Raw genomic sequence first — 56,950 nt, forward strand, 5'->3', positions numbered from 1 at the left:
CCGACGCGGATTGATCGGCCCCGAATTGATCGACCTCGAACAGAAACAGGCGGAGCCGGGGGAGGCTCCGCCTGTCGTCGACTCCGGCGCGGGGAGGGGGCCGCGCGCCGGGAGGGGGGATCAGGGCAGATCCGTCACGCGGATCAGCATGGTCTCGCCGGAGCTGTCGTCCACGCCGTCGTTGTCGGTGACGATCCAGGCGGTTCCCTCGGCGTCGAAGGTCAGGCCCTCGACCTTGTCCAGCACATAGCCGCCGTTCGAGAGCAGATCCGGGAGCAGATCGCGGACCACCTCGCGGGAGACCACCGGAAGCTCGCCGCCCAGAGGCGCCGGGTTCAGCTCGGAGACCGGAACGCGGGTGACGACCTTGGTCGCGGCCTTGTCGCCGATGAGGTTGTCGCGCTCCAGCAGATAAACGTAGTCGCCGCGGGTCGCGATCTCGGAGAGCCCCACCCAGCCGGAGGTCGGCGCCGCCAGAGGATAGCGCACCGCGCCCCATTCCTTCGTCGCCGGGTCATAGGAGACGAGCTTCACGAAGCCCTTGGGATCATCGCCCCATTCGCGCTGGATGGCGATCCAGAGCCGGTCGCCGACCCACGCGATTCCCTCGGCGCCGAAACGCTTGGCGTGATTGGTGAGTTCGGTCGGGAAGGCGACCTCCTCGACGATCTCGCCGGAGGCGTCCACGCGATAGAGCGCATGCGGGACGTTCTTGTCGAGATCGCCTTCGTTGGCGATCCAGAAGCCGCCTTCGCGGGCGAGGGTCACGCCTTCCATGTCGAGGCCGAGCGCCGGAGCGCCGCCGCGAGTCACGCGCAACGCCGAGGTGATGCGGGCCGGGGTCTGGGTCGCGTCGATGGTGTAGATGGTCGGCTGAGCCTTGAAGAAGCTGTCGTTGACCGCGTAGAGGCGGCCCGGAGCCTCGGGGTCGGCGGCGAGGCCGGACAGAGCCGCCCAGCCGATGCGCTCATCCGCGCCTTCGGAGGTGAGGTAGGGATAGCGCGCCGGGCCTTCCGCACGCTGGAAGATCATGACATGGGCGCGGGCGGCGCCGTCCTCGCCGAGGTCGGTCTCGTTGGCCGAAACCAGCAGATTGCGCGCCGGGATGGTCGCGTAGCCTTCCGGCCCGACGCCCGAGGGCAGGACCTGCAGCAGGACCGGATTCTTCAGGTCGGTCACGTCGTAGACGCCGACCGCCGAACCGCGCTCGGAGCCGATGAAGAGCAGCGGCTGATCGCCGTAACGGGCGAAGGCCACGGATTCCGGCTCCACGCCCTTGGCGTCGGAGCGCTTGTCCGGGTAATGGCCGAGGGCGATCAGGGCGTGCTCGAAGCTCGCGCCGGATTCAAAGACCACTTCGCCGCTCTTGTTGAAGATGGTCCAGCCGCGCGAGCCGCCGTCCATGTCGCCTTCATTGGCGGTGGCGAAATGGTTCTCGTCGATCCACTTGACCGAATCCGGCTCGCGCTTGCGGCCCGGCTGGCTCTCGGTGAAGATCAGCGCGCCTTCGTCGGTGGCGTCGATCTCTGTCAGGTCCACGGCGCCCGCGGAGAAATGGCTCAGGATCGCGCCGCCGCGACCCACGACCGCGATATGGTTGTTCTCCTGGAGTGTGACCACCGTCTCGCCCAGGGCGTTGATGTCCACGAATTCCGGCTCGGGATCTTCCGGCGAGATCTCGGCGAGGCCGGTCATGTCGACATGGCGGCCCGAGGCGCAATCGACCACGCCGTCCTTGATCTCGGCGAGGTAGAGATATCCGGCGGGCTGCTGGCCCACGCGGCCGTCGCCGAGATCCTCGTCGCGCTCGTTCTCGATGGCGACCGCGAGGAAGCTTCCGTCCGGCGCGATGGCGACGCTGTCGGGCTGGCCGCCGAGGTCGCAGCGCGCGACCTCCTTGCGGCTGGCGAGGTCGATGGCGACCAGATGGCCCGAGGTCTCGATGAAATTCTTCGAGGTGTTGGCCGCCACGAAGGCGATCTGGCCCAGCACGCCGACCGAGGTCGGATCGCCGCCCACGTCCACATTGCCGAGCGCCTTGGGCGCGGCGGGATCCGTGATGTCCACGAGTCCGGCGACGCCCAGCGGGCCGTCGGTGTAGACCAGCGTGTTGCCGTCGCCCGAGACGGCGATGATCTCCGCCGAGGTCTCGCGGGCGCGGTCTTCGCCTTCGGCCATGTTGAGGCTCGTGGCGAAGCTGGCGACGCGGTTGAAATTCTGTTCGGCCTGAGCCGCTCCGGCGCAGAGCGCCAGCACAGAGGTCAGACAAAGCGTGTGAAGGCGCATCCAGCTTCCCCGTAAAGTGAGATTCCGTGCGAGCCTTGTGGCGGAGAGCGGCGACGAAGGAACGAAGCTTTCATGACGTTTCCATGACGTCAGACGTCGAATTGCTCCGGCCAGTCGCGAAAGAGCGCCACCTGTCCCTCGCGGCGCAGACGCCGCACCTGCGCGAGGTCGATCTCGCCCTGAAGCCAGAGGCTCCGCGCCGTGAAGATCTCCGGGCTCTGGGCGTGGACGCCGTCCGGAGACATGCCGTGATCCGCCGGGACGTAAAGCGCGGCGCGGCCGAAGTTCTCGTCCACCGAGGGCGACCAGGGCGCCACACCCGCCGTGGAGGAGACCAGGACCGCCGTCTGATTCTCCAGCGCCCGCGCCTGAGCCCCGATCCGCACCCGATGGGCTCCGGCTTCGGCGTCGGTGCAGCTGGGCGCGAGGATCAGATCCGCGCCCATCTCCGCCAGACGCCGCGCCAGCATGGGGAATTCGTTGTCGTAACAGATGAGGATCCCCAGGATTCCGAGCGGCGTCTCGAAGACGCGCAGGCCCTCCCCGCCCGCCGCGACGCTCCATCGCTCCCGCTCGAAGCGGGTCATGATCAGCTTGTCCTGCCAGCCGAGAAGCCCCTCCGGCCCGAAGAGGAAGGCCCGGTTGCGATAAAGCCCGTCCGGATCCCGCACCGGCGCCGAGCCGGGACAGAACCAGACGCCATGGCGCCGCGCGATCTCCTCGCAAAGCGCCAGCCAACGCGGAATCAGCGGCTGCATCCCGGCCATGGAGCCGTGAAGGTCGCCGCGCTGCGGTTCGGGCAGAAGCCCCGTCAGGGTCATGGCGGCGTATTCGGGCAGCAACAGCAGTTCCGACCCCGCTTCGGCGGCCGCGCGCGCGAGGCCCTCCAGATGGGCGGCGTAGGACGCCCAGTCCTCGAAGAGCTCTATGGCGTATTGGCAGGCGGCGAATTTGACCATCAGCGGATGTCCTTCAGCCAGCAGGACATCGGCTTGAGGCTCTCCGCCGCCTCGCCGAGGTCGCGCCATGAGAATTCCGTGCGCAACTCCGGGTGATGGACATAGCCGCGCTTGCGCCAGAAGGCGTCCAGAGGCTGATAATCTGCGGGGCGCAGGGGATGGTCCTGCGGGCGCTCGACGGCGCTGAAGCTGCAGAAGTCATGAACCCCGGAGCTTCGGGCGAAGCCTTCGCGCTCCTCGAAGAAGCGCACGCCGATTCCGCGTCCGCGATATTCCGGCAGCAGCACGGATTCCCCGTAATGGAGGATGCGTCCGACGTTCCAGCCCGCCGCGCGGAAGGGGCGCTGAAACTCCTCGGTCTCCTCGCGCAGGGGCATGGCCGTCGAGGCGCCGACCACCTTTTCGCCGTCGAGGGCCAGCACGAAGAGGCTCTGCGGCGAACGGGCGTAGATCGAGAGATATTTGCGTTCGTAGGCGGGATCGCCTTCATAGAGATAGGGAAAGGCCCGGAAGACCTCGATGCGCAGCCGCGCCAGATCCTCGAACCAGGGTTCGGCCGCCTGTCCCTGAAAGGTCTCGATCCTCACGCCGTCATCCGTTTCGCCAGGTTCCATCCTGCGCCAGACCCTAGCAAAGAGCCTCTTCAACCCGCAAACCGGAAAGCGATCCCCATGAGCGCCGAAGCAGTCATCCAATCTTACTACGACGCCTTCAATCGCGGAGACGTCGAGGGCTTCCTCGATCTCCTGACCGAAGACGTGATCCATGACGTGAACCAGGGCGGCCGCGAGATCGGCAAGGCGGCTTTCCGCGCCTTCGTCGCGAAGATGAGCCGCTCCTACAGGGAGACCCTCACGGAGATGGTGGTTTTCGGCAGCGCCGACGGAACCCGCGGCGCCGCGGAGTTCATCGTCAACGGCGCATACATCGCCACCGACGAGGGTCTGCCGGAGGCGAAAGGTCAGAAATACGTGCTGCCCGCCGGAGCCTTCTTCGAGATCCGGGACGGCAAGGTGGCGCGCATCACCAATTACTACAACCTCGAAGACTGGATCGACATGGTTTCGGCGGGCTGAACCCCCGAGGCCCTGCGCTCCGAGGCGGTCTGCTCAGGGCGCGGGGTCGCGCCCGATCTCGGCGAGATAGAGCCGCACCGCCTCCTGGACATGGCGGAAACGGTCTCCGCCGAGATGCTTGCCGCCGAACCACCGCGTGACGATCACGAGATGTCCGCGCAATCCGGCGCGCTCCAGCATGCGCAGGATGACCATGCCCGCTCCGGCTTCTCCGTCGTCGTTCTTTATCTGTTCACGGTCGAGCAGGAGCGCCCATGAATTATGCGTGGCCCTGGCGAATTTCTTCTCGCGCTTCAGCTCCTTGAGGAGGGCCCTGGCCTCCGCGTCGGAGGCGCAGGGCGCGCCCGAAACCGCGTATTTCGAGCCGCGGTCGCTGATGACGTTCTCCAGGATCAGCATGGGGTCCTTTCCGCTGGCCGAGGGGGGGCGGGCGCGATCATGACGCCTCGCGCGGAGGAAGGCGACCCCCTCGCGTATGAGCTGGCCCGCATCCGGGGGAAGCGCTGCGCTGATTCGTTCCGGCGCCGGAGGGGTTGTCTCGACGCTGTAAGGAAATTCTCCTTTCCGGAGATCATGGAGATTTCACCTTTTCCGGATGGTGATCCTGTCACATGATTCAACTTTTGCATGTTATAATGCGGTATTCTCCTTCAGGGGATCGGAGAGCGGGATTCCCTTCAGGGATCCGCCTCCCTCCGGAGCCTCGGGAGCCTTCTGCGACATTCTGACAGGCCCCCCGACCGCAGATCGCAGGCGGCGAGGGCCCGGCGCGGCGCGGACCGTCAGAAAAACTTCATGTTTCATCGCTTTAGGAGGAGAGGTCCGGAATCGCGGGCTCTCCTGCGCCTTTCTCCCGGCTGCAGGCCGCGCGATCACGCTTGCTTGAGCCCCCGCCGCCGCCGCCTTGCAAGATGAAAAAACGGTCATTAAGCAGCCCTTGCAGAGATCAGACGCAGCTCGCCGCCACGCATGACCTGAGAATCCATCCTTTTCATGCGAGGCCCATCATGCGCCGTCAGATTGCGTCGCTCCGTTCCGCCACGGCGGTCGGGGCGCTTCTCGCTTGCGCCGTTTCGACGGCTTCCGCGCAGAGCGTCGTCCCGCCGACCTACGTCGAGAGCGCCGAGGCGGTCGAGGCCGTCGGGGTCTTCCAGACGCCCTCCGACGTGATCGTCCTGGACGAGATCGTCATCCTCTCGGCCGCCGAGCAGCTGCGTCAGGCGCCGGGCGTCTCGGTCATCACCGAGGAGGACATCGAGCATGCGCCGCCCGCCCGCGACCTCGCCGAACTGATCCGCCAGATGCCCGGCGTGGCCCTGACCGGAAACTCCTCTTCGGGCCAGCGCGGCAACCAGCGTCAGATCGACCTGCGCGGCATGGGCCCCGAGAACACCATGATCCTCATCGACGGCAAGCCGGTGATGTCGCGCAACGCGGTGCGTCCGGGGCGTTCGGGCGAGCGCGACACCCGCGGCGACTCCAACTGGGTCCCCGCCGAGCTGATCGAGCGCATCGAGGTGCTGCGCGGTCCGGCGGCGGCCCGTTACGGCTCGGGCGCGGCGGGCGGCGTGGTGAACATCATCACCAAACGCCCCGTCGAGACCACGGCCTCCCTCTCGACCTATCTTCAGGTTCCGCAGCATCGCGAGGAAGGCGGCTCGCGGCGCGTGAACGCCATGGTCGGCGGGCCGATCACCGACCGGCTCTCCTATCGCCTGACGGCCGGCGGCTCCTGGACGGATCCGGACGACGCCGACATCAACGAGGAGGCCCTCGCAGAAGAGACCGGGGCTCCGGTGACCAACGCTCCCGCCGGACGCGAAGGCGTCGTCTCCTACGAGGTGGGCGGCCTGCTCTCCTACGACGTGAACGACAATCACCGCCTCGACCTCGGGCTGGACTACAGCCGCCAGGGCAACCGCTACGCCGGAGACACGCTGCTCAGCAACACCAGCGATCTGGTGGACGCCCTCGCCAACCAGGGCGCCGAGACCAACGTCATGGAGCGCACGACCCTCTCTCTGCGCCATCAGGGCTTCTACGACTTCGGCTCCTCCGACAGCTACGTGCAGTGGGAGCACACCGAAAACGAGCGTCTGGGCGAGGGTCAGGCCGGATCGGGCGAGGGCATGATCAACACGGACACCGGCTTCACCACCATCAAGCTGGACAACGTGGCGGCCAAATCCGAATTCGACGTCCCGCTGGAGATCCTCCGCCCCCAGACCCTCACCCTGGGCGCCGAATATCGCGGCGAGTTCATGACCGACGACCGCGGCAATCCCAACGAGGACCTCACCGCCGACGCGCATCTCTTCGCGGTTTACGTCGAGGACAACATCCACGTCGCCGACGACCTGATCCTGACGCCCGGCCTGCGCCTCGACCATCACGACAGCTTCGGCTTCAACCTCAGCCCGAGCCTGAACGCCGCCTATCAGATCACCGACGAGATCACCCTCAAGGGCGGCGTGGCCCGCGCCTTCAAGGCGCCGACGCTCTATCAGCTCAATCCGCATTACCGCTACAACTCGCGCGGCAACGGCTGCCCTCCGGGGCTCGGCCAGTGCGAGGTGCTCGGCAATCCGGATCTCGACGCCGAGACCTCGATCAACAAGGAGATCGGGATCGGCTACGTCGGCGAAAGCGGCGTGCAGGCCAGCCTGACCTATTACCACAATGATTATAAAAACCGCATCCAGGCGGGCATAGATCCCGTGGATCCCAGCCTCAACAGCGGCCTCGGCTCCCTGAACACCTTCCAGTGGGAGAACAGCGGCCCGGCGGTGATCTCGGGGATCGAGGGCAGCCTGACCCTGCCTCTGCCCTTCGTGGACGGGCTGGTCTGGTCGACCAACTTCACCAAGCCCATCAAGCGCGAGAACAAGGAGACCGGTCAGCCCATCTCGCTGATCCCGGACTACACCATCAACAGCGCCCTGCGCTGGCAGGCGACCGAGGATCTCGGCCTGACCTTCTCGGCCACCCTCTACGGCGACATCGAGGCGCGCACCATCGACGTGCGCGGCGAGCCCATCGCGAATCCGGCGCCTCCGCGCGACGCCTATGCGCTCTTCGGCGTCTCGGCGGACTACAAGGTCAACGAGAACGCCAGCGTGGTGGCGGGCGTGAGCAACCTCTTCGACGAGCGCCTCTTCCGCACCGAGGGCAACAACGGCGCGAGCACCTACAACGAGCCGGGCCGGGCTTTCTACATCGCCCTGCGCGCCGGTTTCTGATATTTCGCAAGCCGCTGAAGCCAGTCTTCCCAGCCACAGCGCCCCATCCGCGACATCATGAGGAGGCTTTCCATGGCTTTCGTTCCTTCCCGTCTGCGGCGCGCTCTGGGCGCGTCGAGCCTCGCGCTTCTGGTCTTCTCCGCTCCGGCGGGCGCGGAGTCGATCTTCACCGCTCCTTCCGACGGCTTCGTGGGTTCGGTGCGCGGAGGCTCCAGCGCGCAGGGCCAGCCCCTCTACAAGGGCGGCAAGGCGACCATCTCCGGCTCGCGCCTGACGCCCGGCCAGCAGATCACGCTGATGCGCGGCGTGACCATCCTGAATCCGGAGGCGCCGCTCGTCGTGGACGCCGAGGGGAATTTCTCCCACGAGATCCAGATCGACGACGAGGCCGCCACCGGCCTGCAGCCGATCCTGGTGATCGGCGAGAACCCCGCCGCAGCCGAGGTGATCGAATTGAAGATCTCGCCCGAGGTGCCGCTTTCCGGCGTCGAGAAATTCGACATCGCCAGCGCTCCCGCGACGCGCGGCCTCTATCAGGTGGCCTTCAGCCCGAAGAGCGGCGCGGTCTATGTGGCCGCCGCGGTGGGGCGTCCGCCGGTGCGGCAGTCGGCGCTGCTGAAGGTCGACGCGGAGACCCTGGAGACCCTCGCCACCGCGACGCCGCCCGTGGCGCCGGCTCCTCCGCCGCGTCCCGGCGCGGGCGGCCCCGGCGGGGCGGGTCCGGGCGCGGGCGGTCCGGGCGGCCCCGGCGGCGCGCCTCAGGACGACCGTCCGCCGCTCTTCGCGGTCTACGGCGTGGGCGTGGACGACGCGAACGGCCGCGTCTGGGTGACCAACACCCGTCAGAACACTCTGGCGGTCTATGATCAGGCCGACCTCTCGCTGGTCAAGCAGTTCGACCCCGGCCTCGCGACCCATTCCCGCGACGTGGTGGTGGACGAAGCCAACGGCCGCGCCTACGTCAGCACCAGCTTCGAGAACCACATCGTCGTGATCGACACGGCCACGCTGGAGATCCTGGAGCCTGTCGTCATCCAGTCCGGCAAGCGCGGCGAGACCTTCGGCACCATGAGCCTCGACCTCGATCCGGTGGGCGGCAAGCTGGTGACGGTCAGCATGGGCACCAACGAGGCGGCCGTCGTGGACGTCAGGACCGGCGAAGCGAAGGTGATCCCTCTGCCGGGGGCGCGCGGCGCTTCGGGCGCGGCCTATGATCCGCAGGAAGGGCTGATCTTCGTGGCCTCGCAGCAGAGCGACAACCTGCTGATCGTCAAGGCGGAGACCGGCGAGGTCCTGCATGACGTGAAGGTCGGCGCCCAGCCGCTGAACGTGGCCTTCGAGCCGGTGGAGCGTCTGGCCTATGTGGCCAACCGCGGCGCCGGGACGATCACGGTGGTGAACACGTCGGGCGAGATCGTCGCCAATCTCGACGCGGGCAATCTGCCGAACCAGCTCCGCGCCGACGGCAAGGGGAACGTCTGGGCCGTGAACAAGGCGCGCGGCGAAGACGACCCCACGGGAGATCGCGTCTGGAGGATCCGTCCGAAGGCCCAGTAAGCCTTCGCGGTGGTCTGCGGAGGGGGAATGGTCCCCCCCCTCCGCAAGACGCGCTCTCGCGCAGGCCAGATCCGCGCGATCCGGGGCCGCAGCGCCTTTCGATCCCGACGGGATCACTTGACCCGCCGCCCTCTTTCCCTGCACATGAGCTCCTTTGCACGCGGACCGCCGCAAGGCGGAGGAGGCGCCGGATGAACCTCCGGGCGTCCAGAGCGTCGGGGGATCTTGAGTGACGCAGCTGCAGGACGCCGCCGCCGAGATGAAGGGGCCGCTTGTCGGCGTGGGTCTGTTCAGCGCGGCGATCAATCTGCTGATGCTGACCGGTCCTGTCTTCATGCTCCAGATCTACGACCGGGTGTTGTCCAGCCGCTCCACGGCGACTCTGGCGACTCTCTTCGGCGTGGTGATCTTCCTGTACGGGCTGATGGGTCTTCTCGATCATTGCCGCGGTCGGGTTCTGGCGCGTCTGGGCGCGCGGTTCCAGATCCGGATGGATCCTGCGGCCTTCGCGGCGGTGCTGCATCAGGCGGATCATCCGGGGTTGCGCGAGCGCCCTGCGGGAGCCCTGCGCGACGTGGGCGCCATCCAGACCCTGATGGGGTCTCCGGCGATGGGCGCGCTCTTCGATCTGCCCTGGACGCCGCTTTTCGTGCTGGCGCTTTTCCTCTTCCATACATGGCTCGGCCTTTTCGCGCTCGCGGGGATCGCGGTGGCGCTGGGTCTGGCGCTGCTGAACCAGAGGCTGAGCCGCGCCCCGCAGAACGAAGCCGCCCGCCTGCTGGCCGAGGCCGAGGCCCGCACCGAAATGACCCGCAAATCCATCGAGACCGTCCGGGGGCTCGGCATGGTGGGGACCCTGACGGGGCTGTGGCGGCGGGCGCGGGAAGGCGCTCTGGCGGCGCAGATGGAGGCCTCCGACGTGGGCGGCGCCTCCGCCGTGGCCACGCGGACCTTCCGGATCTTCCTGCAATCGGCGATTCTGGCGCTCGGGGCCTGGCTGGTGCTGCGCTCGGAGCTGGAGCCGGGCGAGATGATCGCCAGCTCCATCGTGCTCGGACGCGCCCTCGCGCCGGTGGAGCAGATCGTGGGGCAATGGCCCCAGATCCAGAGGGCGGCGGCGGGATGGCGTTCGCTCAAGGCCCTCTTCGAGAGCGGAGCCCGTCCCCGGATTCCCATGCCTCTCCCGCGTCCGGAGCCGCGTCTGACGGTCGAGAATCTGGCGGTCGTTCCCCTGGGTTCTCTGGCGCCGGTCCTTCAGGGCGTCGGCCTGAGGGCGGGTCCGGGGGATTGCGTGGCGGTGATCGGGCCTTCGGCTTCGGGGAAATCCGCCTTCGCCCGGGCTCTGACGGGCCTCTGGCCGGCGGCGCGCGGCGAGATCCGGCTCGCGGGGGCGGATCTGCCGCAATACGACCGCGACCGTCTGGGGCGTCTGATCGGCTATCTGCCCCAGCAGGTCGAGCTTTTCCCCGGAACCATCGCCGCGAACATCGCGCGCTTCGACCCCGATCCCGATCCTGAAGCGGTGGTGGCGGCGGCTCGGGCGGCTTCGGCCCACGAGCTGATTCTCGGCCTGCCCGAGGGCTACGACACGGTCGTGACCGAAGGCGGGGGGCGGCTCTCCGGCGGACAGCGCCAGAGGATCGGTCTGGCGCGGGCCTTCTACGGCGATCCGGTCATGCTGGTGCTGGACGAGCCCAACGCCAGCCTCGACGATCCCGGCGTGCAGGCTCTGAACCGCGCCGTCGGAGCCGCCCGCGCCGCCGGAAAGCTGATCTTCTTCATGACGCATCGGCGCTCGGCTCTGGAGCACTGCAATCTGGTCCTCGTGCTCGAAGGCGGCGGCATGCGCGCCTTCGGCCCCAGGGACGAGGTGCTGAGGCGCGTTCTTTCGCCTCAGCCGCCGCCGGGCGGCGGGCCTCCGGCTCCGCGCGGGGGGGCCTGATGGAGGAGGACAAGGCGTGGTCCGTGCGTCCCTCCCTGCTCAGGGGCGTGGCGCTGCTGGTCTTCGGACTGGGAGGATTCTCCGCCTGGGCCTTCACGGCGGAGATCGAGGGCGCGATCCCGGCGAGCGGCCATGTCGAGGTCGAGGCGCGGCGGCAGATCGTCCAGCATCCGGACGGGGGGCTCGTGGCCTCTATCTCGGTGCGGGAGGGCGAGAAGGTCGCGGCCGGACAGGAGATCCTGCGCCTGGACGGAACCGAACTCGAAGCGCGCCGGGCGGAGCTCGAAAGGGGCCTGCGCGAGGCCTGGGCCCGTCTCGACCGCCTGTGGGCGGAGCTGCACGGCGAAAGCGGGGTGGCCTATCGGGCGGAGCTGCGGGCCTCGGCGGGGGCGGATCCGGAGATCGCCGCCGTGCTCCGCGAGGAGACGCGCTTCTTCGAGCTGCGGCGCGCCTCTCTGGAGCGCATGTCCAGATTGCTCGACGAGCGGCGCAGGCGCAGCGAGGAGGCGATCCGCGCGCATTTCGTCCAGCTGGAGGCCGGAGAGATGCGCCTCCGGCTGGCTCAGGAGCTGCTCGCGGCTCAGGAGACTCTGCTCCAGAGCGGCGCGAGCGCGCGCTCGACCGTGCTGAACCTGCGGATCGAACTGGAGCGTCTGCGCAGCGAGCGGGGGGCTCAGGAGGCGCAGATCGCCGAGGCCCGGGGCGACATCGCCGGATATGAAGGCGAGATCCTCCGCCTCCAGGACGCCTGGCGCGAGGAGGCCCAGAGCATGATGCGCCAGATCCAGCCCGAGGAGGCCCGGATGCGCGAGCAGCTGCGGGTCGTCGAGACGCGGCTCGGACGGCTGGCCCTGCGCGCGCCCATGGCGGGCGCGGTGCTGGATCTGCGGGTTCATACGGTCAACGGCGTGATCGCTCCGGGGGCGGAGGCGGCGTCCATCGTGCCCGCCGACGCGCCTCTGGTGCTGGTGGTGCGGCTGGCGCCGACGGACATCGACCGGGTGCGGCCGGGGCAGCCGGCCACGCTGCGTTTCCCGAACTTCGACAGCCGCGTGACGCCGGAGATTCCGGGCCTGGTGCGGATCGTCTCCGCCGACGCCATCGTCGATCCCGCCACGGGAATCCGCCATTTCACGGCCGAACTGGAGCCCGCTCCGGAAGGGCGGGCCGCCATGGAGAAGCTGGCGCTGCGGCCCGGCATGCCGGTCGAGGCCTTCATCCTCACGGGGGCCCGGACTCCCGCTTCCTTCCTGCTCAAGCCCGTCGCCGACTACCTCGCCCACGCGCTGCGCGAGGAGTGAGGGCCCGCCTTCAGGCCGCCTCGAAGCGGCGGAGCCTCAGGGCGTTGACCAACACGAAGACGCTGGAGAGCGCCATGGCGCCCGCCGCGAAGATCGGCGAGAGCAGGATCCCGAAGGCCGGATAGAGCGCCCCCGCCGCCACCGGAATCAGGGCCGCGTTATAGGCGAAGGCCCAGAAGAGATTCTGCCGGATGTTGCGGATCGTCGCCCTGGAGAGCCCGACGGCCCGCGCCGCGCCGCCCAGGTCTCCGGAGATCAGCACCACGTCGGCGGCCTCGATGGCGATGTCCGTCCCCGCCCCGACGGCCAGCCCGACGTCGGCCTCGGCCAGAGCGGGAGCGTCGTTCACGCCGTCGCCGACGAAGGCCACGGCGCCATGTTCGCGCCGCAGACGCCGCACCGCCTCCACCTTGCCCTCGGGGAGAACCTCCGCCACCACCTCGTCGATCCCAAGCCGGGCGGCCACGGCCCGGGCGGTGCGGGCGTCGTCTCCGGTGATCATGGCGGTCTTGAGCCCCAGCTCATGGAGCCTCCGGACGGCCTGGGGCGTGGTCGCCTTGATCGGGTCCGCGACGGCGAGGATCGCCGCCAGCCGCCCGTCGAGCGCGGCGTAAAGGGGCGTCTTTCCTTCGTCGCCGAGGCGCGCGGCGACTTCGGCGAAGGGCGCGACGTCGAGGCCCAGGGCCTGCATGAAGCGCGCCGCGCCCACCTCGACGCGCCGTCCTCCGGCCAGAGCCTTCACGCCGAACCCCGTGACCGACTCGAAGGCCGAGACGGCGGGCGGCGTCAGTCCTTCCTCCCGAGCGGCCGCGACGAGGGCCTGAGCGATGGGATGCTCGGATTTCGCCTCGACCGCTGCGACGGCCTCCAGAACCTCGGCGCGCGAGAAGCCCGGCGTCAGCTCCAGATCGGTGAGGCCGGGCCGCCCTTCGGTGAGGGTGCCGGTCTTGTCGAAGGCCACGACCCTGGCGTCCTTGAGCGCCTGCAGCGCCTCGCCCTTGCGGAAGAGGATCCCCATCTCGGCGCCGCGCCCCGCGCCGACCATGATCGAGGTGGGCGTGGCCAGGCCCATGGCGCAGGGACAGGCGATGATCAGCACCGCCACCGCGTTGACCAGCGCGAAGCTTGGGGCCGGCGAGGGCCCGAAGATCAGCCAGAGCGCGAAGGTCAGGGCCGCGATCCCCATCACCGCCGGGACGAACCGGAGCGTGACCTTGTCGACCAGGGCCTGGATCGGCGGCCTGGAGCCCTGGGCCTCCTCGACCATGCGGATGATCTGCGCCAGCAGCGTGTCTCCGCCGACCGCCGTGGCGGCGAAGGTCAGGGCGCCCTTCTGGTTCACCGTCCCGCCGACCAGCTCGGCGCCGGGAGACTTCAGAACCGGAACCGGCTCTCCGGTGATCATGGATTCGTCGACGTAGCTTTCGCCTTCGATCACGCGGCCATCCACCGGAATGCGCTCGCCGGGGCGGACCTCCAGCAGATCGCCCGCCCCGACGGCGGCGATCGGCGTCTCCACGACCTCGCCGCCGCGCCGGACGCGCGCCGTCCTGGCCTGGAGTCCGACGAGCCTCTGGATCGCCTCGGAGGCGCGGCCTCTGGCGCGGGCCTCCAGCAGACGCCCGAGCAGGATCAGCGTCACGATGACCGCCGCGGCCTCGTAATAGACGTTGACCGTCCCGGCGGGCAGCAGGCCGGGCGCGAAGGTCGCGACGAGGGAGGAGCCGTAGGCCGCCAGAGACCCCATCGCAACCAGGGAGTTCATGTCGGGCGCGCCGCGCAGCAGCGCCGGAATCCCCGCCCGGAAGAAGCGCAGTCCGGGACCGAAGAGCACCAGAGTCGTCAGCAGGAACTGAAGGATCCAGCTCGTCCGCATCCCGATGGTCGAGGCGATCAGATGATGCGCGCCAGGAATCAGATGCGAGCCCATCTCCAGAATGAAGACGGGCGCCGTCAGGAGCGCCGCCAGCCGGAAGTCGCGCGCCAGCTCTTGGCGCTCCTGCTCCTTGCGGGCGGCCTTCGCTTCGGCCTCCTCCCGGGCGGCGTCGGGGGCGGCGAGGGGGCGGGCCTGATAGCCGATCCTCCCGACGGCCTCGACCAGAGCCGCCGCCCCGGCCGAGCCCCGGATCGTGGCGCGTTCGGTCGCGAGGTTGACGCTGGCCGCCTCCACGCCGGGCACGGCCGTCAGCGCCTTCTCGACGCGCCCCACGCAGGAGGCGCAGGTCATGCCTTCCACCTCCAGCTCGATCTTGCCCGGCGAGGCGACGGGAGCCGGAACGGCGTAGCCGATCCTGCCGAGGGCCTCGACCAGAGCGGCCCGGTCCACGGAGGGCTCCGCCCGGACGCTGGCCCGCTCCGTGGCGAGGTTGACGCTCGCCTCCCTCACGCCGGGGACGGCCCGCAGCGCCTTCTCGACGCGCCCCACGCAGGAGGCGCAGGTCATGCCCTCGACGGGCAGCGAGAAGCTCGTGGGTTCTCCGCTCCGGAGAGGGGCGTGGTTCGGGGCGTTCATGGCCGCCTCCTTCTTCATGCGTCCGATGTGCTCCGGGGGGATGTGGGGCTTCCCATCGTGGGAAGGTCAAGCCCCCGGATTCCCGTTTTCAGCTCTTGACCTTCCTGCGGTGGGAAGCCCTAGATCATCAGGACCGTGATTTGAAGCAAGGAGGTTCTCATGCGGCTTCATGTCGAAGACATGGCTTGCGGCGGCTGCGCGCGCTCGGTGAAGGCGGCGATTCTCGGCCTCGACGCGCAGGCCAGGGTCGAGGCCGATCCCGCGACGCGGATTCTGGAGGTCGAGACCTCCGCGCCGCTCGCCGATCTGCGGAAGGTCCTCGCCGAGGCGGGATTCCCGGCGACCGCCGTCTGAAGAGGCGCCGACGCGGCGCCCTTCGTCCTCCTCACGACCCGATCCTTCATCCTCGCGAGGAGAGACGATGCGTCTTCCCGGCTTCCTCACGGCTCTGCGCGGCCCGGCCGTTCCCCGGACGGTCTGGATGCTGGGCTTCGTCAGCCTGCTCATGGACGTTTCCTCGGAGATGGTCCAGACGCTGCTTCCGCTCTATCTGGTGAGCGGGCTGGGCGCTTCGGCTCTGACGGTCGGCTTCGTCGAGGGGATTTCGGCGGCCGTCGCGACGGCCACGAAATTCCTGTCCGGCGCGCTCGCCGACCGGATGGGCCGCAACAAGCCGCTGGCGGTTCTGGGCTATGGCCTGGGGGCGGTCTCGCGGCTGATCCTGCCTCTGGCCGCGTCGGTGGATCTGGTCCTGGCCTCAAAGGCCATCGACCGGGTGGGCAAGGGCCTGCGCGGGGCGCCTCGCGACGCCCTGATCGCCAGCGTCTCGCCGCCCGAGATCCGGGGCGCGAGCTTCGGCCTGCGCAAGTCCCTCGACACGGTGGGCGGATTCCTCGGGCCGCTGATCGCGGTGGCGGCGATGCTGCTTCTGGGCGGGCATATCCTGTCGGTCTTCTGGCTGGCGGCGATTCCGGCCTTTCTGGCCGTGGCCCTGCTGATCTTCGGCGTGCAGGAGCCCAAGGGCGCGACGCCCGCCCTCGGCTCCGCCTTCAGCTTCCGGGATTCGCTCCGGCTGAACCGCGCGGTCTGGACGGTGGTGGGCTTCGGCTGCCTGCTGACTCTGGCGCGTTTCAGCGAGGCCTTCCTTCTGCTCAAGGCCCTTGAGTCCGGATTCTCGCCCGTCTGGGCGCCTCTGGCGATGGTGCTGCTGCATGCGGCCTACGGGCTGACGGCCTATCCGGTGGGGCGGCTCTCGGACCGGATCGGCCGCGAGGGCCTGCTGATCTGGAGTCTGCCTTTCCTCATCGGCGCGCATCTGGCTCTGGCTTGGGCCGAGGGGCTCGGGCTCTATCTTCTGGGCGTCGCGCTCTGGGGGCTGCACATGGGGTTCTCGCAAGGTCTGCTCGGGGCCATGATCGCCGGGGCCGCGCCGGAGAAGCTCAAGGGGACGGCCTTCGGCGCCTTCAACCTCGTCACGAGTCTGGCGCTTCTGGGCGGTTCGGTGGCGGCGGGCTGGCTCTGGGAGAGCCGGGGCTCTGCGGCGCCTTTCCAGGTCGGGGCCTGTCTGGCCTCGGGAGCGCTCCTTTTCGCCGTCGCCAGACGGCGCTTTCCGGGCTAGAGGAGGGGGCGGCGAATCTCCGCCGGCGCCTCGATCCGTCCGCCGGAGAGGCGCGCCCCTTCCGGAGCTGGTGACGAAATGGATGGAACCGCCCTTTCCGGGGAGGGCGCAGGCGCCTCCTCATGGCCGGATCATGTGAAGGCCACGATCCTGCTCGGCCTGCCGCTGATCGGGGCGCAGCTGGCTCAGCTGGCGCTGAACGTGGTCAACACCGTGGTTCTGGGGCGTCTCGGGCCCGACGAACTGGCCGCCGCCGTGCTCGGATGGCAGGTCTTCTTCGTGATCTGGATGTTCGGCTCGGGGTTCGGCTTCGCGATCATGCCTCTGGCGGCCAACGCCATCGGCGCGCGCGATCCCCGGGGCCTGCGGCGCTTCGTGCGGATGGGGCTGTGGATCGGCTTCGCCTATGCGCTGCTGATGACGCCGCTGCTCTGGCGCGCGGAGGCGATCTTTCTGGCGCTCGGTCAGGATCCCCGGATTTCGGCTCTGGCGGCCGAATATGTGCGGGCGCTGCAATGGTCGCTGTTTCCGCAGCTGGCGATCATCGCCCTGCGCTCCTTCCTGGGGGCGCTGGAGCGGCCCGGAATCGTGCTTCTGGCGCTGACTCTGGGCGGCGGGTTGAATCTCTTGCTGAATCTGCTGCTGGTCTTCGGAGGCTTCGGGATTCCGGCCATGGGCATGGCGGGCGCGGGGCTTTCGACCTTCCTCGCGACCTCCTGCGTGGCGCTGTTTCTGGCGGCCTACGGGGCCTGGACGCCCTCCTTGCGGGTGCATGCGGTCTTCGGGCGCTTCCTGAAGCCCGACGCCGCCGCCCTGAAGGACGTCTTCCGGCTGGGCTGGCCCATTGGAATCACCGTGGTGGCGGAGGTGGCCCTCTTCAGCGCCACGGCCGTCATGATGGGCTGGGTGGGGCCGCGCGAGCTGGCGGCTCATGGGGTGGCGCTGCAATACAGCGGCCTCGCCTTCATGATTCCTCTGGGGCTCTCCGCCGCCGCGACGATCCGGGTGGGGCGCGCCCATGGGCGGGGAGATCCCGAAGGAGTCGCGCGGGCGGCTTCGGCGGCCATGGCGATCGGGTTGGCCTTCGCCTGCCTCTCGGCGCTGACCTTCCTGACGATTCCCGGGGTTCTGGCGGGGCTCTACCTGGATCTGGATTCTGCCGAGGGCGCCGCCGTCGCGCCTTTCGTGGCGGGCTTTCTGGCGGTGGCGGCCGTCTTCCAGATCGTGGACAGCGCGCAGGGGCTCTCCAGCGGGGCGCTGCGCGGGCTGAAGGACGCCCGCACGCCGATGCTCATCGCTCTGGCGAGCTACTGGGGCCTGGGCGCTCCCGCCGCCTATCTTCTGGCCTTTCCGCTCGGCTGGGGCGGCATCGGCATCTGGTGGGGTCTGGCGATGGGGCTGACCGCCGCCGCCCTGCTCATGACGCTGCGGCTGGTTCTCCAGATCCGGCGGCTTCCGGCGCGCCGGGGGCTGTAAGGAACAGGCGGTTATCGCATCGGGCGATAATCATGGACGGTTTAAATATTGGACGCTCATGGCCGCCTGGGCCATGCAGGAGAGGAGGGGTTCCGGACCCTGACGCCGCCCCAGGGCGCGTCGAGGACGAAACCCGCCCCCTTCAGATTCGAGAAGGAAAGCCTCTCCGAATTTCTTCCCCGCCTTCGCCCTGAGGCCCTGAACGGGACGCGCCCTGCGTTCTCCGGCCGAGGCCTCGCGCCTGTTCGCCTTTTTCTGAAACCCGCCGCCGGGGCCTTCCCGGCGGGGCGGCCGGATTCATCCGCAATTCACCTGAGGACCTCCGCACATGGCCAGAATCCACGCCAGCATCGTCGATCTGATCGGCGGCACGCCCCTGCTGGAGCTGCAGAACTATCGGCGCAAGCGCGGCCTCGGCGCGCGCATCCTCGTCAAGGTCGAGTATCTGAACCCGGCGGGCAGCGTGAAGGACCGCATCGCCTGGGCGCTCGTCCGCGACGCCGAAGAGCGCGGGTTGCTCAAGCCGGGTGGCAGGATCGTCGACGTGACCAGCGGCAACACCGGCATCGGACTTGCGGCGGTGGCGGCGGCGCGAGGCTATGGCGCGAAGTTCTACGCCAGCGACAACATCAGCCCCGACAAGATCCGCCTGCTGGAGCATTTCGGCGCCGAGATCGTCAAGGTCGAGAACAGCTTCTTCCTCGATCCCAACGCCCTGGAGAAGATCACGGAGCGCATCCGCGCCGAGAATCCCGAGGCCCATTTCACCGATCAGCTCGCCAATCCGGCCAATCCGAAGATCCATTACGAGACCACCGGCCCCGAGATCTGGCGAGACGCGGATGGCCAGGTGGACGCCTTCGTGGCGGGCGTGGGCACGGGCGGCACGATCTCGGGAGCGGGGCGCTATCTGCGCGAGCGCAATCCCTCGATCCGGCTCGTGGTCTCGGAGCCGGGGCCTGGCTCTCTGCCCACCGAGGAGGATCCCTATCCCGCCGAAATCGACGGCGTGCACAAGGTCACCGAGGTCGAGGCCTTCCAGCTTCCCGGCAATTACGACGGCTCGCTCGTGGATGAGGTGATCGCCCTGGAGACCGCCGAAGCCGCCGAAGCCGCGCGGGCTCTGGCGCGCGAGGAGGGGATCCTCGCGGGAACCTCGGCGGGGGCGACGCTCCACGCCGCGACCCTGCTGGCCCGGCGCCCCGAGTTCGAAGGCAAGACCATCGTGGCCCTGCTGCCCGACAGCGGCGAACGCTACCTCAACGCCCGCGCCTTCCGGCTCGCCGAGCCGCAGGCCGCCCTTCAGGCGGCGGAGTGAGCCCATGAGCGACCTTCAGGACTATCTCGTCCAGAAACGCGAGGCCCTCCTCGAGCGCCGCGCCGCCGTGGCGGCGGGCGGGCTCGGCGTCACGCCCTTCACGGCGCAGGCCCGGGCGGAGGGGCGCAGCGGCGTCCGGCGGATCCGCATCCGCGATCATCAGATCGTCTCGGACAGCCCGCCCTCCTTCGCGGGCTACGACCTCGGGCCGGGCTCTCCGGAGATCCTGCTCGGCTCTCTGGCGAGCTGCCTGACCCATACCTGGCTCATCCATGCGGCGGATCAGCGGCTGCCTCTCGAGTCCGTCGAGGCGGAGGCGCGCGGCCGGCTCGACGCCCGCGCCGGAACGCCCGGATTCGAGGATGTCCCCGTCCATCCGCACGAGATCTCCTTCACGGTGCGGGTCCTCTCCTCCGCAAGCCCCGAGGCGGTGGCCGCCGTCGAGGCGGCGGTGCGCAAGTTCTGTCCGATCCTGAATCTGCTCGGCCGCGCCGTCGAGATCCGCGGCGAGCTGATCCATGAAACTCCCGATTCCGTCCGGTCCGACGTGGCCTGACCCTGTTCTTCTTCAAGGAATTCCGACATGTCCGAATCTTCCCCTTCCTCGCGGACTTCGCGTCGCGGCCTGCTGAAGCTGGCGGGCGGCGCGGCGGGCCTCGGCCTGCTCGGCGCGACGGGCGCGCGCTTCGCTCCGGCCTTCGCCGAAGAGGTCAAGCCCCTCGCGACCCGCACGCCGATCAAGATCGCCTGGAGCCAGACCGCCGTCTGTCATTCGCCGATCTCGGTGGCTCTGGAGCGCGGCTTCTTCGATCAATACAACCTCGACGTGGAGCCGGTCAGCTTCACCGGCTCGACCGATCAGTTCCTTCAGGCCATCGCCACCGGCCACGCCGACGGCGGAATCGGCATGGCCCTGCGCTGGCTCAAGCCGCTGGAGCAGGGCTTCGACGTGGGCCTGGCCGTCGGCACCCATGGCGGCTGCATGCGGCTGCTGACCACGAAGGGCGGCGGAATCACGGATCTCGCCGATCTGAAGGGCAAGAAGGTCGCGGTTTCGGATCAGGCCAGCCCGATCCGCAATTTCTTCGCCATCCGCCTCGCCGAGATCGGAGTCGATCCGGACAAGGACGTCGAATGGCTGCAATATCCCGCCGATCTCTTCGCGGAGGCCCTCAAGAAGGGCGAAGTCCACGCCGTGGCGGGCGACGACCCCCACGCCTGGCTTCAGCGCGAGAAGGACGACCTGCTGGAGATCGGGACCAATCTCGACGACGAATATCTGAACTCCACCTGCTGCGTGCTCGGCCTGCGCGGGAGCCTGATCCGCGAACAGCCCGACGTGGCCGCCGCCCTCACCCGCGCCGTGGTCGAGGCTCAGGCCTGGACGGCCGCCAATCCCGACGAATCCGCGCGGATCTTCGCGCCGCATATTCCCTCGGGGATTCCGGCGGAGACGGTTTCGGCCATCCTGCGCGAGCACACCCACGGCCATCACTCCACCGGCGAGGCCCTGCGCCGCGACGTCGAACTCTTCGTGCGCAAGCTGCAGGCGATCAACGTCATCCGGCCCTCGACCAATGTGGAGGCCTTCGCCGCGAAGGTGGTTCCCGATGTCCTCATCTGACCTTGCGGGCCCGGTCGCGCCGCCGGAAGGAGGCGGCGCCTCCCTCTGGCGGGCGCTCGCCTCCGGAGAGGAGGCGCGGGGCTGGCTCTGGGCTTCGGCGGCGCTGCTGGGCTGGGCGGTCCTCGCGGCGGCGAGCTTCGGCCTGCCCGACAAGACGGTCGGCTTCGTCGAGCCGCTTTACGCGCGCCAGACGAGCGTCGGATTCATCCTCTGGGCTCTGGCGCTGATCGGGGTCGCAGGGGTCTCGACGGTCCATGCGGGGTTGAGGCGGCGATTCCTGCGCGCCGCTCCCTGGCTGACGGTTCTGGCGGCTTTCTTCGTCTTCTGGGAGATCGCCACCGCCAAGACCGGAACCCTCCCGACGCCCTTCTTCTCGCCGCCCAACTCCCTGGTGGAGGTCTATCTCGAAGACCACGCCAGGCTGATCGACAGCTTGTCGAACTCCATGCGGCTGCTGGCGGTGGGCTTCCTCTGGGGGGCGGTTCTGGGCTTCGTCACGGGCGTCTCCATCGGCTGGTCGCAGGTTCTGGGCTACTGGGTGCATCCGGTCCTGCGCTTTCTCGGCCCGGTGCCCTCGACGGCGCTGATGCCTCTGGCCTTCTTCTTCTTTCCGTCGAGCTTTTCGGCGGCGGTCTTCCTGATCGCTCTGGCGACCTGGTTTCCGGTGACGGTGCTGACCTGGTCGGGCGTGGCGGGCGTGGACAAGGCCTATTACGACGTGGCCCGCACGCTCGGCGCCAGTCAGCGTTTCCTGATTCTCAAGGTGGCGATTCCCGCCGCTCTGCCGAACGTCTTCGTCGGGCTCTTCATGGGGCTTTCGGCGAGCTTCTCGGTGCTGGTGGCCGCCGAGATGATGGGCGTGAAATCGGGGCTCGGCTGGTATCTGCAATGGGCTCAGGGCTGGGCGGCCTATGCCAACATGTATGGCGCGCTGATCGTCATGGCGCTGGTCTTCTCGGGACTGATCACGCTGCTCTTCGCGGTGCGCGACCGCGCCCTGGCCTGGCAGAAGGGAGTCGTCAGATGGTGAGCCTCGCCGCCGTCGAAACGGCCTCTGCGGGGGCCGCCGTCTCCGTCCGGAGCGTCAGCCATGGCTTCGACCTCGAGTCCGGCCCGCTTCCGGTGCTGGAGGACGTGCGGCTCGACATCCGGCCCGGCGAATTCGTGGCTTTCCTCGGGCCTTCGGGCTGCGGGAAATCCACCTTGCTGCGGCTGGTCGCGGGGCTGGATCACCCGAAACAGGGCGAGATCCGCGCGGACGGGCTCCCCGTCGCGGGGCCGGATCCTTCGCGGGTGGTCGTCTTCCAGGATCCGACGCTCTATCCATGGCGGACGGTCTGGCGCAACGTGGCCCTCGGGCTGGAGGCGCGGGGCCTGCTCAGGCAGGAGAGCGCCCGCGTCGACGCCGCCCTGCGTCTGGTGGGGCTTCAGGATTTCGCTCAGGCCTATCCGCATCAACTCTCGGGCGGCATGGCGCAAAGGGCCTCTCTGGCGCGGGCTCTGGTGAACGACCCGAAGATCCTGATCCTCGACGAGCCGCTCGGCAAGCTGGATTCCCTGACGCGCCTCGCCATGCAGACCGAACTGATCGAGCTCTGGCGCCGCAGCGGCTTCACGGCTCTGCTGGTGACTCATGACGTCGAGGAGGCCTTCTTCCTCGCGCAAAGGGTGATCGTGTTTTCGCCGCGTCCGGCGCGGATCCTGCGCGAATTCCGCAACGACGCCCCCTATCCCCGCAGGCGCGGAGATCCGGCCCTCGCCGAACAGCGGCGGGCGGCTCTGGCCGAACTCGGCCTCGACGCCTCCTGGTGAGATCCTGAAGGATGATGACATGAAGATCGGTCTTTCCGCCTTTCTGGCGGCTCTGAGCCTCGCCTCTCCCGCCTTCGCCCATGCGCATCTCGACAGCGCGAGTCCGGCGGAAGGCGCGGTCCTGACCTCTCCGCCCGAAGAGATCCTGCTCGCCTTCACCGAGAATCTGGAATTGGCGCTCAGCGCCGTGACCCTGCGCGATGCGGCGGGCGAGGCTCTGGAGATCCCGGCGCCCGCTCATGACCAGGGCGATCCGCGCAGCCTGCGCGTGGCTCTGCCGGATCTGGCGCCGGGGGTCTATCGGGTGGAATGGAGCGTGACCTCCGTGGACACTCATGGCTCGCAGGGCGAATTCAGCTTCACGCTGAAATAAGCCGCCGATGTCGCTGGAGGAACTGGCGCTCGCCGGGCTGCGCGGCCTGCATCTGGGCGGGCTGGCGGGCGCGGCGGGCGCCTTCGTCGTCGGAGTCCTGGCCGCAGAAGGCGGCACGCGCGCCAGACTCGCGGCCTGGGCGCGTCCCCTGCTGTGGGCGGCGCTGATCTTCGGGGCGCTCTGGTTCGCCGTTCAGGCGCAGATCCTGACGCGCAGGGGCTGGCCCGAGGCGCAGCTCCTCATGCTGACCGAAACCGGCTTCGGCCGGATCATGGCCCTGCGGCTGGCTCTGACGGCTCTGGCGCTGGTTCTCCCGCGCGGAGCCCAGACGGCGATTCTGGCGGCGATTCTGGCGGCCCTCGCGCTTCAGCCCCTCCTCGGCCATGGCGCCGCGACGCCCTGGCTCACGACTCTGGCGGGCGCGCTGCATGTTCTGGCGGGGGCGCTCTGGGCGGGAAGCCTGCCCTGGCTCCTCTGGACGCTCCGGCGCGATCCGGAGGCGGGGCTGAAGGCGGCGCGGCGATTTTCTCCGCTGGGCGTCGGGCTGGTGGCGACGCTGGGTCTGGGCCTCTGGGGGCTCTGGCCCCTGACGGGCGGGATTCCCGGAATCCTCGGCACGGATTACGGGCGCGCCTTGCTGATCAAGGCGGGCCTGCTTGCGCTCATGCTGGCTTGCGCCTTCGCCAACGGGATCTGGCTCGCGCCTGCGGGGCGTCGCCGGCTTCTGAGGCTCAGCCTCTGCGTCGAGGCTCTGGCGGGGATTCTGGTCGTGCTGGTCGCGGCCTGGCTCGCCTTGCAGCCGCCCGGCCTGCACGACCGGGTGGTCTGGCCTTTCGAGCGCCAGCCGGCTCCCGGCCTCCGGGAGGACGCCTTCCTGCGCGACAGGCTCCTGCGCATGATCCTGCCCGGGGCGGCGGCGGCGGGGCTGGTTCTGGCGGCTCTGGCGCTGTTGCGCCAGGCGCGCTGGATCGCTCTGGCTCTGCTCCTGACGGCGGGCTTCCTGCTCTGGCGGACGCCCGTCTTTCCGGCGGCGCCCTTCCTGAGGCCCGCCCTGCCGACCAGCTTCCAGACCGCCGAGACTCGCCGCAATCCGGCTTCGTTGCAGCAGGGCGAAGCGCTCTATCTGCGCGATTGCGCCTCATGCCATGGCCCGGACGCGCGCGGCGCGGGTCCGCAGGCCACGGGAGATCCCGTCTGGCCGCCCGATCTGACGGCGCCCTGGTTCCTGCAGACCCGCGACGGCGACTGGTTCTGGCGCATCCGCCACGGCATGACCAGCCGCGAGGGCGCGCCTTCGATGCCGGGCTTTCCCGGGCTGTCCGACGCCGAGATCTGGCGCCTTGTGGATCACCTGCGCGGCCGGGCGAGCGCGCGCAGCCTCGATCGCCGGGGAAGCTGGGGGATTCCGCCTCAGGCGCCCGCCTTGCGGCTGCGCTGCGCGGGAGAATCGCGACGTCTGGACCTTTCGCGTCCTCCGGGAGGCGCCTTGCTCTACTGGGGTTCGGGCGAGCCGCCTGCGGGCGTCCTGCGGCTTGATCCGGAGGCCTGCGGCGGCCTCGGGCCCGAGATGCGCGCGGCCCTCGCCCTGCTGACCGGGGGCGAGCTTCCGGCTTCTCCAGAATTCCTCATCGACGGCGAAGGCTTCCTGCGCTGGTTCTGGCCGCAGAGGCCCGAGGTCTCCGCGCTCGCCGGGGCGGCGGAATGGACGCGCGCCAATCCGGCGAAGGCCTCCGGAGGGCATCACTAGAGCTTCGTGCGGCGCAGATGATCAGAGCCCTTTCGTCCGGCGCGAAAAAGCTTCAGGAGAAGCGCGCTCCGACGAAGAGGCTTTCATGCTGTCCAATCTGCTCATCGTGCTTCCGGTCTTCGCGCTCATCCTGACGGGCTGGGTCGCCCGACGCAGCGGCGCCCTCGGCCCCAACGCCACGCGCGAAGTCAATCGCCTTGTGGTTCATCTGGCTCTGCCCGCCCTGCTCTTCGACATCATGGCCGGGGCCGAGCCGGAACAGATCTGGCGGCCCGGCTTCATCCTGGCCTTCGCGGGCGGCTGCGGGATCGTCTTCGGCCTGACGCTCTGGCTGAGGATGCGGCGCGGGCGTCCTCTGGCGGACGCGGCCATCGAGGCGCTGAACGCCAGCTACGCCAATACGGGCTTCATCGGCTTTCCCCTGGCGCTGTCGGTGGCGGGCGAGGCGGGCATGGCCCCGACTCTGGCGGCCACGATCCTCACGGTTTCGGTGCTCTTCGCCTTCGCGATCATCCTGATCGAGAGCGGCCTGCGTCGGGAGGGAAGCCGCTGGAGGATCCTGCGCAAGACCTTCGTGTCTCTGGCGAGGAATCCGCTGCTGATCGCTCCGGTTCTGGGAGCGGCCTTCATGGTCTCGGGCTGGTCGACGCCTGAGCCTCTGGACGCCTATCTGCGTCTGCTGGGCGGGGCGGCCTCGCCCTGCGCGCTGATCGCGCTGGGCCTGTTTCTGGCGGGGAGCTCCGGACGCGAAGCCGCCGCGGAGGCCGGACGCGGCGTCGAGAGGCTGCTGATCCTCCTCAAGCTGATCGGACAGCCGCTGATCACATGGATCATCGCGGGGCCTCTTCTGGGGCTGCCCGCCGATGCGACGCGGCTTGTCGTGCTGCTGGCGGCCCTGCCGACCGGGACCGGCCCCTTCATGCTCGCCGAGCTTTACGAACGCGAGGGCCTGCTCACGGCGCGCGTGGTGCTCAAGACGACCATCCTCTCGGTGGGCACGATCTCGGCCTATCTGGCCTTCGCCGCCTGAGGTTCTCTGGGGGCTTCACGAATCCGCGCAGGACGCAGGAAGGGGCGAGGAACGGATCGCCTGACTGCGCGCCGTCTCCGCCCGGAAAACGTCTCTCCCGATCTGGGGCGAGATCTTTCAGGTTGGGTTAATCATTTCCTGTTCGTCGTCCCGATAATTCCGGGATCGCCCGCAGCGGAGGCCGCGATCCGGAGCAGCCTGGCGGAGCGCGGCGCCGAAAGGCCCCCTTCCTCCCGGTCGACCAAGGGGCGACATGCTGATTCGCATGGAGAAGAACCGGCCCTCAGACGCGCAGGGCGGGAGGCTTCGGAGCCTCGGCCGCCGCCGGAACGCCGCGCCTGCGGCAGAGATTCCTGCAAGGCCTCGCAGTCAAGGCCTTCATCGTGCAAGGATCCTCAGGCTCCGGCGAGGACATCGCCCTTGTCCGGCGGGTCCGGCCCCTTCGCTGCGCCGCGCTCCCGCGTCACGGCTGCGGGCCATGGCCTGCGGGAGATCCGAAAACCTGGAGATTCTTCAGTACGCAACCTGAAGGCGCTTTTAAGGGGACTTGCGAATCCTCAATGCAGCGTTGTTCCATATCGACTATCGCGATAGGATAGTCGCGCGAGCCATCGAGACGGGCGGACCTGCGCTTCGGGATGCTCCCGTCGGAGATCGATCGGATGAGGTTGCGCCAATCTGGCGCCTTGGAGGGACGATCGTGCATTCACTTCGGAGATATCGCCCTGTCATGTTCTGCGCCGCGGCCGCGCTTCTCTCGGGAGCGCCCCCGGCCTCCGCGCAGGAGACGAACGGCTTCTACGCGAATTTCCATCCCAACGCCCTCCCGGGCAACACGCTGAGTCTGGTCGTCTTCGGCGACGTCGGCGCCACGGGATCCATCACGAACGTCGACGGCTTCAATCTCGATTTCACCATCGACGACACCGGCGTCTTCCAGACCGCCATCGAAGTCGGCGACGCCCAGATGGCGATGGATGGAAGCATCAATGGGAAATCCTTCCTGGTCACCGCCGACAAGCCGATCAGCGGCATCGCCCTGAACAGATTCGAGGCCTCGAGCGATCAGACCGCCCTGCTGGATCTGCAGTCGCTCGGGACCGAATATTACGCCCTGGGCTTCACGCCCCTGGACGCCCGCTATCCCTCGCAGATGTCGATCACCGCCGTGCAGGACGGCACCGAAGTGACCATCACTTCACCCGTGCGCCTGGCCGGAGACCGTCCCGCCGGAACGCCCTTCACCATCACGCTCAACGCAGGCCAGTCCATCGCCTTCAACGCGGATGAGGTCGGCGACATCAGCGGAACCCATATCCTGGCCAATCGGCCGGTGGCGGTGTTCGGCGGCGCGCAATGCTCTCAGGTGCCGTTCGGCGTTCCCGCCTGCGACCATCTGATCGAACAGAATTTCCCCGTCAGCCGCTTCGATACGGATTATCATCTCGCCGTGAACTTCGGCGGCGGCGCGGACGCCGATCTGATCCGGGTGCTGGCCGCTTCCGACGACACCGAGGTCTTCCTCGACGGCGTTTCGCAGGGCGTCATCGACGCCGGAGAATTCCTGCAGATCGACCGGGTCGGCAACGCCCATCTCACCGCGAGCAAACCGGTGCAGGTCGGGCAGTACATCCGCGGCCAGGACGGCTCCCGCACCACCGGAGATCCCGGCTTCGCCATCGTGCCGAGCGTCGATCAGTGGCTCGATTCCTACACCTACGCCACGCCGACCGGCTCGGAGGCCTTCAGCCAGAACTTCCTGAACGTCGTGATCTCCGAAGCCGACGCCGCCACGCTCGCGCTGAACGGGGTCGACGTCGACAGTTCGGGCTTCGTCCTGCTGAACCAGTTCCTCTACGGCAACATCGCCATAGATCCGGGCTTCGGCGTGATCAGCGCGGACAACCCCTTCCTCGCGATGATCGCCGGATTCAACGATTTCGACAGCTATTTCAGCGCCATCGCGACGAGCTTCTCGGGAGGCGCCTCCAACCCGACGCCCGGCGACCTCCGCGACATCACCCAGGCCGACGATGTGGACGGCCAGCTCGGCGTGACGCTCAATCCGGTCTTCGCGGGCGGAACCCTCAACGCCTCGGTGGATCAGCCGGGGAATTTCCAGATCCGGTCTTCGGGCGGCGCGATCTCCGTCGCGCAGGACGTCGCTGTGACCTATGGAGGCGTGATCTCCGACTTCGCCGGAGATTCGGGCGCCCTCGCCAAGACAGGCGCCGGAACGCTCACCCTCGCGGGGGCCAACACCTACACCGGCGGCACGCTGGTTTCGGCCGGAACGCTGCGCCTCTCGGACGGCGCCTCCCTGATGGGCGGCGTGGTCAACAACGCGACCTTCGCGGCCGACGGAAGCGCCTCCGTCGCGGGGAACTTCCTCAACGCGGGCCTGCTCGACCTGCGCGACGGCGCCGCCGACGACCGGCTGGCCATCGGCGGATCCTACGCCGCGGCCAACGGCGCCGTGCTGCGGGTGGATGCGGCGCTCGCGGGGTCGGGCGGGACTGCGGATCGTCTGGTCGTCGGCGGCGACGTCGGGGCGGGCTCGACTCTCGTGGCGGCCACGCTCTCGGGAACCGGCGGCCTGACCGGATGGGAGGCGGGACAAGGAATCCCGGTCGTCGAGGTGGGCGGCGCGACCGACGCGGCCGATTTCCGGCTTCTCGGCGGGCCCGTGCAGAACAACGTCTTCCTCTACGACCTCAACCTGGAGAACGACGGCGTCTGGTATCTGCAATCCTCCTATCTGCCGACGATCCCGACCTACGAGGCCTATCCTTCGGCGCTTCTGAGCGTCTCGCAGCCTGCGCGGCTGCGCGACCGGGTCGGCGACCGGACGACGGCGGATCGGGCGGGCTCCTCGACGCAGAGCGCGCCGGGCCTCGGCTTTCTCGACCGGACCTGGGATCATCCCGAGCTCTGGATGCGGGCCGAGGGCGCGCAGGTCCGGCGGGGCCTTGAATCCTCGACCTCCTCGGCCTCCTCCGATCAGACCTACGCCCGCATCCAGGGCGGCGTCGACATCCCCGTGGGTCAGGTGGGCGGCGGCGCGCTCGTCGCGGGAGTGAACCTGCAATACGTCAACAGCAGCGTCGACGTGTCTTCGCCGCATGGAGATGGGAACATCGACATCGACAGCTACGGCCTGGGCGGCACGTTGACCTGGTATGGTCCCGACGGCCTCTACGCCGATGGTCAGGCCTATTACTTCGGGCATCGGGCCGAACTGCCGGGGCAGGGCTCCAGAAACGGCGCCTCCAGCGGCGGGGCCTCTCTGGAGGTGGGCAAGCGGATCGAGGTGGCGCCGACCTGGTCGGTCACGCCTCAGGCTCAGATCAGCTACACCACCGCCGATTTCGACGACTTCACCGGCCCTTACGGCGAACGCGTCTCGCTGCGCGACGGCGACAGCCTGCGCCTGCGCCTCGGGGCGAGCCTGGATCGCGAATGGACCGGCGCCAACGGCGGCAACGCGCTCTTCGTCAGCGCCAATCTGCTCGCCGAGGCGGACCGGACCACCGGCGTCGACGTGACGACCGGCGCCAACCGCTACGCCTTCGAGCGCCGGAGCCCTTCGACCTCCGGCGAACTGGGTCTGGGCGGTCAGATCGCCATCGCGCCTTCGACCTACGTCGGCGGCGCGGTCTATCTGGAGCATGGCTTCGACTCCGGCGCGAAGGCCAATCTCCGCGGCCAGGCCCTGCTCAACATCACCTGGTGAGCGCTCATGACCCGACATGCATGGAGGCCCTCGATGCGCTCTTCTCCCGGCTCCGGACTGGCGAAGGCCTTCTGCGCGGCGGGTCTGTCGGCGGCCCTCTTCTGGGGAGGGCCGTCCGGAGCCGCCTCGGCTCAGGTCGCGGGCCCGGGCGATCTCGTGGAGGCCCATCAGGACTGGGTGGTGCGCTGTCCGGCGGCGCAGGCGGCGACTCCTGTCCCGCGCTGCGAGGCCGTGCAGGACGTGCGGCGCAGGGATGGAGACGGACGACGCGTCATCGGCGTGGTCGTCGCGCATGACGAGGCGGGGAGGCTTCAGGCGACGATCCTGGCGCCTCTGGGGGTCTCCCTCTCCGGCGGCGTGGAGCTCTTCCTCGACGCGGGCGCGGTCTCTCTGGCCCGCTTTCCCTTCTCCGCCTGTCAGCAGGCGGGATGCGTGGCGAAGATCCCCCTGAACGAGCCGCTGCTCTCCGCCTTCCAGCGGGGTCGGGCGATCCGCGTGCGGGTCCGGACGGACGAAGGCCGTTCGGCGGATCTGCCGATCTCGCTGCGCGGCTTCACCTCGGCCCACCAGCGCCTGACCGCTCCGGGGCGCTGAGCCTTCTGCGGCGAGGACGTCGCCCTTCCGGTCGGCGTCCGGGAAGCCCTCCGCCCTGCGGGGGGCTTCGGCTTGCGAAGGGGGTTTCGCTCCGGGATTTTGTTATGTAATAACATAACTAATCTTTGCAGCGCACCGAGGACGCCATGTCGAGCCTTTCCCCATCGCCAGATCGCCGTCTCCCCGTCGCCGTCCTGTCCGGATTTCTCGGCGCAGGCAAGACGACCCTGCTCAACCACGTGCTGAACGCCCGCGAAGGCCGCCGCGTGGCGGTGATCGTCAACGACATGTCGGAGGTGAACATAGACGCCGACCTCGTGCGCGGCGGCGCCGAGCTTTCCCAGGCGGAGGAAAGGCTCGTCGAGATGACCAACGGCTGCATCTGCTGCACCCTGCGCGAGGATCTGCTGACCGAAGTCCGCCGTCTGGCCGCGGAGGGCCGCTTCGATTACCTGCTGATCGAATCCACCGGCGTCTCCGAGCCCCTGCCGGTGGCCGCGACCTTCGAATTCCGCGACGAAGAGGGCGAAAGCCTGTCGGATCTGGCGCGGCTGGACGCCATGATCACCGTGGTGGACGCGGTGAACCTCACGGCGGATTTCTCCAGCCGCGACTTCATCGCGGATCGCGGCGAGAGCCTCGGCGCGGAGGATCAGCGCAGCCTGATCGATCTGCTCACCGACCAGATCGAATTCGCCGACGTGATCATCCTGAACAAGATCACCGAGGCCGGACCCGCACGCCTGGAGCAGGCGCGCAGGATCATCCGGGCGCTCAACGCCGACGCAAGGCTGATCGAGACGGATTTCTCCAGGGTCGAGGCGGCGCAGATCCTCGACACCGGCCTCTTCGACTTCGAGAAGGCCCATCTCCATCCGCTCTGGGCCAGGGAGCTTCACGGCTTCGCCGACCACGTTCCGGAGACGGAGGAATACGGGATCTCCTCCTTCGTCTGGCGGGCGCGCCGGCCCTTCGATCCGGCGAGGATCCACGAAGTCCTCAACGGCGAGCTGCCCGGCGTGATCCGGGCCAAGGGGCATTTCTGGATCGCCACCCAGCCCGACTGGGTCGCGGAATATTCTCTGGCGGGGGCTTTGTCTTCGGTGCGGCCTCTGGGGAACTGGTGGAGTTCGGTTCCCGAAGAGCGCTGGCCGCAGGACGCCGGATCTCTGGCCCGGATCTCCGGAGTCTGGGAGGAGCCCTGGGGAGACCGCCGTCAGGAGCTGGTCTTCATCGGTTCGGGCATGGATCGGGCGGCCATCTCGGCGGCTCTGGAGGCGGCGCTCCTCGACGGGCCCGCAGGCCGGGAGAAGCTTCCCGATCCCTTCCCGCCGTGGGGCGAGGCCGAAACGGCGTGAGATCCGCCGCCTGTCGCGCGGGCGCGGCTCCGGCTCAGGCCCTGCCCGGGTCCGGCGCCTCGCTCTCGAAGCGGAAGATGGCGAGGCTGCGCTCGCGCTCGTTGACCACCAGCCGCCGGTTGATCGGGGCATGGGCGCGGGCGGCGCAATCGGGGCGTTCGCAGAGATAGCAGTTGAGCCCCACGTCCACCGGACGCATCCGCTCCAGATCGATTCCCTCGGCGTAGATCAGGCGCGGCGCATAGGCGACGTCGCAGCCCAGCCCGATGGCCCATTTCTGCGCCGGAGCCCCATGCGCGCCTCCCGCCCGCGTCACCGTGCGGGCGATGGAGAAATAGCTCGCGCCCTCGGGCATGCGGATCACCTGGGTCTGGACCTGGCCCGGCGTCTCGAAGGCCGCATGGATGTTCCAGAGCGGACAGGAGCCGCCGAAGCGCGAAAAGGGGAAGCGTCCTGCGCTGAAGCGTTTGGAGATGTTGCCCGCCCGATCCACCCGCACGAAGAAGAAGGGGATCCCCCGCGCCTCCGGGCGCTGGAGGGTGGTCATGCGATGGGCCGTCTGCTCGAAGCTGGTCCCGAAGCGATGGCTGAGCAGCTCCACGTCGTAGCGCGCCGATTCGCAGGCGGCCAGAAAGCGGCCATAGGGCATCATCAGCGCGGCGGCGAAGTAATTGGCGAGGCTCACCCGCGCGAGGCTCTCCGTCACCGGATCGGAAAGGCCCGCTCCCGAGACCAGCCGGTCGATGGTCTCCTGACGCTCCAGACGCGCCAGAAGCACGGCGATCTGGAAGCGGCGGCTCGGCTGGGCCAGCAGCTCGGAGAAGAGAAGCTCCTTGCGGTGGGGCTCGAAGCGGCGGAGCTGGTCGCCCATCACCGGCGCGGGCAGGATCCGCACCCGGATGCCATGCGCCGAAAGCCGCTCGGTCAGAGCCAGATGCGGTTCGTTGCGATGGAGCGCCAGCTCCTCCGCCAGGGATTCCGCCGCGCGGTCCAGAGGATCGACGTGGTTCTTCTGGGCGAAGAACCAGCCGCGCACGGCCTCCACGGGCCGCGAGACCTCGGCGAGGGCCTCCACCTTGTCGCGGTCGGTGAGGGGATTGGCGTCGGCCTGAGGGCGCACCAGCTCTTCGCGATAGCGGTCATGGAGCTTCACGAAGGCGGCGGCGATCTTCGGCGAGGCCTGAAGCACCGCCTCGATCTCGACGCGGGAGGGCGCGCCGCTCCCCGAGAGGGCGGGATCCTTCAGCGCGGCGGCGAAATCGGCGGCGAGCTGGGCGTCGGTGGAGGGGGCCAGCTCCGCCACGTTGAGGTCGTAGACCTCCGCCAGCCGCATCAGCAGCTTCGCCGAGGCCGGGCGCTGATCGGCCTCGATGAGGGTGACGTAGCTGGCGGAGACCCCCAGCTCCGCCGCCATCTGCGCCTGAGTCAGCCCCAGAGACTGGCGCAGGGCCTTGAGCCTCTGGCCGATGATGAGCTTTTCGCCGCGGGCGGTCATGGGCGGGCCTTACAAAAGTTACAGAACTTGCGGATGTCTCGTGACCTGACTGACAGCAACACCCTTATATCGCTGGGTTTCGTCAAGATCATGCTGCATCTGCTTCGTGACATGACTAGCGTGACTTCACACCCGAGTCACGGAGCTTCGTCATGCCGCTCGATCGCCCGACCTCCACCGCCGCTCCCATCGTCCTGCGCGACGCCCCCGGCGCGGATCACGTCCTGACCCCCGAGGCTCTGGCCTTCGTCGCCGAGCTCCAGAGCCGCTTCGGCCTGAGGCTGCATGCGCTGATGGTCGCCCGCACGCGCCGTCAGGAGCGCTTCGACCGGGGCGAGCTGCTCGACTATCTGCCCGAGACCCAGGCGATCCGTCAGGGCGTCTGGCGCGCCGATCCCGCTCCCGAGGCCCTGCTCGACCGCCGCGTCGAGATCACCGGCCCCGTCGAGCGCAAGATGATGATCAACGCGCTGAACTCGGGCGCGAAGGTCTTCATGGCCGATTTCGAGGACGCCACCGCGCCGAGCTTCCCGAACATCATCGCGGGCCACGCCAACATGCTGGATCACCGCGACGGCACGCTGGAACATGACGATCCGAAAAGCGGAAAGTCCTATCGCGTGGGGCCCGAGCCTGCGGTCCTCATCGTGCGTCCGCGCGGATTGCACATGCAGGAGGCGAACGTCCTGATCGGCGGACAGCCGGTTTCGGCGGCGCTCTTCGACTTCGGCCTGAACGTCTTCCATTGCGGGCGGGCTCTGGCGGCCACGGGGCGCGGCCCCTTCTACTACCTCCCCAAGCTGGAGAGCCATGAAGAGGCCCGCTTCTGGAACGAGGTCTTCGTCTTCGCCCAGGACCGCACCGGACTTCAGCGCGGCACGATCAAGGCCACGGTGCTGATCGAGACCCTGCCCGCCGCCTTCGAGATGGACGAGATCATCTGGGAGCTGCGCGAGCACATCGCCGGTCTGAACTGCGGCCGCTGGGACTACATCTTCAGCTACATCAAGACCCTGCGCGCCCATGGAGCCTATCTGCTGCCCGACCGCGCCGAAGTCACCATGGACAAGGCCTTCCTCGCGACCTATGCGGCGCGTCTGGTGAAGGTCTGCCATCGCCGCGGCATCCACGCCATGGGCGGCATGGCCGCGCAGATCCCGGTCAAGGGCGACCCGGAGGCCAACGAACGCGCCTTCGCCAAGGTGCGCGCCGACAAGCTCCGCGAGGTCCAGTTGGGCCATGACGGAACCTGGGTCGCGCATCCCGACCTCGTGCCGGTCGCCCGCGAGATCTTCGACGCCGAGATGTCCGGCCCGAACCAGATCCGCATTCCGCGCCACACCTATCGGATCGAGCCCGCCATGCTGCTCAAGCCCCATGCCGGCGAAGTCACCGAGGCGGGAGTCCGGACGAACATCTCCGTGGCCGTCGAATATCTCGCGCAATGGATCTCCGGACGCGGCGCCGTGCCGATCAACAACCTCATGGAGGACGCCGCCACCGCCGAGATCGGCCGCGCGCAGCTCTGGCAATGGCGCCGTCATGGCGCGGCGGTTTCGCTGACCCTCGGCGGAGCCCGCAAGCTGGACGAGGAATGGCTGGGCGAACTCTTCCAGACGGAGATCCTGGCGATCCTGGAGCGCGTCGGGCCTTCGGCCTTCCATCGCGGGCATTACGCCTCGGCGGCGCGGATCGTCCAGGACGCCGTGCTCGCCGAGACCCTCCCGGACTTCATCACCGCTCCGGCCTACGCCGTGCTGAACGTGCTCGACTGATGGAAGAGCTGCGCATGGCCTCGTCTTTCGGCGGCCCCGCCTTCTGGACCGCCGTCCTTCCCTTTCCCGACCTGAACAAAGGACTTCTCCCCATGACGACCCGTCCCTCCTACGCCGAGATCCGCGCCGATCTGCTCAAGCGTCATCCCTCGGGCGAGGCGCCCGGCGGCGTCGCCATCGACGACATCGTGCAGCTGCGCCTGCAGAACACCTGGGACTCGCATCTCGACATCGCCCGCCAGATGGCCGGAGTCATGCGCGCCGACATGGCCGCCTATGACGCCGACAGCGCGAAGTTCACCCAGTCGCTGGGCTGCTGGTCGGGCTTCCACGCTCAGCAGATGATCAAGGCGGTCAAGCGTCTGCGCGGCACGGCGAAGGGCACCTACGTCTATCTGTCGGGCTGGATGGTGGCGGGCCTGCGCAACCGCTGGGGCCATCTGCCGGATCAGTCCATGCACGAGAAGACCGCCGTCGCGGATCTCATCCAGGAGATCTACGTCTCGCTGCGCCAGGCCGACGAAGTGGCGATCAACGACCTCTTCAAGACCCTCAAGGCCGCGAAGACCGAAGCCGAGCGCAAGGCCGCCATCGCCGCCATCGACGGCTTCGAGACCCATGTCGTGCCGATCATCGCCGACATCGACGCGGGCTTCGGCAACGAACACGCCACCTATCTGCTCGCCAAGGAGCTGATCAAGGCGGGCGCCTGCTGCCTCCAGATCGAGAACCAGGTCTCGGACGCCAAGCAATGCGGCCATCAGGACGGCAAGGTCACGGTGCCGCGCGAGGACTTCATCGAGAAGCTGCGCGCCTGCCGCCTCGCCTTCGAGGAGCTGGGCGTCGAGGACGGCGTGATCGTGGCGCGCACCGACAGCCTCGGCGCGGGCCTGACCCAGAAGGTGCCGGTCAGCCAGCAGGCGGGCGACCTCGCCTCCGATTACATCAAGTGGCTCAAGACCGAGCCGATCACCGCCGGAAACCCCATCCGTGAAGGCGAGCTGGCGCTGTATCAGGGCGGCGAATTCGTCAAGCCGCAGCGTCTGCCGAACGGGCTCTTCCCCTTCAAGGAGAACACCGGACGCGCCCGCGTGATCGAGGATTGCGTGGCCTCGCTGAATCAGGGCGGCGCGGATCTGCTCTGGATCGAGACCGACACGCCCAACGTCGACGAGATCGCGGGCATGGTCGCCGAGATCCGTCAGAAGGCTCCCAAGGCGAAGCTCACCTACAACAACTCCCCGAGCTTCAACTGGACGCTGAACCTGCGCAAGCAGGTGCGCAGCCAGTGGCTGGCCGAGGGCAAGATCCAGGCGGGCGACTACCCCGAAGGCAACGAGCTCATGAAGGCCGAGTTCGACGCCACGGATCTCGGCCGCGAGGCGGACGCGCGTCTGCGCCGCTTCCAGACCGACATTTCGGCGCGGGCGGGGGTGTTCCACAACCTCATCACCCTGCCGACCTTCCATCTGACGGCGAAGTCGGTGGACGAGCTCTCGCGCGGCTATTTCGGCGAAGACAAGATGCTGGCCTATGTCGCGACGGTGCAGCGCGAGGAGATCCGCCGCGGAGTCTCGGCGGTGAAGCATCAGCATGAGGTGGGTTCGGATCTTGGCGACAGCTTCAAGGAGATGGTTTCCGGCGAGCGCGCCCTGAAGGCGGGCGGACACGCCAACACCATGAACCAGTTCGCGGCCGAGTAAGCGCCGCCAGAGATCCGGGCCGGGCATTCGCGGCGAGTCTTCCTGGTCCGGAGCGCCCTCCCTTGCGGGAGGGCGCAACCATTTCAGGCTTCCGCGCGCAGCTTGCGCGCCGTGGCGACGAGATGGCCGAGCGCCGCTTCGACCTCGGGCCAGCCGCGGGTCTTCAGTCCGCAATCGGGGTTGACCCAGAGCCGATCCGCCGGGATGGCCTCGGCGGCCTTGCGCATGAGCGCGCGCATCTCGGCTTCGGAGGGCACGCGGGGCGAATGGATGTCCCAGACGCCCGGCCCGATCTCGTTGGGATAGGCGAAGTCCTCGAAGGCGGACAGAAGCTCCATGTCCGAACGCGAGGTCTCGATGGAGATCACGTCGGCGTCCATGGCGGCCACGGCGGGCATGATGTCGCCGAACTCCGCATAGCACATGTGGGTGTGGATCTGGGTGTCGTCGCGCACCGGAGAAGCCGAAAGCCGGAAGCTCTCCACGGCCCAGGCGAGATAGGCCTCCCAGTCGGCGCGGCGCAGAGGCAGGCCCTCGCGGAGCGCAGGTTCGTCGATCTGGATCGCCGGAAGCCCCGCCGCTTCGAGATCCGCCACCTCGTCGCGGATGGCGAGCGCGATCTGACGGCAGGTTTCCGAACGCGGCTGGTCGTCGCGCACGAAGGACCATTGCAGGATCGTCACCGGGCCGGTGAGCATGCCCTTCATCGGGCGCTCGGTGAGGGATTGCGCGATCCGCGACCACTCGACCGTCATGGGCGCCGGGCGCGCGACGTCGCCGAAGATCAGCGGCGGCTTGACGCAGCGCGAGCCGTAGCTCTGCACCCAGGCCATGCGCGTGAAGGCGAAGCCCGAAAGCTGTTCGCCGAAATATTCCACCATGTCGTTGCGCTCGAATTCGCCATGGACGAGCATGTCCAGACCCAGCGCCTCCTGACGACGGATGCAAGCCTCGGTTTCAGCCCGCAGGAAATCCGCATAGCCCTGATCCGACAAGAGACCCTTGCGATGATCGGCGCGGGCCCGGCGGACTTCGGCGGTCTGGGGGAAGCTGCCGATGGTGGTCGTCGGGAAGCGCGGCAGGTTCAGACGCTGCGTCTGAAGCGCGCGGCGCGCGGCGTAAGGCGAGCCCCGGCGCAGATCCTCGGGCTTCACGGCGGCGGCGCGGGACTTCACCGCCGGATCATGGATGCGCGGCGAAACCCGACGCGAGGCCACGGCCCTGGCGTTCTCGGCGAGGGCGCCGGAGACCTCTTCGCCGTTGAGGGCGCGGGTCAGCGTCGAAACCTCGGCGAGCTTCTGGATCGCGAAGGCCAGCCAGGTCTTCAGCTCCGGATCAAGCTCCGTCTCCGCCGCGAGATCCACCGGGACATGCAGCAGCGAGCAGGAAGGCGCGATCTGGATCCGCTCTCCCCCGAGCTTCCGGGCCGCCTCCCGAGCCTGCTGCAGCGCCGCCGCGAGATCCGCCCGCCAGACGTTGCGTCCGTCGATCAGGCCCAGCGAGAGCAGCTTGTCGCCCGCCTTCTCCAGAGCGGGGCCGAGCTGCTCCGGCGCGCGGACGAGATCCAGATGAACCCCCGCCGCCGGCAGCGAGAAGACCAGATCCAGGGCGTCGCCGAGGCCGCCGAAATAGCTCGCGAGGAGGATCTTCGGCCCGGCCTTGCTCAGGCGCGCATAGGCCGCGGTCAGCGCCGCGCGCTGGGCCTCGTTCAGATCGGTGGCGAGGATCGGCTCGTCGATCTGAACCCAGTCGGCGCCCGCCTCGGCCAGTTGGCGCAAAAGCTCCTCATAAACCGGGAGAACCGCCTCCAGCAGGCTCAGAGGCTCCAGCCCCTCGCTCTTGGCCTTGCCGAGCGACAGCCAGGTGACCGGCCCGATCAGCACCGGGCGGGTGTGGATCCCGAGCGCGCGGGCCTCCAGAAACTCAGCGACCGGCTTGCGCGAGGAGAGGGCGAAGCGCTGCCCCGCCGTGAACTCCGGGACGATGAAATGATAATTGGTGTCGAACCATTTGGTCATCTCCATGGCGGGGGCGTCCTTCGCGCCGCGGGCCATGGCGAAATAGCGCGCCAGATCGCCTTCGATGGCGGCGAAGCGCTCCGGGACGGCGCCGAGCAGAGCCGTCATGTCGAGCATCTGGTCGTAGAAGGAGAAGTCGTTCGAGGGGATGGAGGAGATCCCCGCCTCCTGCTGGATCCGCCAGTGGCGGGCCCGCAGAGCCGCGCCCTCGGCGGCGAGGTCTTCAGCGGAGCGCGCGCCTGTCCAATGCGCCTCCAGAGCGGTCTTGAGTTCGCGCCGCGCGCCGATGCGCGGGAATCCGAGATTGGCGGCCTGAGCCATGAGTCTGCTCCTTGATCCTGGTGACGGCGCAGGCTAGGGAGGCGGCTCCATGAGCGGAAATGGTATGATCTCATCGACTCATGAACAGGAATCATGCATGCTCGACCGCCAGCATCTGGCCATCCTGCGCGAACTGGATCGCCTCGGCTCGGTCACGGCGGCGGCGGAGCGGCTGAACCTCACGCAATCGGCGCTCAGCCACGCCATGCGCAAATTCGAGGCCCGTCATGGCGTCCAGGTCTGGCGCAAGGAGGGGAGGGCGCTGAAGCTCACCCAGGCGGGGGAATATCTGCTGGCTCTGGCGCAACGCGTCCTGCCGCAGCTCGAACACGCCGAGCGCGTCCTCTCCGATTACGCCGAGGGGGCGCGGGGAACTCTGCGGGTCGGCATGGAGTGCCATCCCTGCCGCCAATGGCTGATGCGCGTGACGGCGCCTTATCTGGCGCTCTGGCCGGAGGTGGACCTCGATCTGCGGACGGCCTTCCGCTTCGGCGGCGTGGGGGCGCTGCTCGGCCATGAAATCGACCTGCTCATCACGCCGGATCCTCTGAAATTGCCGGGCATCCGCTATGTGCGGGCGCTGGATTACGAGCTTGTCCTCGCGGTTCCGGAAGGCCATGCTCTGGGCGCCGTGGCGCAGCCCGAAGACCTCATCGGCGAGACGCTCATCACCTATCCCGTGGAGCCGGAGCGTCTGGACGTCTTCACGCGCTTCCTCGCGCCGAAACATTGCCTGCCGCGGCGGCATCGCGCCGTCGAGACCACGGAGCTGATGCTCCAGCTCGTGGCGGCGGGGCGCGGCGTCAGCGTCATCCCGGACTGGATGCTGCGCGAAGAGGGCGCAGGCCTGCCCATCCGCGCCGTGAGGCTCGGAGAGGCGGGCCTCGACAAATCCCTGCATCTCGGCTTGCGCCGGGGCGAGGAGAAGCTCGATTACCTCGCGGGCTTCGTGGATCTCGCTCGGGAGATCGGGGCTCAGGCGGGAATGACCGCCTCGGGCATGCCGTGACGGCGGAAGCTCTCGGCCACGGTCCCCTCCGCCTTCATGCGGCGCACAAGCTCCGTCGCGGCGGCGAGGGCCTCGGGCCGGCCCTTCGGCACGGCCACGGCGGTTTCGGCGCGATGGAAATTCCCCTCGGCGATCCTCACGCCGGGCCTGCGCCGCGCCAGATCCTCCAGAGCCAGACGCCCCAGAGCCAGGGCGTCGCAGAGCCCGGCCTCGAAGGCCGCGACGGCCTCGGGCAGGCTCGCTGCGCCCGTCACCTCCGCGCCCGAGGCGGCTTTCTCGGCGCTGCGGAGGGTGGCCGTCTCCGCGACGCCCATGATCCGCACGCCCGGCCTGTGCAGCTCCTGCGCATGGCGGAAAGGGCTCTCGGCGCGGAGCAGATAGCTGCTTTCGCCCGCATGAAAGGCCTCGCCGAACTCGACGATCCTGCGGCGGGCCTCGTCCACCGGCGCGAAGGAGAGATCCCAGATGCCGTCGTTCGCCGTGGCGATGATCTCGCCCGAGCTGGAGAGCGGAACCAGACGCACCGGCAGGCCCGTGAGCTCGCCGATGCGGCGGGCGAGGTCCACGGTGACGCCTTCGGGCTCCGTCCCGCCCTCGGGGATGGAGGTCCAGACGGCGGATTTCGTCGGGCCCACCGCAAGGGCGATCCGGATCTCGCCCCGAGGCGCCAGAGCTGCGAACATGAGGACGCCTTTCAGGCCAGGATCATTTCGGGGACGTCGCCGTCGAGGATCAGGGCGGCCTCGGTGGCGGCGCGGATCTCTTCGAGGCTCACGCCTGGGGCGCGCTCGCGCAGGACGAGTCCGGCTTCGGTCGGCGCGATCACGGCCAGCTCCGTCACCACCAGATCCACCCGCCGCAGCGACGTCAGCGGGAGGGAGCAGCTCCTGACGATCTTGGATTCGCCCCGCGCGGCGTGCTGCATGGCCACCACCACCCGGGCCGCGCCCGTCACGAGATCCATGGCGCCGCCCATGCCGGGGACCATCTTGCCGGGCACCTTCCAGTTGGCGAGCCTTCCGGCCTCGTCCACCTGGAGTCCGCCGAGCACGGTCATGTCGAGATGTCCGCCCCGGATGAGGCCGAAGCTCATGGCGCTGTCGATGGAGGCCGCCCCCGGCGCCGCCGTGACGAAGCCGCCTCCGGCGTCGGTGAGGCTGAGGTTCTCCATGCCTTCGGGCGGACGGGCGCCCAGCCCGATCACGCCGTTCTCAGCCTGGAAGAAGACTCCGAGGCTGGCGGGCACATAGTTCGCCACCATCGAAGGCAGGCCGATGCCGAGATTCACCAGCATCCCCGGATGGATCTCGCGGGCCACGCGGCGGGCGATGATTTCCTTGGCGTCCATCTGCGTCGCTCCTCACAAGCCTGGGCGGATCAGCAGGTGATCCACCAGAACGCCCGGCGTCTTCACGGCGTCGGGCGGGATGACGCCCACCGGAACGATGCTGTCGGCTTCGGCGATCACCGTCGCCCCCGCCAGAGCCATGACCGGATTGAAGTTGTGCGCCGTCAGCAGATAGCGCAGATTCCCGACGTAATCGGCCTGCCAAGCGCCGAGAAGAGCGAAATCCGCCTTCAGGGGCGTCTCGACGAGGAAGCGCCGCCCCTGGACCTCGACGATCTGCTTGCCCTCCTCGACCTCGGTGCCGAGGCCGGTCGGCGTCAGCACGCCGCCGAGCCCCATGCCGCCCGCGCGGATGCGCTCGACGAGGGTGCCTTGCGGGACCAGCTCGCATTCCACCTCGCCGGAGATCATCTTCGCCTGCATCTCGGGGTTCAGGCCGATGTGCGAGGCGATCAGGCGGCTGATCAGCCCCGCCGAGATCAGCTTTCCGACGCCCTTGCCGGGGGTCGCGGCGTCGTTGCAGATCAGGGTGAGGTTCCGGGGTCGACGCGCCACGATGGCCTCGATCAGCCGCGCCGGAGTGCCGACGGCCATGAAGCCGCCGACCATCAGGCTCGCGCCGTCCGGGATGAGTTCGGCGGCGGCCTGCGGAGTCAATGCGCCCTTCATGCCTTACCTTTCTGCAAGAGAGGCCGAGGGCGATTCGGACGCCCGACTCGTCATGCGGGCAGGATGGAGCGGGCGATGGAGGCGTCAAGCGATTCGAAGGCGTCGAGACCTATCGTCGCATAGAGTTCGGCGCGGCTCTGCATCTCGGGGAGCATGGCCGTGGTCGCGCCGTCGCGGGCGAGGGTCGCGTAAAGCTTCTCCTGCGCCTTGTTCGCCACGCGGAGCGAAGAGACCGGCCAGATGATCATGTCATAGCCGAGATCCTGGAACTCCTGGGCGGTCAGGGCGGGGGTGCGGCCGAATTCGGTCATGTTGGCCAGCAGCCTCACTCCCGGCAGACGCGCCCGGACCTCCTTGAACATCTCCACCGAAGTCAGGGCCTCGGGGAAGATGGCGTCGGCTCCGGCCTCGACGTAGAGCTTCGCGCGGGCCACGGCGCCCTCGATCCCCTCGGAGGCCGCGGCGTCGGTGCGGGCGACGATCACCAGATGCCGCCGCGCCCGGGCCGCAGCCGCCACCTTGGCCGCCATGTCTGAGGCGAGGGCCAGCTTCTTGTCGTTGAGATGGCCGCATTTCTTCGGAAGAAGCTGGTCTTCGAGGTGGACGGCTCCGGCGCCCGCCTCCTCGAAGACGCGGACCATGTGCATGACGTTCAGCGCCTCGCCATAGCCGGTGTCGCCGTCCACCAGCAGCGGCAGGCCCGTCGCCCGCGCGATCTGGCGGATGAAGAAGGCGACTTCGTCCACGGTGATGATTCCGAGATCCGGCAGGCCCATCGAGGCGGTCATGGCCGCGCCCGAGAGGTAGAGCGCTTCGAATCCGGCGGCCTTGGCCTGAAGGGCGGCCTGTCCGTTATGGGCGCCGGGCATGCGCAGGATCCCCGGACGCGCCAGAGCCGCGCGGAAGCGACGGCCTGCGGGAGCCTCGGGCAGGTCTTCGGCGATCAGATAGGGCATGGGCTCACTCCGCAGGCTTGAGCAAGGCTCCGCCGCGCTGGTCCAGCGGGAGGAAGGGGAGATTCTCGGGGCCGATGTAATGGGCCGAGGGGCGAATGATCTTGTTGTCCACCCGCTGCTCGATCACATGGGCGCTCCATCCGGCGGTGCGGGCGATCACGAAGAGCGGCGTGAACATCAGCGTCGGCACGCCGAGCAGGTGATAGGCCACCGCCGAATACCAGTCGAGATTGGGAAACATGCGCTTGGCCTCGGCCATGACCGTCTCGATGCGTTCGGCGATCTCGAACATCTTCATCGAGCCCGCCGCCTGAGCCAGGTCCAGCGCCACCTGCTTGACCACCTGATTGCGCGGATCGGAGACCGTATAGACGGGATGTCCGAAGCCGATGATCACCTCGGCGGCGGCCACGCGGGCGCGGATGTCGGCTTCGGCTTCGTCGGGCGAGGCGTAACGCTTCTGGATCTCGAAGGCGACTTCGTTGGCGCCGCCATGCTTCGGTCCGCGCAGGGCGCCGATGGCCCCCGCGATGGAGGAATAGAGATCCGAGCCCGTGCCCGCGATGGTCCGCGCCGTGAAGGTCGAGGCGTTGAACTCATGCTCGGCGTAGAGGTTCAGCGTGGCGTGCATCGCCCGCACCGCCTCGGGACGCGGCGCCTTCCCATGCAGCAGATGCAGGAAATGCCCGGCGATGGAGTCGTCCTCGGTCTCCACCTCGATGCGGCGGCCGTTCTGCGACCACTTCCACCAGTAGAGCAGCATGGAGCCTTGCGCCGCGATCAGCCGATCCGCGATGTCGCGGGCGCCGGGGAGGTTGTGGTCATGGGCCTCGGGCAGCACGCAGCCCATGGCCGAGACGCCCGAACGCAGCACGTCCATGGGATGGGCGGCGGCGGGGATGGCCTCCAGAGTCTCGCGCACCGCGCGCGGCAGGCCGCGAAGCGCCTTCAGCTTCGTCTTGTAGGCGGCCAGCTCCGTCCGGGTGGGGAGGGCGCCGTGGATCAGCAGATGCGCCACCTCCTCGAATTCGCAGGCGCCGGCGAGGTCGAGGATGTCGAAGCCGCGATAATGCAGATCATTGCCGCTGCGCCCGACGCTGCACAGAGCGGTGTTTCCGGCCACCACGCCCGAGAGCGCGACCGATTTCTTGGGCTTGGGAGCCGGAGCGTTCATCATTGCCTCCCCGGAGCGCGATCCGAATCTTTCGGAAGGCGCGCGATCAGGTGAAAATCAGGGGCGCCGGGAGGATCAGGACAGATACTCCCGGCGTTCCGGGCTTCAGGACCAGTCGAAGATTCCGCGCGGACGCGGCTCGCCGAGCTTCTCGGGATCGACGGTGAAGTTCAGCGCGCCCAGCTCCCCGGCCTTGAGGTCGGGCAGGGCCTCGGCGGCGTCGAGGAAGCGTTGCTGCTCGGCGGGCGAGACGATCCCTTCCGCGAGGGTGCGGAACTTCCGGATGTAATTCGCGCGCAGGAAGGGGCGGGCGCCGTCGGGATGGGCGTCGGCGAGGGCCAGCTCGTCGGTGAAGACGCGGCCGTCCTTCAGCGTGATCACGACGCGGCCGCCGAAGGCCTTCTCCTTCGGGTCGCGGGCGTGATAGCGGCGCGTCCACTCCGGATCCTCGACCGTCGAGATCTTGCGCCAGAGCGCCACGGTCTCGGGGCGATTGGCGCGCTCGGGGGCGTAGGAGGCTTCGTGATGCCAACCGCCGTCCTCGAGGGCCACGGCGAAGATATACATGATCGAGTGATCCAGCGTCTCGCGGCTGGCCTTGGGATCCATCTTCTGGGGATCGTTGGCCCCGGTGCCGATCACATAGTGGGTGTGATGCGAGGTGTGGATCACGACGCTCTCGATCTGCGCCGGATCACCGATCTGCGCCTTCATCTTGCGGGCGAGGTCGATCAGGGCCTGGCTCTGATATTCCGCCGAATGCTCCTTGGTGTAGGTATCGAGAATGGCGCGCTTGGCCTCGCCCGGACCCGGCAGCGGCACCTGATAGCGGGCCTGCGGACCGGAGAGCAGCCAGGCGATGAAGCCGTCCTCGCCTTCCCAGGCGGGGCTCGGGGCGCCTTCGCCGCGCAGGGCGCGGTCCACGGCCTCGACGGCCATCTTGCCCGCGAAGGAGGGCGCGAAGGCCTTCCACGACGAGATCTCGCCCTTGCGGCTCTGGCGGGTGGTGGTGGTCACGTGCAGAGCCTGCTGCACGGCCTGATGGATGATCTTCGTCGGCAGGTTCAGCAGCGTGCCGATGCCCGCCGCCGCCGAGGGGCCGAGATGGGCGATATGGTCGATCTTGTGCTCGTGCAGGCAGATGGCGCGCACGAGGTTCACCTGAATCTCGTAGCCCGTCGCGAGGCCCCGGATGAGATCCGCGCCCGAACGCCCCGTATGCTGCGCCACCGCGAGGATCGGCGGAATGTTGTCGCCGGGATGCGAATAATCGGCGGCGAGGAAAGTGTCGTGGAAGTCGAGTTCGCGGACGGCGGTGCCATTGGCCCAGGCGGCCCATTCCGGCGAGACCCGCCGATCCTGCGGCAGGCCGAAGACCGTCGCACCCGGCTGATAGGGATGAGTCAGAGCCTGAGCCCGCGCCGAAGCCACCGGACGACGCGCCACCGAGGCAGCGGCCACGGCGGCGTTGTCGATGACCCGATTGACGATCATCTCGGCCACATCCGCCTCGACCGCCACGGGATCGGCGGCCACTTCGGCGATCTTCCAGGCGAGTTGATCCTCGCGCGGCAGATGCTCGGCGGATTTCCAGGTTCTCAGATCATGCAGGATCATGACGTCTCTCGCCCTTCTTCGGTTGAATTCTCTTGTGAGGTTTCGGGCGGCAGGGGCCGGGGACGCCCCGCCTCATCCACCGCCACCATCTCGAAGCGCCCGCTGAGCACGGGCCGCGTCTCGCGGTCGGCCATGCCTCCGGCGCGCCCTCTGACCTCGACCGTCATGGAGCTGCGCCCGACCCGGATCACCTCGGCCTGAAGCTCCAGCAACTCGCCGATCCTGATCGGCGTGGCGAAGTCGATCCTTTCGGAGCGCGCCATCACCACCGAGCCCCGCGCCCGGCGGGCTCCCGCCACGAAGGCCGCCTTGGCCAGAAGCGCCAGAGCGTTGCCCCCGAAGAGCGTGCCGTAATGATTGGCCTGTTCGGGGAAGATCATCTCCACGAAGCGGATGGGGGAGCGGGTGGTCTGGTCGGGCTCGGTCGGCATGTCGCGCCTCGCTCTTCACAAAAATCGCAAATGCAGATATCCAGAAAACGAAGAGATCTTAAAGCGCTGAAAAAGCTAAGTCTTGTGAAGCCATATCCTGCGAATTGCGAAGATTGCGAAGATGAGCAAGATCTATATGGGCGTCCGCCTGCGCCGTCTGCGCGAGGCGCGTGGGCTGACTCAGGCGGCCCTCGCCAAGCGGCTGGAGATCAGCCCGAGCTATCTGAACCAGATCGAGCGCAATCAGCGTCCGCTGACCGCCGCCGTGCTTCTGCGCCTCAACGCGGCCTTCGACGTGGACATGCGGATCTTCTCGGATTCCGAGGGCGCGCGCCTGCTGACCGATCTGCGGGCGGCTCTGGCGGATCAGGGCGCCGAGGCCTCGGCGGTGGAGCTGCGGGTGCTGACCGACGAAATGCCCGAGATCGCCCGGAGCATCGTCGGGCTTCAGGCGCGCTTGCGCGAGGTCTCGGAGCGGGCGGATCTGCTCGCCAGCCGCCTGTCCGAGCCGGGCCGCAGCATGGCCCCGACTCCCTTCGAGGCGGTGCGCGACTGGTTCTATGATCGCCGCAACCACGCGCCCGAGCTCGACCTCGCGGCGGAGGGGGTGGGCTCGGCCCTGCCGCCCGGCGCGATGCTCTCGGGTCTGATCGACAGGCTTGCGGGGCGCCATGGGGTGCGGGTCGCCGTCGCGGAGGACGAAACCCGTCTGCGCAGCTATGACGCCTCGGCCCGCATCCTGCGTCTGGGGGCCAATCTGGAGCCCGGACGCCAGGTCTTCCAGATCGCCACGCAACTGGCCTTTCTGGAGCAGGGCGAGACCATATCCCGGCTCGCGGCGGAATCGGGCATGGGGCCGGAGGGGCAGGCCCTGCTGAGGATCGGTCTGGCGAATTACTACGCGGGGGCGCTGATCATGCCCTATCGCGCCTTTCTGGAGGCCGCCGAAGCCTGCGCCTATGACATCGACCTCATCGCGCGGCGCTTCGGGGTGGGCTTCGAGACGGCCTGTCACCGGCTTTCGACGCTCCAGCGCCCCGGCGCCAGCGGAGTCCCCTTCTTCTTCATCCGGGTGGATCGCGCGGGGAACATCTCCAAGCGGCAATCGGCGACGGATTTCCATTTCTCGCGGATCGGCGGGGCCTGTCCGCTCTGGAACGTCTACGAGGCCTTCAGCCGCCCCGGCGAGATCCTGCGCCAGATCGCCCAGACTCCCGACGGCCGGAGCTATCTCTGGATCGCGCGGATGGTGCGGCGCGGACGCGGCGGATTCGGCGCCCCCGAAAAGAGCTTCGCCGTGGCTCTGGGCTGCGACCTGGCCCATGCGGGGCGTCTGGTCTATGCGCGGGGGCTGGATCTGGGCAATCCCGGACTTGCGGCGCGGATCGGCCCCGGCTGCAAGCTCTGCGAGCGGTCGGGTTGTCCGCAGCGGGCCTTTCCGGAGGTGGGGCGCCCCCTCGCCGTGACCGAGGGCGAGGCCCGTTTCGCTCCCTATTCCAGCGGCGAATCCTGAGCGCTGGCTCCGGAGCCTGATTCCCCTCGCTTGGGGCGCGGCCCTCGGCGCCAACCCGAGCGGTTCGCGGGCCGCGTCTCTTGACGCCATCGGCTGGCCCTATCCGACTGATCTTCGGGAAATCAACCTTTTCGCGCAGATTTGCGCCGTTCCGGGCTGGACGCCGGGCGCCTCCGTCTGCGAGTCTCCGCTCCGGACGCCGGACGCCTCTGTCCGGCCCGGGCGGCCACGACTGGAGGAGACGCGTCATGTTCAACCGAAGGGATCTCGTCATGACGGGTCTCGGCCTCGGCGGCGGAGATCTGGTCCGCGTCTGGTCGCCTGACGACAAGGGCGAGGCTCTCCCGAGGCTGCCGGTGGGCGACAGCGCCCAGCTCGACGGGTCGGCGCTTCCGCATGGCCTGGCCGTGGTGGATGAAGCGGGCGTTCTGCGCATCGGCGACGGGGAGACGCTCGGCGGGCGGCGGATGCTCGCCTCCGACTCGCTCGATATCTTCGGTCCCCCGGCCTTGCCGGCTTATGGCGATGGTGATTATCCGATCCCTGTCGAGCGCTCCGACGTGCAGGCTCTGGTCAAGGCGGCGGCGCTCATCGGCGCGCCTTTGCTGCTGCGTCCCGGCCAGACGGCCTTCATCGACGTCGGGCCTTCGGGCCATTTCCCGATCTCGCGCCTTCAGGACGCCATCCGCCTTCAGGAGGCCTGGGGCGGGGGGCCCGCCGTGCGCATCCGTCTCGCGCCCGGACAACATGAGCTCGATAAGGGGGTGCGGGCCTCCCAGTCGATCGTGACCTGGATCGAGGGCGCGCGGGGAACGGACAAGAATATCTGGCGCAAGACGGATATCACCAGCCTCTCCGTCGCGGTCGTGGGTCCGAAAGATCCGGCTCGTCCGAACGCGCTCCAGATCACCCGCATCACCGTCGGGGTGGCGAGCCTGGAGGGGATCGCGGTCGGCGGCATGGTCCGGCTGCAGCCCTTGAGTCCTGGCGACCTGGCTGAGCAGCAACTCGCGGACGGCTGCGCGGGCTGCTTCCAGGTCAAAGCGATCGACGCCGTGGCCGGAACCTTCACGGTGTTCGGACGGCATTACGGACCAACCGCCTTTCCGGCCTTTCCGGCGACCGGGACCTGCCGCATCGCCCACACCACGCTGAAGGTCGCGTCCACGCTTAAGGGGGGGGCCTTCGTCATCGGCACGGACACCCGCGTCGGCCCGCCCGGCCGATTGCATCTCAACCTCGCCCTCGACATGTCCACATCCGACGAGTCCAGCACAGGCGTGCTCGTCTTCTACGGCGGCTCGCTCAGCTTCGATCCTTATGATCTCTGGATTCACGGCGGGAGCAGGACGGGGATCTGGGCGATCGGGGGGGCTGTGTCGGGCGTCGGCCTCTGCGTCTCCTGCGCGTCGCGCAACATCGTGGCGCAACAGGGTTACAATCTCCAGCTCTACGCCATGGTCTCCACTCAGGCTGAATCCTACGCCGTGGCCGCTTCCGCCGACGGCGTCATGACGGCGTCGCAGGCTCAAGCCCACGGTGGCGTTTCCTCTCTCTTCGCGAGCGATGGCTCGGCGGCCTGGATGCCCGGCGCGAAGATCTCCGGAGGCCGCTGGGGCGCCTATGCGCAACAGGGCGCCCAGATCCGCATCGAGGGCGACGCCATGCCCGGCCGCTCCTCCTATGTCGGGGGTCAGGAGGGCGCCGTTCAGGCTTGGGGCCTGGGCCCCTTCGGCTCGACGGTGGTGCGGATCTCCGACACGACGGATTTCCTCAATCCGCGTGTCTCCGTGGGGGGGGGAGGGATGCTGCTCGGCGAGAACGCCGCGCCTCTGACGGGCGTGACGGCGGGGGTCGTCACGCGGGAGGGCGGCTGGCTCCCGACGATCCACGACATGCCCGCCGACGTCGAGACCGGGCTGGACGTGCGCTTCCATGTCCATCAGGGGGAGGGCGACGACGCGGCCGGCGACGGCTCGGCGGCGCGCCCCTATCGCTCGATCCGTCAGGCGATCCGCACGGCTCCGCCTCTGGCGGCGCTGACCGTCGTGCTTCTGTCCGACTACGTGCGGGGCGCGACGGAGCTGGAGGTCTCGCTCGCCAGTCCCCTGACCCAGATCCGGATCATCGGCGCCTCCTCATCCGGGCGATACGTCAACCGGACGCTGACGCTCACGAACTTCCTCTTCCCGGACGGGGCGTCCTATGGCGCGGGGTTCCTCGCGGCGCCGCGCGAACATGGGCGGCTCACGGTCGGCCTGGAGTTCCTGACGATCCGCTTTCCGGCCCCGCCCGGAGGAGGCCTCACGACGCGCGGCTATCAGGATGGCCTCGTCGGACGCACGGCTGCGGATCTCGGCCCGCCGGATCTGTTCGTCGGCCTCAGGTCGACGACTCTCGAACGCGAGGCGGGCGCCACCGGCCTGGTGATCGCCAGCCCCTACGGCAAGCGCGCGCTCTGGGCGGACGCCGTGATCCATGGCCCGGACATGGCCGGAAGATGGGTCGCGGGCGTCGCGGCCGGCGCCGCCCCGGACGGCAACGTCGTCTCGTCCAATCTGGCGACCCTGTGAGGATCCGACATGAGCGTTCCTGACGAATTTGACCTTGAAAAGCTCTGGCGCGACATCCCCGAGCCGGAAAATCTGCCCGAGCCGCAGGCTCTTCGTCCTGCGGATCCTCCGCTCGTCGAGCCCCCGGAGGAATCCGGCGAGCGGCTCACCCTGACGCATGAGGGCGTGACCTACGCCGTCATGACGCCGGAGCGTCTGCGGGCGGCGGGCGTGCCCGGGGCGGTCGTCCGGGCGGCGCTGACCGCCAGGGCCCGGACGGCGGCGCGGCAGGTTCTGGATGCGCATGTCGCGGCGGCGCGCGCCGCCTTCGTGACGGCTCTGCCCGGCCAGGAGATGGTCTATCTCGCCAAGGAGGCGGAGGCTCGGGAATGGGCGGCGGCGACCGCTCCGGATCTGGCGGATTATCCGCTGCTCTCGGCGGAGGTCGGCGTGACGGCCGAGACCGCCGACCAGCTCGCGCAGGTCTGGCTGAACATGGCGGCGCTCTGGCGCTCGGCGGCGGCGCGGCTGGAGGCGCGGCGTCTGGGAGTCTCCGCCGCCCTCGACGCGGCGCGGAGCCCCGAGGAGGTCGAGGCCGCCTTGCGCGCCCTGACCTGAGCCCTCCTGCGGCCGATCTCCTTCCGGCCTGCGTTTAAACCGGCTTTCATCCTCCCGCCGCCATCCTGAGGCGCGATCTTCAGGAGGGCGGCGATGGCGCATCTGTTCGGATCTCTCGACGAGATCGTCTTCTGGCTGGCGATGGGCTATGGAGTCCTGGCGGCCCTGGACATGATCCTGCGGGCGCTCGGGCGGGGCCTGCGCCTGATCGTTCCGAACATGTTTCCGGTCGCGCTCCTGCTCCTCTTCCTGCTCCAGTCGGCGGTCCTGGAGACGCCGTCCGGCGAAGTCGTCGCGCGGCTGGCTCTGGGCTTCGGAGTTCTGGCCGCCGGATTCCTGCTCTACGCCCGGGACCGCAGCCTGCCGGCCGGGGTGCTGAAGGGCTTCGCCGGAGCCGCCCCCTTCCTCGGCTGGGAGAGGTTTCCGGAGACGCTCTTCGCCTTCGGCCTGATCTGTCTGGCCGGCGGCCTCTGCGCGCTCGCCATCGAGAGGATCCGGCGGGCCTGAGGACCGGCGGCCCCCTGGAGCGTTTTCCGATCACGTCGGATCGTTCAGACGCTCCAGGTTCTTGTCTGGCCGCATTTTCGCGACGCGAAGCCATTCGGCTTCGCTGGAAAATGCTCTAGAGCCCCCGTTCTCCGAGATAGCCGTCGATCTCGCGCCAGAGCTTCTGGCGGATGGCGTCGCTCTCCATCCAGGCGTCATGGCGGCAGTCGAGCAGGTTGACCAGCCGCGAGAGCGGTTCGCGTTCGGCCCAGACGTCGATGGCGGCGTTCTGCACCACCGTGTCGCGCTCGCAGGTGAAGACGAGGCAGGGCAGGCCCAGAGACTCGCGCGGACGCGCCGCCAGAGCGTCGATCTCCCGGAAGGCCGCCGCCAGCCAGGCCCAGCTCGGCCCGCCGATGGCGAGCTCGGGATTCGCCTTCAGAAGCTGGGCCATGACGTTGAACCTGCGTTCGTCGCTGGTCAGGCTGTTGTTTTCGAAGGGGCGTTCGGCGCCGCTGCGGCGCTCCTGTCCGAAGGCCCGCCGCTGCCCGAGCTTGATCCGCACGAAGCGCGCCGAAAGCCGACGCGCCAGCCGCTCCACGCCCGGCTCCAGCGAGATCCCGAGCATGGGCGCGGTGAAGACCGCTCCGGCGAAGCGTTCGCGCAGCGGCCCGCCGAGCGCCTCGACGCCGATGGCCCCGCCCATGGAGTGCCCCACCATCAGCTTGGGGCCTGCGATCTCCAGCACGAGCGGGTGATCGAGAACCGCCTGGAGATCCTGCTGGAACTCCTTGAAGTCCTCGACATATCCGAGGCGGCGATCCGCCGCCTGCCGCGTCGAGAGCCCCTGTCCGCGCCAGTCGAAGGCGAGCACCGCGAAGCCCCGGGCGCGCCATTCGCCCACGGCCTCGACGTATTTGTCGAGGAACTCGGCCCGGCCCTGGAGCAGGATCACGAATCCGCGCCCGCTGCCCGGCCAGAAGGCGGCCCTCAGCCGCACGCGCTGGTCCGGCTGGACCCAGAAGCCTTCGGCTCCTTCGGGAACGGTCGGTTCCGGCGCGTAGGGCGGGCTGCGCTGCTCGCGCCCATGGCGGCGCAGAGCCCCGGCGATGGCCCGCGCCTGAGCGGCCTGACGGATGAGGCTGAAACGTCTCATGGGCGGTCGCTCCGGGCGGTCCTCAGAGGATCTGGGCCAGCTTCATGGCCACGCCCATGGATCCGTCGATCTTGATCTTGCCGGTCATGAAGGCGACGGTCGGATTGAGCTCGCCGTCCATCAGCTCCTTGAAGGTGTCGAAATTGGCGCGGATGGTGCATTGGGCCTCCTCGCCGGGAGCGCCTTCCCGGATTTCGGGCGCGCCGCCGCGGCCGTCCACGAAGACCGCTCCGCCGTCCTTGAACTCGAAGAGGATCGTGGCCCCCAGGGAATCGGCGCCGGAAAGTTTGTCCTTCGCCGTTTCAACGGCCTTGGCGATCTTCTGCGCGTCCATCATATTCCTCCTGAGCTTATGGGAGCCTTCGCGGGCCCTGCGGCGGCGTTTAGGATAACGGCAAGGCCAGGGCGCCGCCATGACGAATTCGAAGGGGAAGGCCATGCACGCAAGGCTTCTACGCGCGCGGCGCGGGCTTGGAAAGGGCGCCCTCGGGGCAGGAGCGGCGCTGCTTCTGCTGCTGGGAGCGAGCTTCTCCGCCGGGGCCCAGGATCTGGAGTCCGGGGGCGCGGAGCCCTTCGCCATCCCCGATATGGAGAGCGGAGCCGCCGAGCCCTCCGCCCCCGAGCCGACGGACGAGGCGACGCCCCGGACCCGCGCGGAGCGCCTCGACGCGCTCTTCGCCGAGCTGCTCGAACCGGGCCTGACGGAAGGCGCCGCCACGCGGGTTCAGGCGCAGATCGGGCGTCTCTGGTCGGAATCGGGCTCGGACACGCTGGATCTGCTGCTGCTGCGCGGGAAACGGGCCGTCGCGGCGGGCGAGCTGGGGAAGGCGAAGGCGCATTTCTCGCGGCTGATCGCCTTCGCGCCGGAGTTCCCCGAAGGCTGGAGCTCGCGGGCCGCCGCCGCCTACGCCGACGGGGATTTCGGCCGGGCTCTGGCCGACGTGGGGCGGGCGGTGGAGCTGGAGCCGCGTCATTTCGCGGCCTGGTCGGGGCTCGGGGCGATTCTGGAGAAGATGGACCGTCCGCGCGAGGCTCTGGCGGCTTTCCGGCGGGCTCTGGAGATCAATCCCTTCAGCAAGACGGCCAGGGGCGGAATCGAGCGCCTGGAGCAGGAGATCGACGGGCGGGACGCCTGAGCCGGGAGCGCGGCCTTCCCTGAGGCGGGCCTGAGCGGGCCCGGGGATCTGGAATCGCATGGCCCGCCTCCGGGGAGGCGGGCCATGGCGTTTTCGGGAGGTCCGGGCGGCGGCGATCACAGATCGTCGTAATCCGGCGAGAAGGTGTCGCACTGGCGGATGTCTCCGCCGCGCAGGCCGGTGGTCAGCCAGCGCTGCCGCTGCTCCGAGGTGCCATGGGTGAAGGTCTCGGGGCGCACGCGGCCGGAGCGGCCCTGGAGGGCGTCGTCGCCGATCTTCGCGGCGGCGTTCAGGGCCTCTTCGAGGTCTCCGCGCTCCAGGATGCCGAAGTTCTGATGCGCCCGGTTGGCCCAGACGCCCGCATAGCAATCGGCCTGGAGTTCGAGCCGCACGGTCGCCTGATTGGTCTGGAGGCGGTTGCCCGAGCTGCGCACCTGATCCACGCGCCGCACGGCTCCGGTCAGGTTCTGGACGTGATGGGCGACCTCATGGGCCACCACATAGGCCTGAGCGAATTGTCCGCCCGCCCCGAGCTGACGCTCCAGCGTGCGGAAGAAGTCGAGGTCCAGATAGACCTTGCGGTCGGCGGGGCAATAGAAGGGGCCGCTGGCGGCCTCGGCGGCGCCGCATCCGGAGGTGGTCGCGCCGGAGAACAGCACCAGCGTCGGCTTGACGTAGCTGGCGCCGAGATCCTCGCGGAAGATCTGCGTCCAGACTTCTTCGGTGTCCGCGAGGGTCACGGAGATGAACTGCGCCGCCTGATCGTTGGGGTCGACCTGTCCGGGCGCGACCTGCTGCTGGCCCGGCGCGCCGGGCTGGCCCACGCCGACCATCCGCAGCAGAGGCACCGCGTCCGGGAAGAAGATCGAGGCGAGGAAGAGGATGATGGCGCCGAGGCCCAGGCCTCCGCCCGCCGCCTTCAGGCCGCGCCGGTCTTCGATGTTGCCGCTGCCGCGGCGCCCTTGCCATTTCATGCGTTCGTCTCTTCAGAATCTCGGGGACCGCCCTTTCGCGCCGGGAGTGGCGCAAAATGGCGCAGGTCTCCAAAATGCAGGGGATGGGGCGAAAAGGCAATCGCCGGGATCCGTCTCCGCGCGGGATTCCTTCCGCGAACCCCGCGTTCGGGCTTCAACCTTCCGGCGATTGCAGCCATTGCGTCAGGCGGGACCATCGCCTCGTCCCTTCCGTCTGGCGCACGGCGGTCTCGACGGCGCGGGCCTGTCCCATGATCGCCGCGAGCTTCCGGCCGCGCGTCACGGCGGTGTAGAGCAGGTTCCGCCGCAACATCACGTGATGCTGGTTCGCGAGCACCACCAGCACGGCGGGATATTCCGAGCCCTGGGACTTGTGGATCGTCACGGCGTAGGCGAGGGCGAGCTTGTCCAGCGCCTCGAATCCGACTCCGACCGTCCGGCCGTCGAAGCGGATGCGGAGGCTCTCCTCCGCGGGATCGATCTCCTCGATGAATCCGAGATCGCCGTTGTAGACCTCGCGTTCATGATCGTTTTCGGTCTGCATCACGCGGTCGCCGACGGCGAAGGTGGTCCCGAAGCGCTCGACCTTCGCCGGAGGATCGGGGTTGAGCGCCGCCTGAAGCGCCAGATTCAGCGATTTCGCCCCGAGGCTCCCCCGGTTCATCGGGGTGAGGATCTGGATCTCGCGCAGGGGATCGAATCCGAAGCGGCGGGGGATGTGGTCGCGCGCCACCTCGACCACCCTCTGGACGGCGGTTTCGGGGTCCTCGGCGGGGATGAAGTAGAAATCCGAATCCCCGTCGGGCCGCGAGAGGTCGGGGACTTCGCCGCGATTGATCGCATGGGCCGCCCGCACGATCCGGCTTTCCGCCGCCTGACGGAACACTTCGGTCAGGCGGGCGGTGGGCAGGGCCTCGCTGCGGATCATGTCGGCGAAGGGCTGTCCGGGCCCGACGGGCGGCAGCTGGTCCGCGTCGCCGACGAAGAGCATGGCGGCTTCGGGCGGCGTCGCCTTGAGCAGCGCCTGCATCAGGGGCGCGTCGATCATCGAGCTTTCATCGACCACCAGCAGATCGCATTCGAGCGGATTATCCGCGTTGCGCTGGAAGCCGCCGCCGACGCCGGTGGTCTCCAGCAGGCGATGGATGGTGGTGGCGGTGAGGCCGGTGGTCTCGCTCAGGCGCTTGGCGGCGCGGCCCGTGGGCGCGCAGAGCTTGAGCGTCAGGCCATGGGGCTCCAGCATGCGCAGGAGCGCGTTGGTGAGGGTCGTCTTGCCGACGCCCGGCCCGCCGGTCAGCAGCATGACCTTCGAGGAGAGCGCCAGACGCAGGGCGGCCAGCTGGCTGGCCTCCAGCTTCATGCCGCTGCGGGCGGCGGCCTCTTCGGGCGAGAGGGCGAGGCCGCGCGCGGACCAGGGCGGCGGGCCTTTGGCGAGGTCCTTCAGCCTCCGGGCGATTCCCCTCTCGGCGGCGTGGAGCCAGGGCTGGAAGAGGCAGGGCTCCTCTCCGATCCGGTCGAGGATCAGGCGCCTTTCGGCGATCTCCCTTGCGGCGGTCTCCTCGATCTTCATCTGATCCACGCCGAGGAGGCGGGCGGCGCGTTCGGTCGCTTCGGCGCGGGGGAGGGCGCAATGTCCGTCGCCGAGGGCCTCCTCCAGCACGCGCCAGAGGCCGGCGCCGATCCTCTGGGGCGAGTCCGGCGCGGCCCCGAGCCTCTGGGCCAGGGCGTCGGCGCTGGCGAAGCCGATCCCCCTGATCTCGCGCGCGAGGGCGTAGGGATCGGCCCGCACCCGCGCCGGAGTCGCGGCGCCCCAGGCCTTGTAGATCGCGGCGGCCTGAGCGGGCCCGACCCCATGGCCCTGCAGGAAGACCATGGCTTCGCGGGCGGCCTTCTGCTCTCCCCAGGCTTCGGCGATCTCCTTCGCCCTGGCCGAGGTGATCCCCGCCACGCGGCTGAGCCGGGCGGGGGTCCGTTCGATGACGTCGAAGACCTCTTCTCCGAAGGCGAGGACCAGCTTGCGCGCGGTGGCTCTGCCGACGCCCGGAAAGGCGCCCGAGCCGAGGAAGGCCTCGATTCCGGCGGCGCCGTCGGGCGCGGTGGCCTTGATCTCGCGGGCCTGGAACTGGAGTCCGTGATTGGGGTCGTTGCGCCAGACTCCTGTGGCCTCGATGGTCTCGCCCGCGCCGACGGCGGCGATCCGCCCGACCACCGCGACCAGCTCGCGCCGCCCGACGGGCCGCACCCGCAGCACGGCGAATCCGGTGTCGGGCGCGTGGAAGATCACGCGTTCGACGGCGCCGCTCAGGGTTTCTTCGAGGCCGAGGCCGCTTTCCATCCGCGTCTCCTGAGAGGGAAGTCGGATTTTGTGAAAATCGCGCGACGGATGCGCTCCGCTCCTGCGTAACAAAAACGCCGACCGGGGGAAACCCGGCGGCGTTGAAAAG

At 68.8% G+C, this 56,950-nt stretch carries 45 protein-coding genes; 27 read left to right on the plus strand and 18 right to left on the minus strand.

The window, feature by feature from the left end; genetic code table 11:
* Positions 1-120 precede the first annotated feature (120 nt).
* The 3 genes from PHN62_RS07395 to PHN62_RS07405 form a co-directional block, all read right to left on the minus strand.
* The gene (locus PHN62_RS07395; RefSeq protein WP_300148442.1) at positions 121-2,286 is read right to left on the minus strand and encodes an esterase-like activity of phytase family protein; all 2,166 of its coding nucleotides are present in this window, start codon (positions 2,284-2,286) and stop codon (positions 121-123) included.
* A gap of 89 nt (positions 2,287-2,375) precedes the next feature.
* Entirely contained in the window at positions 2,376-3,245 is an 870-nt protein-coding gene (locus PHN62_RS07400; protein ID WP_300148445.1) for a carbon-nitrogen hydrolase family protein, read from the minus strand.
* The gene (locus PHN62_RS07405) at positions 3,245-3,832 is read right to left on the minus strand and encodes a GNAT family N-acetyltransferase (RefSeq protein ID WP_300148447.1); all 588 of its coding nucleotides are present in this window, start codon (positions 3,830-3,832) and stop codon (positions 3,245-3,247) included. The genes PHN62_RS07400 and PHN62_RS07405 overlap by 1 nt, the downstream gene beginning before the upstream one ends.
* Positions 3,833-3,916: 84 nt before the next feature.
* Here PHN62_RS07405 and PHN62_RS07410 point away from each other — a divergent pair, with 84 nt between their 5' ends.
* Positions 3,917-4,321 carry a ketosteroid isomerase-related protein gene (locus tag PHN62_RS07410; RefSeq protein WP_300148450.1) on the plus strand — a complete coding sequence of 135 codons (405 nt, stop codon included), beginning with the start codon at positions 3,917-3,919 and terminating at the stop codon, positions 4,319-4,321.
* 33 nt (positions 4,322-4,354) lie between these two features.
* Here the strand turns inward: PHN62_RS07410 and PHN62_RS07415 are convergent, their stop codons facing one another.
* On the minus strand, positions 4,355-4,720 hold the full coding sequence (locus tag PHN62_RS07415) for a YigZ family protein (protein ID WP_300148453.1): 366 nt from the start codon (positions 4,718-4,720) through the stop codon (positions 4,355-4,357).
* A 608-nt stretch (positions 4,721-5,328) separates the two neighbouring features.
* On the opposite strand from PHN62_RS07415, the gene PHN62_RS07420 reads away from it, so the two are divergent.
* The 4 genes from PHN62_RS07420 (at position 5,329) to PHN62_RS07435 (ending at position 12,360) form a co-directional block, all read left to right on the plus strand.
* Positions 5,329-7,560: a FepA family TonB-dependent siderophore receptor gene (locus tag PHN62_RS07420; protein ID WP_300148456.1), complete on the plus strand. Its 2,232-nt coding sequence runs from the start codon at positions 5,329-5,331 to the stop codon at positions 7,558-7,560.
* A 72-nt stretch (positions 7,561-7,632) separates the two neighbouring features.
* Positions 7,633-9,117: a YncE family protein gene (locus PHN62_RS07425; RefSeq protein WP_300148459.1), complete on the plus strand. Its 1,485-nt coding sequence runs from the start codon at positions 7,633-7,635 to the stop codon at positions 9,115-9,117.
* A 229-nt stretch (positions 9,118-9,346) separates the two neighbouring features.
* Positions 9,347-11,059: a type I secretion system permease/ATPase gene (locus PHN62_RS07430; RefSeq protein WP_300148461.1), complete on the plus strand. Its 1,713-nt coding sequence runs from the start codon at positions 9,347-9,349 to the stop codon at positions 11,057-11,059.
* Between the two features lie 23 nt (positions 11,060-11,082).
* Positions 11,083-12,360: an HlyD family type I secretion periplasmic adaptor subunit gene (locus tag PHN62_RS07435; RefSeq protein ID WP_300148464.1), complete on the plus strand. Its 1,278-nt coding sequence runs from the start codon at positions 11,083-11,085 to the stop codon at positions 12,358-12,360.
* Between the two features lie 10 nt (positions 12,361-12,370).
* Here PHN62_RS07435 and PHN62_RS07440 read toward each other — a convergent pair whose 3' ends face one another.
* On the minus strand, positions 12,371-14,872 hold the full coding sequence (locus tag PHN62_RS07440; RefSeq protein WP_300148467.1) for a heavy metal translocating P-type ATPase: 2,502 nt from the start codon (positions 14,870-14,872) through the stop codon (positions 12,371-12,373).
* 159 nt (positions 14,873-15,031) lie between these two features.
* Here PHN62_RS07440 and PHN62_RS07445 point away from each other — a divergent pair, with 159 nt between their 5' ends.
* From PHN62_RS07445 to PHN62_RS07510, 14 genes are all read left to right on the plus strand, one after another.
* Positions 15,032-15,226, plus strand: a complete 195-nt coding sequence (locus PHN62_RS07445) for a heavy-metal-associated domain-containing protein (RefSeq protein ID WP_300148472.1) — start codon at positions 15,032-15,034, stop codon at positions 15,224-15,226.
* 67 nt (positions 15,227-15,293) lie between these two features.
* Complete coding sequence (locus PHN62_RS07450) at positions 15,294-16,490, plus strand: MFS transporter (protein WP_300148475.1); 1,197 nt, start codon at positions 15,294-15,296, stop codon at positions 16,488-16,490.
* Positions 16,491-16,568: 78 nt separating this feature from the next.
* Positions 16,569-17,966: an MATE family efflux transporter gene (locus PHN62_RS07455; protein WP_300148478.1), complete on the plus strand. Its 1,398-nt coding sequence runs from the start codon at positions 16,569-16,571 to the stop codon at positions 17,964-17,966.
* Between the two features lie 328 nt (positions 17,967-18,294).
* Positions 18,295-19,284 carry a PLP-dependent cysteine synthase family protein gene (locus tag PHN62_RS07460; RefSeq protein ID WP_300148480.1) on the plus strand — a complete coding sequence of 330 codons (990 nt, stop codon included), beginning with the start codon at positions 18,295-18,297 and terminating at the stop codon, positions 19,282-19,284.
* A gap of 4 nt (positions 19,285-19,288) precedes the next feature.
* Positions 19,289-19,840, plus strand: a complete 552-nt coding sequence (locus PHN62_RS07465) for an OsmC family protein (protein ID WP_300148482.1) — start codon at positions 19,289-19,291, stop codon at positions 19,838-19,840.
* Positions 19,841-19,867: 27 nt separating this feature from the next.
* A complete protein-coding gene (locus tag PHN62_RS07470) occupies positions 19,868-20,908 on the plus strand; it encodes an ABC transporter substrate-binding protein (RefSeq protein ID WP_300148484.1) in 1,041 nt (346 codons plus the stop codon).
* The gene (locus PHN62_RS07475) at positions 20,895-21,938 is read left to right on the plus strand and encodes an ABC transporter permease (RefSeq protein ID WP_300148487.1); all 1,044 of its coding nucleotides are present in this window, start codon (positions 20,895-20,897) and stop codon (positions 21,936-21,938) included. Before PHN62_RS07470 ends, PHN62_RS07475 begins: the two co-directional genes overlap by 14 nt.
* Positions 21,932-22,720, plus strand: a complete 789-nt coding sequence (locus PHN62_RS07480; protein WP_300148490.1) for an ABC transporter ATP-binding protein — start codon at positions 21,932-21,934, stop codon at positions 22,718-22,720. The genes PHN62_RS07475 and PHN62_RS07480 overlap by 7 nt, the downstream gene beginning before the upstream one ends.
* A 19-nt stretch (positions 22,721-22,739) precedes the next feature.
* Complete coding sequence (locus PHN62_RS07485; protein ID WP_300148494.1) at positions 22,740-23,093, plus strand: copper resistance protein CopC; 354 nt, start codon at positions 22,740-22,742, stop codon at positions 23,091-23,093.
* Between the two features lie 7 nt (positions 23,094-23,100).
* Entirely contained in the window at positions 23,101-24,840 is a 1,740-nt protein-coding gene (locus PHN62_RS07490; protein ID WP_300148496.1) for a c-type cytochrome, read from the plus strand.
* Between the two features lie 85 nt (positions 24,841-24,925).
* Entirely contained in the window at positions 24,926-25,870 is a 945-nt protein-coding gene (locus tag PHN62_RS07495) for an AEC family transporter (RefSeq protein WP_300148498.1), read from the plus strand.
* Between the two features lie 730 nt (positions 25,871-26,600).
* On the plus strand, positions 26,601-29,603 hold the full coding sequence (locus PHN62_RS07500; RefSeq protein ID WP_300148501.1) for an autotransporter outer membrane beta-barrel domain-containing protein: 3,003 nt from the start codon (positions 26,601-26,603) through the stop codon (positions 29,601-29,603).
* Between the two features lie 33 nt (positions 29,604-29,636).
* Positions 29,637-30,197: an invasion associated locus B family protein gene (locus PHN62_RS07505; RefSeq protein WP_300148504.1), complete on the plus strand. Its 561-nt coding sequence runs from the start codon at positions 29,637-29,639 to the stop codon at positions 30,195-30,197.
* A 146-nt stretch (positions 30,198-30,343) separates the two neighbouring features.
* Entirely contained in the window at positions 30,344-31,555 is a 1,212-nt protein-coding gene (locus PHN62_RS07510; RefSeq protein WP_300148507.1) for a GTP-binding protein, read from the plus strand.
* A 34-nt stretch (positions 31,556-31,589) separates the two neighbouring features.
* On the opposite strand, the gene PHN62_RS07515 is transcribed toward PHN62_RS07510, so the two are convergent.
* Positions 31,590-33,050, minus strand: a complete 1,461-nt coding sequence (locus tag PHN62_RS07515; RefSeq protein WP_300148510.1) for a short-chain fatty acyl-CoA regulator family protein — start codon at positions 33,048-33,050, stop codon at positions 31,590-31,592.
* 152 nt (positions 33,051-33,202) lie between these two features.
* On the opposite strand from PHN62_RS07515, the gene aceB reads away from it, so the two are divergent.
* Together aceB and PHN62_RS07525 are read left to right on the plus strand one after the other, a co-directional pair.
* Positions 33,203-34,825, plus strand: coding sequence for a malate synthase A (gene aceB, locus PHN62_RS07520; RefSeq protein WP_300148512.1), 1,623 nt, complete (start codon positions 33,203-33,205; stop codon positions 34,823-34,825).
* Between the two features lie 92 nt (positions 34,826-34,917).
* Complete coding sequence (locus PHN62_RS07525; RefSeq protein WP_300148515.1) at positions 34,918-36,528, plus strand: isocitrate lyase; 1,611 nt, start codon at positions 34,918-34,920, stop codon at positions 36,526-36,528.
* 83 nt (positions 36,529-36,611) lie between these two features.
* Here the strand turns inward: PHN62_RS07525 and metE are convergent, their stop codons facing one another.
* A complete protein-coding gene (gene metE, locus PHN62_RS07530; protein ID WP_300148518.1) occupies positions 36,612-38,867 on the minus strand; it encodes a 5-methyltetrahydropteroyltriglutamate--homocysteine S-methyltransferase in 2,256 nt (751 codons plus the stop codon).
* Positions 38,868-38,964: 97 nt separating this feature from the next.
* Here metE and PHN62_RS07535 point away from each other — a divergent pair, with 97 nt between their 5' ends.
* Positions 38,965-39,876 carry a LysR family transcriptional regulator gene (locus PHN62_RS07535; protein ID WP_300148520.1) on the plus strand — a complete coding sequence of 304 codons (912 nt, stop codon included), beginning with the start codon at positions 38,965-38,967 and terminating at the stop codon, positions 39,874-39,876.
* Here the strand turns inward: PHN62_RS07535 and PHN62_RS07540 are convergent.
* The 7 genes from PHN62_RS07540 to PHN62_RS07570 form a co-directional block, all read right to left on the minus strand.
* Positions 39,843-40,559: a transporter substrate-binding domain-containing protein gene (locus tag PHN62_RS07540; protein WP_300148523.1), complete on the minus strand. Its 717-nt coding sequence runs from the start codon at positions 40,557-40,559 to the stop codon at positions 39,843-39,845. The genes PHN62_RS07535 and PHN62_RS07540 overlap by 34 nt on opposite strands.
* An 11-nt stretch (positions 40,560-40,570) precedes the next feature.
* Positions 40,571-41,224, minus strand: a complete 654-nt coding sequence (locus PHN62_RS07545; RefSeq protein WP_300148526.1) for a 3-oxoacid CoA-transferase subunit B — start codon at positions 41,222-41,224, stop codon at positions 40,571-40,573.
* A 12-nt stretch (positions 41,225-41,236) separates the two neighbouring features.
* The gene (locus PHN62_RS07550; protein WP_300148529.1) at positions 41,237-41,893 is read right to left on the minus strand and encodes a CoA transferase subunit A; all 657 of its coding nucleotides are present in this window, start codon (positions 41,891-41,893) and stop codon (positions 41,237-41,239) included.
* Positions 41,894-41,943: 50 nt separating this feature from the next.
* Positions 41,944-42,849, minus strand: coding sequence for a methylisocitrate lyase (prpB, locus tag PHN62_RS07555; RefSeq protein ID WP_300148532.1), 906 nt, complete (start codon positions 42,847-42,849; stop codon positions 41,944-41,946).
* Between the two features lie 4 nt (positions 42,850-42,853).
* Complete coding sequence (gene prpC, locus PHN62_RS07560) at positions 42,854-44,023, minus strand: 2-methylcitrate synthase (RefSeq protein WP_300148534.1); 1,170 nt, start codon at positions 44,021-44,023, stop codon at positions 42,854-42,856.
* 105 nt (positions 44,024-44,128) lie between these two features.
* Positions 44,129-45,640, minus strand: coding sequence for an MmgE/PrpD family protein (locus tag PHN62_RS07565; RefSeq protein WP_300148536.1), 1,512 nt, complete (start codon positions 45,638-45,640; stop codon positions 44,129-44,131).
* A complete protein-coding gene (locus PHN62_RS07570; RefSeq protein ID WP_300148538.1) occupies positions 45,637-46,071 on the minus strand; it encodes a hotdog domain-containing protein in 435 nt (144 codons plus the stop codon). The genes PHN62_RS07565 and PHN62_RS07570 overlap by 4 nt, the downstream gene beginning before the upstream one ends.
* Before the next feature lie 121 nt (positions 46,072-46,192).
* Between PHN62_RS07570 and PHN62_RS07575 the strand changes: the two genes are divergently transcribed.
* The 4 genes from PHN62_RS07575 (at position 46,193) to PHN62_RS07590 (ending at position 51,261) form a co-directional block, all read left to right on the plus strand.
* Entirely contained in the window at positions 46,193-47,584 is a 1,392-nt protein-coding gene (locus tag PHN62_RS07575; protein WP_300148540.1) for a short-chain fatty acyl-CoA regulator family protein, read from the plus strand.
* A gap of 248 nt (positions 47,585-47,832) precedes the next feature.
* Entirely contained in the window at positions 47,833-50,157 is a 2,325-nt protein-coding gene (locus tag PHN62_RS07580; RefSeq protein WP_300148543.1) for a hypothetical protein, read from the plus strand.
* Positions 50,158-50,166: 9 nt separating this feature from the next.
* The gene (locus PHN62_RS07585; protein ID WP_300148546.1) at positions 50,167-50,754 is read left to right on the plus strand and encodes a hypothetical protein; all 588 of its coding nucleotides are present in this window, start codon (positions 50,167-50,169) and stop codon (positions 50,752-50,754) included.
* Positions 50,755-50,847: 93 nt separating this feature from the next.
* Positions 50,848-51,261 carry a hypothetical protein gene (locus tag PHN62_RS07590; RefSeq protein ID WP_300148549.1) on the plus strand — a complete coding sequence of 138 codons (414 nt, stop codon included), beginning with the start codon at positions 50,848-50,850 and terminating at the stop codon, positions 51,259-51,261.
* 115 nt (positions 51,262-51,376) lie between these two features.
* On the opposite strand, the gene PHN62_RS07595 is transcribed toward PHN62_RS07590, so the two are convergent.
* Together PHN62_RS07595 and PHN62_RS07600 are read right to left on the minus strand one after the other, a co-directional pair.
* On the minus strand, positions 51,377-52,396 hold the full coding sequence (locus PHN62_RS07595; RefSeq protein WP_300148551.1) for an alpha/beta fold hydrolase: 1,020 nt from the start codon (positions 52,394-52,396) through the stop codon (positions 51,377-51,379).
* Positions 52,397-52,418: 22 nt separating this feature from the next.
* Positions 52,419-52,730 carry an SCP2 sterol-binding domain-containing protein gene (locus PHN62_RS07600; protein ID WP_300148554.1) on the minus strand — a complete coding sequence of 104 codons (312 nt, stop codon included), beginning with the start codon at positions 52,728-52,730 and terminating at the stop codon, positions 52,419-52,421.
* Between the two features lie 79 nt (positions 52,731-52,809).
* Between PHN62_RS07600 and PHN62_RS07605 the strand changes: the two genes are divergently transcribed.
* Positions 52,810-53,532 (plus strand): tetratricopeptide repeat protein, encoded by a 723-nt coding sequence (locus PHN62_RS07605; protein WP_300148557.1) that lies wholly within the window; start codon positions 52,810-52,812, stop codon positions 53,530-53,532.
* A gap of 116 nt (positions 53,533-53,648) precedes the next feature.
* Here the strand turns inward: PHN62_RS07605 and PHN62_RS07610 are convergent, their stop codons facing one another.
* Positions 53,649-54,506, minus strand: a complete 858-nt coding sequence (locus PHN62_RS07610; protein ID WP_300148560.1) for a neutral zinc metallopeptidase — start codon at positions 54,504-54,506, stop codon at positions 53,649-53,651.
* A gap of 154 nt (positions 54,507-54,660) precedes the next feature.
* Positions 54,661-56,841 (minus strand): ATP-dependent RecD-like DNA helicase, encoded by a 2,181-nt coding sequence (locus tag PHN62_RS07615; RefSeq protein WP_300148562.1) that lies wholly within the window; start codon positions 56,839-56,841, stop codon positions 54,661-54,663.
* Between the last annotated feature and the right edge of the window lie 109 nt (positions 56,842-56,950).

Origin of the sequence: Neomegalonema sp., assembly GCF_028688855.1 — a bacterium.
GTDB lineage: Bacteria > Pseudomonadota > Alphaproteobacteria > Rhodobacterales > Rhodobacteraceae > Neomegalonema.

Excerpts from the sequence above, each read along its gene's own strand:
- PHN62_RS07395 (WP_300148442.1), bottom strand. The coding sequence starts at position 2,286 with ATGCGCCTTCACACGCTTTGTCTGACCTCTGTGCTGGCGCTCTGCGCC.
- PHN62_RS07400 (WP_300148445.1), bottom strand. The coding sequence starts at position 3,245 with ATGGTCAAATTCGCCGCCTGCCAATACGCCATAGAGCTCTTCGAGGAC.
- PHN62_RS07410 (WP_300148450.1), top strand. The coding sequence starts at position 3,917 with ATGAGCGCCGAAGCAGTCATCCAATCTTACTACGACGCCTTCAATCGC.
- PHN62_RS07415 (WP_300148453.1), bottom strand. The coding sequence starts at position 4,720 with ATGCTGATCCTGGAGAACGTCATCAGCGACCGCGGCTCGAAATACGCG.
- PHN62_RS07420 (WP_300148456.1), top strand. The coding sequence starts at position 5,329 with ATGCGCCGTCAGATTGCGTCGCTCCGTTCCGCCACGGCGGTCGGGGCG.
- PHN62_RS07425 (WP_300148459.1), top strand. The coding sequence starts at position 7,633 with ATGGCTTTCGTTCCTTCCCGTCTGCGGCGCGCTCTGGGCGCGTCGAGC.
- PHN62_RS07440 (WP_300148467.1), bottom strand. The coding sequence starts at position 14,872 with ATGAACGCCCCGAACCACGCCCCTCTCCGGAGCGGAGAACCCACGAGC.
- PHN62_RS07445 (WP_300148472.1), top strand. The coding sequence starts at position 15,032 with ATGCGGCTTCATGTCGAAGACATGGCTTGCGGCGGCTGCGCGCGCTCG.
- PHN62_RS07450 (WP_300148475.1), top strand. The coding sequence starts at position 15,294 with ATGCGTCTTCCCGGCTTCCTCACGGCTCTGCGCGGCCCGGCCGTTCCC.
- PHN62_RS07455 (WP_300148478.1), top strand. The coding sequence starts at position 16,569 with ATGGATGGAACCGCCCTTTCCGGGGAGGGCGCAGGCGCCTCCTCATGG.
- PHN62_RS07460 (WP_300148480.1), top strand. The coding sequence starts at position 18,295 with ATGGCCAGAATCCACGCCAGCATCGTCGATCTGATCGGCGGCACGCCC.
- PHN62_RS07465 (WP_300148482.1), top strand. The coding sequence starts at position 19,289 with ATGAGCGACCTTCAGGACTATCTCGTCCAGAAACGCGAGGCCCTCCTC.
- PHN62_RS07470 (WP_300148484.1), top strand. The coding sequence starts at position 19,868 with ATGTCCGAATCTTCCCCTTCCTCGCGGACTTCGCGTCGCGGCCTGCTG.
- PHN62_RS07475 (WP_300148487.1), top strand. The coding sequence starts at position 20,895 with ATGTCCTCATCTGACCTTGCGGGCCCGGTCGCGCCGCCGGAAGGAGGC.
- PHN62_RS07480 (WP_300148490.1), top strand. The coding sequence starts at position 21,932 with ATGGTGAGCCTCGCCGCCGTCGAAACGGCCTCTGCGGGGGCCGCCGTC.
- PHN62_RS07485 (WP_300148494.1), top strand. The coding sequence starts at position 22,740 with ATGAAGATCGGTCTTTCCGCCTTTCTGGCGGCTCTGAGCCTCGCCTCT.
- PHN62_RS07490 (WP_300148496.1), top strand. The coding sequence starts at position 23,101 with ATGTCGCTGGAGGAACTGGCGCTCGCCGGGCTGCGCGGCCTGCATCTG.
- PHN62_RS07495 (WP_300148498.1), top strand. The coding sequence starts at position 24,926 with ATGCTGTCCAATCTGCTCATCGTGCTTCCGGTCTTCGCGCTCATCCTG.
- PHN62_RS07500 (WP_300148501.1), top strand. The coding sequence starts at position 26,601 with ATGTTCTGCGCCGCGGCCGCGCTTCTCTCGGGAGCGCCCCCGGCCTCC.
- PHN62_RS07505 (WP_300148504.1), top strand. The coding sequence starts at position 29,637 with ATGCGCTCTTCTCCCGGCTCCGGACTGGCGAAGGCCTTCTGCGCGGCG.
- PHN62_RS07510 (WP_300148507.1), top strand. The coding sequence starts at position 30,344 with ATGTCGAGCCTTTCCCCATCGCCAGATCGCCGTCTCCCCGTCGCCGTC.
- PHN62_RS07515 (WP_300148510.1), bottom strand. The coding sequence starts at position 33,050 with ATGACCGCCCGCGGCGAAAAGCTCATCATCGGCCAGAGGCTCAAGGCC.
- aceB (WP_300148512.1), top strand. The coding sequence starts at position 33,203 with ATGCCGCTCGATCGCCCGACCTCCACCGCCGCTCCCATCGTCCTGCGC.
- PHN62_RS07525 (WP_300148515.1), top strand. The coding sequence starts at position 34,918 with ATGACGACCCGTCCCTCCTACGCCGAGATCCGCGCCGATCTGCTCAAG.
- metE (WP_300148518.1), bottom strand. The coding sequence starts at position 38,867 with ATGGCTCAGGCCGCCAATCTCGGATTCCCGCGCATCGGCGCGCGGCGC.
- PHN62_RS07535 (WP_300148520.1), top strand. The coding sequence starts at position 38,965 with ATGCTCGACCGCCAGCATCTGGCCATCCTGCGCGAACTGGATCGCCTC.
- PHN62_RS07540 (WP_300148523.1), bottom strand. The coding sequence starts at position 40,559 with ATGTTCGCAGCTCTGGCGCCTCGGGGCGAGATCCGGATCGCCCTTGCG.
- PHN62_RS07545 (WP_300148526.1), bottom strand. The coding sequence starts at position 41,224 with ATGGACGCCAAGGAAATCATCGCCCGCCGCGTGGCCCGCGAGATCCAT.
- PHN62_RS07550 (WP_300148529.1), bottom strand. The coding sequence starts at position 41,893 with ATGAAGGGCGCATTGACTCCGCAGGCCGCCGCCGAACTCATCCCGGAC.
- prpB (WP_300148532.1), bottom strand. The coding sequence starts at position 42,849 with ATGCCCTATCTGATCGCCGAAGACCTGCCCGAGGCTCCCGCAGGCCGT.
- prpC (WP_300148534.1), bottom strand. The coding sequence starts at position 44,023 with ATGAACGCTCCGGCTCCCAAGCCCAAGAAATCGGTCGCGCTCTCGGGC.
- PHN62_RS07565 (WP_300148536.1), bottom strand. The coding sequence starts at position 45,640 with ATGATCCTGCATGATCTGAGAACCTGGAAATCCGCCGAGCATCTGCCG.
- PHN62_RS07570 (WP_300148538.1), bottom strand. The coding sequence starts at position 46,071 with ATGCCGACCGAGCCCGACCAGACCACCCGCTCCCCCATCCGCTTCGTG.
- PHN62_RS07575 (WP_300148540.1), top strand. The coding sequence starts at position 46,193 with ATGAGCAAGATCTATATGGGCGTCCGCCTGCGCCGTCTGCGCGAGGCG.
- PHN62_RS07580 (WP_300148543.1), top strand. The coding sequence starts at position 47,833 with ATGTTCAACCGAAGGGATCTCGTCATGACGGGTCTCGGCCTCGGCGGC.
- PHN62_RS07585 (WP_300148546.1), top strand. The coding sequence starts at position 50,167 with ATGAGCGTTCCTGACGAATTTGACCTTGAAAAGCTCTGGCGCGACATC.
- PHN62_RS07590 (WP_300148549.1), top strand. The coding sequence starts at position 50,848 with ATGGCGCATCTGTTCGGATCTCTCGACGAGATCGTCTTCTGGCTGGCG.
- PHN62_RS07595 (WP_300148551.1), bottom strand. The coding sequence starts at position 52,396 with ATGAGACGTTTCAGCCTCATCCGTCAGGCCGCTCAGGCGCGGGCCATC.
- PHN62_RS07600 (WP_300148554.1), bottom strand. The coding sequence starts at position 52,730 with ATGGACGCGCAGAAGATCGCCAAGGCCGTTGAAACGGCGAAGGACAAA.
- PHN62_RS07605 (WP_300148557.1), top strand. The coding sequence starts at position 52,810 with ATGACGAATTCGAAGGGGAAGGCCATGCACGCAAGGCTTCTACGCGCG.
- PHN62_RS07610 (WP_300148560.1), bottom strand. The coding sequence starts at position 54,506 with ATGAAATGGCAAGGGCGCCGCGGCAGCGGCAACATCGAAGACCGGCGC.
- PHN62_RS07615 (WP_300148562.1), bottom strand. The coding sequence starts at position 56,841 with ATGGAAAGCGGCCTCGGCCTCGAAGAAACCCTGAGCGGCGCCGTCGAA.